Source organism: Haloarchaeobius amylolyticus, from assembly GCF_042678045.1.
GTDB classification, from domain to species: domain Archaea; phylum Halobacteriota; class Halobacteria; order Halobacteriales; family Natrialbaceae; genus Natrinema; species Natrinema amylolyticus_A.
On the sequence record NZ_JBHUDI010000011.1, the window covers coordinates 450232 to 507755 of the forward strand.

51 protein-coding genes, 3 tRNA genes and 1 pseudogene (2 of these 55 only partly in view) are annotated in these 57524 nt (G+C 63.1%); 31 read left to right on the top strand and 24 right to left on the bottom strand.

The window, feature by feature from the left end; genetic code table 11:
• Positions 1-386, bottom strand: the beginning of a protein-coding gene (locus tag ACFR99_RS18345; RefSeq protein ID WP_390290550.1) for a CBS domain-containing protein. 790 nt of this gene lie to the left of the window's left edge; the window shows 386 of its 1176 coding nt (coding positions 1-386); it begins with the start codon at positions 384-386; its stop codon lies beyond the left edge, outside the window.
• 244 nt (positions 387-630) lie between these two features.
• Here ACFR99_RS18345 and ACFR99_RS18350 point away from each other — a divergent pair, with 244 nt between their 5' ends.
• The 3 genes from ACFR99_RS18350 (at position 631) to ACFR99_RS18360 (ending at position 2806) form a co-directional block, all read left to right on the top strand.
• A complete protein-coding gene (locus tag ACFR99_RS18350; protein ID WP_390290553.1) occupies positions 631-870 on the top strand; it encodes a helix-turn-helix domain-containing protein in 240 nt (79 codons plus the stop codon).
• Positions 871-957: 87 nt separating this feature from the next.
• Positions 958-1488, top strand: a complete 531-nt coding sequence (locus ACFR99_RS18355; protein WP_390290556.1) for a 50S ribosomal protein L16 — start codon at positions 958-960, stop codon at positions 1486-1488.
• A 451-nt stretch (positions 1489-1939) separates the two neighbouring features.
• Complete coding sequence (locus tag ACFR99_RS18360; protein WP_390290558.1) at positions 1940-2806, top strand: ATP-grasp domain-containing protein; 867 nt, start codon at positions 1940-1942, stop codon at positions 2804-2806.
• 88 nt (positions 2807-2894) lie between these two features.
• Here ACFR99_RS18360 and ACFR99_RS18365 read toward each other — a convergent pair whose 3' ends face one another.
• Positions 2895-3674, bottom strand: a complete 780-nt coding sequence (locus ACFR99_RS18365) for an SDR family oxidoreductase (RefSeq protein ID WP_390290561.1) — start codon at positions 3672-3674, stop codon at positions 2895-2897.
• Positions 3675-3832: 158 nt separating this feature from the next.
• On the opposite strand from ACFR99_RS18365, the gene ACFR99_RS18370 reads away from it, so the two are divergent.
• A complete protein-coding gene (locus tag ACFR99_RS18370) occupies positions 3833-4732 on the top strand; it encodes a hypothetical protein (protein ID WP_390290564.1) in 900 nt (299 codons plus the stop codon).
• 183 nt (positions 4733-4915) lie between these two features.
• Here the strand turns inward: ACFR99_RS18370 and ACFR99_RS18375 are convergent, their stop codons facing one another.
• Complete coding sequence (locus ACFR99_RS18375; protein WP_390290567.1) at positions 4916-5317, bottom strand: Hsp20/alpha crystallin family protein; 402 nt, start codon at positions 5315-5317, stop codon at positions 4916-4918.
• A 79-nt stretch (positions 5318-5396) separates the two neighbouring features.
• A complete protein-coding gene (locus ACFR99_RS18380; RefSeq protein ID WP_390290570.1) occupies positions 5397-6410 on the bottom strand; it encodes a type II glyceraldehyde-3-phosphate dehydrogenase in 1014 nt (337 codons plus the stop codon).
• Between the two features lie 261 nt (positions 6411-6671).
• Between ACFR99_RS18380 and ACFR99_RS18385 the strand changes: the two genes are divergently transcribed.
• From ACFR99_RS18385 to ACFR99_RS18405, 5 genes are all read left to right on the top strand, one after another.
• Positions 6672-7625, top strand: a complete 954-nt coding sequence (locus ACFR99_RS18385) for an aminopeptidase (protein WP_390290572.1) — start codon at positions 6672-6674, stop codon at positions 7623-7625.
• 85 nt (positions 7626-7710) lie between these two features.
• Entirely contained in the window at positions 7711-8295 is a 585-nt protein-coding gene (locus ACFR99_RS18390; RefSeq protein ID WP_390290575.1) for an LURP-one-related/scramblase family protein, read from the top strand.
• Between the two features lie 60 nt (positions 8296-8355).
• Positions 8356-9009 (top strand): HVO_0476 family zinc finger protein, encoded by a 654-nt coding sequence (locus tag ACFR99_RS18395; protein ID WP_390290578.1) that lies wholly within the window; start codon positions 8356-8358, stop codon positions 9007-9009.
• A gap of 92 nt (positions 9010-9101) precedes the next feature.
• Positions 9102-9731: a protein-L-isoaspartate(D-aspartate) O-methyltransferase gene (locus ACFR99_RS18400; protein WP_390290581.1), complete on the top strand. Its 630-nt coding sequence runs from the start codon at positions 9102-9104 to the stop codon at positions 9729-9731.
• 50 nt (positions 9732-9781) lie between these two features.
• A complete protein-coding gene (locus ACFR99_RS18405) occupies positions 9782-10552 on the top strand; it encodes a protein-L-isoaspartate O-methyltransferase family protein (RefSeq protein ID WP_390290584.1) in 771 nt (256 codons plus the stop codon).
• 435 nt (positions 10553-10987) lie between these two features.
• Here the strand turns inward: ACFR99_RS18405 and ACFR99_RS18410 are convergent, their stop codons facing one another.
• From ACFR99_RS18410 to ACFR99_RS18425, 4 genes are all read right to left on the bottom strand, one after another.
• Positions 10988-13108 (bottom strand): bacterio-opsin activator domain-containing protein, encoded by a 2121-nt coding sequence (locus ACFR99_RS18410; RefSeq protein WP_390290587.1) that lies wholly within the window; start codon positions 13106-13108, stop codon positions 10988-10990.
• A gap of 104 nt (positions 13109-13212) precedes the next feature.
• The gene (locus ACFR99_RS18415; RefSeq protein WP_390290590.1) at positions 13213-13626 is read right to left on the bottom strand and encodes a group I intron-associated PD-(D/E)XK endonuclease; all 414 of its coding nucleotides are present in this window, start codon (positions 13624-13626) and stop codon (positions 13213-13215) included.
• A 344-nt stretch (positions 13627-13970) separates the two neighbouring features.
• Positions 13971-14043, bottom strand: a tRNA-Asp gene (locus tag ACFR99_RS18420).
• A gap of 315 nt (positions 14044-14358) precedes the next feature.
• A tRNA-Asp gene (locus ACFR99_RS18425) sits at positions 14359-14431 on the bottom strand.
• 321 nt (positions 14432-14752) lie between these two features.
• Here ACFR99_RS18425 and ACFR99_RS18430 point away from each other — a divergent pair.
• The 6 genes from ACFR99_RS18430 to ACFR99_RS18455 are packed head-to-tail and all read left to right on the top strand — an operon-like array spanning position 14753 to position 22943.
• Complete coding sequence (locus ACFR99_RS18430; RefSeq protein ID WP_390290593.1) at positions 14753-14980, top strand: DNA-directed RNA polymerase subunit H; 228 nt, start codon at positions 14753-14755, stop codon at positions 14978-14980.
• The gene (locus ACFR99_RS18435) at positions 14981-16561 is read left to right on the top strand and encodes a DNA-directed RNA polymerase subunit B'' (RefSeq protein WP_138777916.1); all 1581 of its coding nucleotides are present in this window, start codon (positions 14981-14983) and stop codon (positions 16559-16561) included.
• Positions 16562-16564: 3 nt separating this feature from the next.
• Entirely contained in the window at positions 16565-18394 is a 1830-nt protein-coding gene (gene rpoB / locus ACFR99_RS18440; RefSeq protein ID WP_390290596.1) for a DNA-directed RNA polymerase subunit B, read from the top strand.
• Positions 18395-18397: 3 nt separating this feature from the next.
• Positions 18398-21325 carry a DNA-directed RNA polymerase subunit A' gene (locus ACFR99_RS18445; RefSeq protein WP_390290599.1) on the top strand — a complete coding sequence of 976 codons (2928 nt, stop codon included), beginning with the start codon at positions 18398-18400 and terminating at the stop codon, positions 21323-21325.
• Positions 21318-22514 (top strand): DNA-directed RNA polymerase subunit A'', encoded by a 1197-nt coding sequence (rpoA2, locus tag ACFR99_RS18450; protein ID WP_390290602.1) that lies wholly within the window; start codon positions 21318-21320, stop codon positions 22512-22514. Before ACFR99_RS18445 ends, rpoA2 begins: the two co-directional genes overlap by 8 nt.
• Before the next feature lie 3 nt (positions 22515-22517).
• Complete coding sequence (locus tag ACFR99_RS18455) at positions 22518-22943, top strand: NusA-like transcription termination signal-binding factor (RefSeq protein ID WP_390290605.1); 426 nt, start codon at positions 22518-22520, stop codon at positions 22941-22943.
• 61 nt (positions 22944-23004) lie between these two features.
• Here the strand turns inward: ACFR99_RS18455 and ACFR99_RS18460 are convergent, their stop codons facing one another.
• Both ACFR99_RS18460 and ACFR99_RS18465 read right to left on the bottom strand, forming a co-directional pair.
• Positions 23005-23628 (bottom strand): Pvc16 family protein, encoded by a 624-nt coding sequence (locus ACFR99_RS18460; protein WP_390290607.1) that lies wholly within the window; start codon positions 23626-23628, stop codon positions 23005-23007.
• Positions 23629-23726: 98 nt separating this feature from the next.
• Complete coding sequence (locus ACFR99_RS18465; protein WP_390290610.1) at positions 23727-25910, bottom strand: AAA family ATPase; 2184 nt, start codon at positions 25908-25910, stop codon at positions 23727-23729.
• Between the two features lie 268 nt (positions 25911-26178).
• On the opposite strand from ACFR99_RS18465, the gene ACFR99_RS18470 reads away from it, so the two are divergent.
• From ACFR99_RS18470 to ACFR99_RS18495, 6 genes and pseudogenes are all read left to right on the top strand, one after another.
• On the top strand, positions 26179-27513 hold the full coding sequence (locus ACFR99_RS18470; RefSeq protein ID WP_390290613.1) for an eCIS core domain-containing protein: 1335 nt from the start codon (positions 26179-26181) through the stop codon (positions 27511-27513).
• Positions 27514-27519: 6 nt separating this feature from the next.
• Entirely contained in the window at positions 27520-28464 is a 945-nt protein-coding gene (locus tag ACFR99_RS18475; protein ID WP_465260906.1) for a DUF7958 family protein, read from the top strand.
• 125 nt (positions 28465-28589) lie between these two features.
• A pseudogene (locus ACFR99_RS20395) lies at positions 28590-28769 on the top strand (DUF4157 domain-containing protein); the annotation flags it as partial.
• Positions 28770-29096: 327 nt separating this feature from the next.
• Positions 29097-30113, top strand: coding sequence for a DUF7958 family protein (locus ACFR99_RS18485; protein ID WP_465260907.1), 1017 nt, complete (start codon positions 29097-29099; stop codon positions 30111-30113).
• Positions 30114-30457: 344 nt separating this feature from the next.
• Positions 30458-30886, top strand: coding sequence for a 30S ribosomal protein S12 (locus tag ACFR99_RS18490; protein WP_004267302.1), 429 nt, complete (start codon positions 30458-30460; stop codon positions 30884-30886).
• Between the two features lie 2 nt (positions 30887-30888).
• Positions 30889-31497, top strand: coding sequence for a 30S ribosomal protein S7 (locus ACFR99_RS18495; protein ID WP_390290626.1), 609 nt, complete (start codon positions 30889-30891; stop codon positions 31495-31497).
• Positions 31498-31703: 206 nt separating this feature from the next.
• Here ACFR99_RS18495 and ACFR99_RS18500 read toward each other — a convergent pair whose 3' ends face one another.
• Together ACFR99_RS18500 and ACFR99_RS18505 are read right to left on the bottom strand one after the other, a co-directional pair.
• The gene (locus ACFR99_RS18500) at positions 31704-32399 is read right to left on the bottom strand and encodes a DUF7504 family protein (protein ID WP_390290628.1); all 696 of its coding nucleotides are present in this window, start codon (positions 32397-32399) and stop codon (positions 31704-31706) included.
• Positions 32400-32511: 112 nt separating this feature from the next.
• Positions 32512-33267: a DUF5781 family protein gene (locus tag ACFR99_RS18505; protein ID WP_390291304.1), complete on the bottom strand. Its 756-nt coding sequence runs from the start codon at positions 33265-33267 to the stop codon at positions 32512-32514.
• A gap of 1128 nt (positions 33268-34395) precedes the next feature.
• Between ACFR99_RS18505 and ACFR99_RS18510 the strand changes: the two genes are divergently transcribed.
• Positions 34396-36582, top strand: a complete 2187-nt coding sequence (locus ACFR99_RS18510; RefSeq protein ID WP_390290631.1) for an elongation factor EF-2 — start codon at positions 34396-34398, stop codon at positions 36580-36582.
• Positions 36583-36889: 307 nt separating this feature from the next.
• Here the strand turns inward: ACFR99_RS18510 and serS are convergent, their stop codons facing one another.
• Positions 36890-38269: a serine--tRNA ligase gene (serS, locus tag ACFR99_RS18515; RefSeq protein WP_390290634.1), complete on the bottom strand. Its 1380-nt coding sequence runs from the start codon at positions 38267-38269 to the stop codon at positions 36890-36892.
• A 118-nt stretch (positions 38270-38387) separates the two neighbouring features.
• Here serS and ACFR99_RS18520 point away from each other — a divergent pair, with 118 nt between their 5' ends.
• Positions 38388-39596: a potassium channel family protein gene (locus ACFR99_RS18520; protein WP_390290637.1), complete on the top strand. Its 1209-nt coding sequence runs from the start codon at positions 38388-38390 to the stop codon at positions 39594-39596.
• 180 nt (positions 39597-39776) lie between these two features.
• Here the strand turns inward: ACFR99_RS18520 and ACFR99_RS18525 are convergent, their stop codons facing one another.
• From ACFR99_RS18525 to ACFR99_RS18540, 4 genes are all read right to left on the bottom strand, one after another.
• Positions 39777-40358 (bottom strand): magnesium transporter, encoded by a 582-nt coding sequence (locus ACFR99_RS18525; protein ID WP_390290640.1) that lies wholly within the window; start codon positions 40356-40358, stop codon positions 39777-39779.
• Positions 40358-40933, bottom strand: coding sequence for a magnesium transporter (locus ACFR99_RS18530; RefSeq protein ID WP_390290643.1), 576 nt, complete (start codon positions 40931-40933; stop codon positions 40358-40360). The genes ACFR99_RS18525 and ACFR99_RS18530 overlap by 1 nt, the downstream gene beginning before the upstream one ends.
• A gap of 131 nt (positions 40934-41064) precedes the next feature.
• A complete protein-coding gene (crcB, locus tag ACFR99_RS18535; RefSeq protein ID WP_390290646.1) occupies positions 41065-41493 on the bottom strand; it encodes a fluoride efflux transporter CrcB in 429 nt (142 codons plus the stop codon).
• Positions 41490-41897 carry a CrcB family protein gene (locus ACFR99_RS18540; RefSeq protein ID WP_390290649.1) on the bottom strand — a complete coding sequence of 136 codons (408 nt, stop codon included), beginning with the start codon at positions 41895-41897 and terminating at the stop codon, positions 41490-41492. The genes crcB and ACFR99_RS18540 overlap by 4 nt, the downstream gene beginning before the upstream one ends.
• A 223-nt stretch (positions 41898-42120) precedes the next feature.
• Here ACFR99_RS18540 and ACFR99_RS18545 point away from each other — a divergent pair, with 223 nt between their 5' ends.
• From ACFR99_RS18545 to ACFR99_RS18560, 4 genes are all read left to right on the top strand, one after another.
• Complete coding sequence (locus tag ACFR99_RS18545; protein WP_390290652.1) at positions 42121-43035, top strand: cation diffusion facilitator family transporter; 915 nt, start codon at positions 42121-42123, stop codon at positions 43033-43035.
• 81 nt (positions 43036-43116) lie between these two features.
• A complete protein-coding gene (locus ACFR99_RS18550; RefSeq protein ID WP_390290655.1) occupies positions 43117-44037 on the top strand; it encodes an MBL fold metallo-hydrolase in 921 nt (306 codons plus the stop codon).
• A 206-nt stretch (positions 44038-44243) separates the two neighbouring features.
• Positions 44244-46292, top strand: a complete 2049-nt coding sequence (locus ACFR99_RS18555) for an AMP-dependent synthetase/ligase (protein WP_390290658.1) — start codon at positions 44244-44246, stop codon at positions 46290-46292.
• 164 nt (positions 46293-46456) lie between these two features.
• The gene (locus ACFR99_RS18560) at positions 46457-48142 is read left to right on the top strand and encodes an aldehyde ferredoxin oxidoreductase family protein (RefSeq protein ID WP_390290661.1); all 1686 of its coding nucleotides are present in this window, start codon (positions 46457-46459) and stop codon (positions 48140-48142) included.
• Between the two features lie 42 nt (positions 48143-48184).
• Here ACFR99_RS18560 and ACFR99_RS18565 read toward each other — a convergent pair whose 3' ends face one another.
• The 3 genes from ACFR99_RS18565 to ACFR99_RS18575 form a co-directional block, all read right to left on the bottom strand.
• On the bottom strand, positions 48185-48943 hold the full coding sequence (locus ACFR99_RS18565) for a TraB domain-containing protein (protein ID WP_390290664.1): 759 nt from the start codon (positions 48941-48943) through the stop codon (positions 48185-48187).
• Between the two features lie 103 nt (positions 48944-49046).
• Entirely contained in the window at positions 49047-49370 is a 324-nt protein-coding gene (locus ACFR99_RS18570; protein ID WP_390290667.1) for a hypothetical protein, read from the bottom strand.
• A 164-nt stretch (positions 49371-49534) separates the two neighbouring features.
• Entirely contained in the window at positions 49535-50671 is a 1137-nt protein-coding gene (locus tag ACFR99_RS18575) for a thiolase family protein (protein ID WP_390290670.1), read from the bottom strand.
• 182 nt (positions 50672-50853) lie between these two features.
• Between ACFR99_RS18575 and ACFR99_RS18580 the strand changes: the two genes are divergently transcribed.
• The 3 genes from ACFR99_RS18580 to ACFR99_RS18590 all read left to right on the top strand — a co-directional run bounded on the left by ACFR99_RS18580 (position 50854) and on the right by ACFR99_RS18590 (position 54355).
• Complete coding sequence (locus ACFR99_RS18580) at positions 50854-51507, top strand: DUF5806 family protein (RefSeq protein ID WP_390290672.1); 654 nt, start codon at positions 50854-50856, stop codon at positions 51505-51507.
• 94 nt (positions 51508-51601) lie between these two features.
• Entirely contained in the window at positions 51602-53074 is a 1473-nt protein-coding gene (locus tag ACFR99_RS18585; protein WP_390290675.1) for an aldehyde dehydrogenase family protein, read from the top strand.
• Between the two features lie 123 nt (positions 53075-53197).
• Positions 53198-54355 (top strand): MFS transporter, encoded by a 1158-nt coding sequence (locus ACFR99_RS18590; protein WP_390290678.1) that lies wholly within the window; start codon positions 53198-53200, stop codon positions 54353-54355.
• Between the two features lie 343 nt (positions 54356-54698).
• Here the strand turns inward: ACFR99_RS18590 and ACFR99_RS18595 are convergent.
• The 4 genes from ACFR99_RS18595 to ACFR99_RS18610 all read right to left on the bottom strand — a co-directional run bounded on the left by ACFR99_RS18595 (position 54699) and on the right by ACFR99_RS18610 (position 56832).
• Positions 54699-54782, bottom strand: a tRNA-Leu gene (locus ACFR99_RS18595).
• 66 nt (positions 54783-54848) lie between these two features.
• Positions 54849-55187, bottom strand: a complete 339-nt coding sequence (locus ACFR99_RS18600; protein ID WP_390290679.1) for a ferredoxin — start codon at positions 55185-55187, stop codon at positions 54849-54851.
• A 62-nt stretch (positions 55188-55249) separates the two neighbouring features.
• A complete protein-coding gene (locus tag ACFR99_RS18605; RefSeq protein WP_390290682.1) occupies positions 55250-56200 on the bottom strand; it encodes an oxidoreductase in 951 nt (316 codons plus the stop codon).
• A 113-nt stretch (positions 56201-56313) separates the two neighbouring features.
• Entirely contained in the window at positions 56314-56832 is a 519-nt protein-coding gene (locus tag ACFR99_RS18610; RefSeq protein WP_390290685.1) for a peptidylprolyl isomerase, read from the bottom strand.
• Positions 56833-56958: 126 nt separating this feature from the next.
• Between ACFR99_RS18610 and ACFR99_RS18615 the strand changes: the two genes are divergently transcribed.
• Positions 56959-57524, top strand: partial view of a succinylglutamate desuccinylase/aspartoacylase family protein gene (locus tag ACFR99_RS18615; protein ID WP_390290688.1) — the 5' portion only. The gene runs 418 nt beyond the window's last position; 566 of the gene's 984 nt are visible here — the first part of the coding sequence; its start codon is at positions 56959-56961; its stop codon lies off the right edge, out of view.

Sequence of the window (57524 nt, forward strand, 5' to 3'; positions counted from 1 at the left end):
CTGACGATCGGCCCGGCGACGGCGATAGTCAGCTCTTGGCGCCAGTCTTCAGGCATCTCGGAGAAAGCGGCGATGCCGCCGAACAGCCAGAGTGTGATCGAGTCGATCGGAAAGCCGAACCGCTGGGCGGTCAGCGAGTGCCCGAGTTCGTGAAGCACGACGCCGACGAACAGACCGACTGCCGCAGCTAGCCCGAGAATCCACGGCATCGGGCCGGCGCTGATCGCACCGATATCGATCCCCGCCGCGAGTCCGTCGTTCAGCAGTCCTGCGACGTCCCCGATCTGTGCGCCGATGATGTACGCGAACAGCGGGAGCACCAGTAGGAACGTCAAATCCAACTTGATCGGGATACCGAACAGGGACCCGATCCGGAAGCTTCTCATACACTTCTCTTGCGGCGGCGAACCCTTAAACACGCCGTCGAACCGACACCACAGCACCCGCCTACAGCCAGTGCTCGAGCAAGCAGCGCTCACTCAGATCCTTCTCCCCTCTGTAGTGGTAGCACTGATCATGTCTCCTGTGACCATGCACCTTTGATAGATATAACCATCCTAATATCTACTAACCACCATATATTTTCTACCCCATAGATTTATACGGAAGTTCGTGGATTATGTTAGTACGATGATGGAACTAACCCACGACACCGATCCGGCTGGCATCCCGTCCGAACTCGATTCCGCGCAGGCGAAACTCGTCTACTTCTACCTCGAGGCGTCCGAGGGCGCGACCGCGACCGATCTCCATCAGTCACTGGGACTCCCGAAACTGGCGATCCTGAGCGTCATCAACTCGCTTGCGAGTCAGGGACTCGTCGAGCAGCTCGATGCCGAGTACGTTACGGCCGACTCGGTTCAGGTCTAGGGCGGGGCTATCCTTGGACCGCCCGACGCGGCGCTTCGAAGCCTTTATCCGCGCGGTGGGCCTCCGTTTTCACAAGTAACCACAACCATGTCAGACAAGCCTGCCTCCATGTACCGGGAGATCAGTAAGCCGGCCTATACGCGCCGCGAATACATCACTGGCATCCCGGGCTCGAAGATCGCACAGCACACCATGGGCGACACCTCGGCAGACGCCGAGGACTACCCCGTCCAGATCAGCCTCGTCACCGAAGAAGAGGTCCAGATCCGCCACGGATCTCTCGAGGCCTCGCGCCTCTCGGCGAACCGCCACATGCTCAAAAACGCCGGCGAGGGCAACTACAAGATGATCCTGCGCAAGTTCCCCCACCACGTTATCCGGGAGAACAAGCAGGCGACGGGTGCGGGTGCAGACCGTGTTTCCGACGGGATGCGCCAGGCCTTCGGGAAGATCGTCGGCACCGCCGCCCGCATCGACGCTGGCGAGCGCATCTTCACCATCTGGTGTGACGTCGACGACGCCGACTTCGCCAAGGACGCCCTCCGCCGTGCCTACAACAAGATCTCGCCGCCGTGCCGTGTCGTCGTCGAGAAGGGCGAAGAGCAACTGATCGCGTAAAACCACCTTTTACACTACGTTCGTTTCGCGTCGACAGCAGCGTTGCTGCTGCACGACGCGCTGTCACTCGGTAAAAGCTGGACCAAAAGCACTCCTCCTTCCGCTCCCTCGCTCCCGATTGTCACTCGGTCATATCAGTCGTCGGCCTGCTCGCTCAGCCCGTCTCACGGCCGTCGGCCGCTCGACTGTTCGCGGCGCGTTTCGCCGCGCACGGCTTCGCTCGCGGTCGTAACGCTGTAAGCGCCTGCCCGCTGTAAGCGCCTGCCCGCTGTAAGCGCCTGCCCTCCCCCGTTGAGCGGACGCTGAGCGTCCGCGATGCTCGGAAGAGCGTGCTCTTCCGTTGGGTCGTGCGTCTCGAGCATCGCGAGAGACGCACTCCTGGCCATCGGAGTTCGTATTCGGGATTCGAGTCTCGAGCACCTTTTTGCCCATCTACTCCCGACTACCGCGTATGATCGATCTCGCGGTCGCAAACGATCAGGAGACGTTCCGGCGGATGCGTGAGCCGCTGGCCGAGCGAGGCATACAGGTTCATCACGTGCCCGTACGCGAACGGACGGTCGCACTCGGCGACCCGCCATGGGAGCCCGACGACTACGACGTTGGCTTCGTCTATCCCGGTCGGCTCATGGAGGGTGGGGTCGCCGACGCTGTGCTCGAGGTCCCGTGGCTCAACGACCACGAGGCCGTGCTGACCTCGCGGAACAAAGCCGAGGTGCTGGCTCGCCTCGAGCGAGCAGACATCCCAGTGCCCGACTCCGTGTACGTCTCGAACGATGTCTCGGAGGTCGAGCTGGTCGAGGTCTTCGAGCGCTTCGAGCCACCGGTAGTCGTCAAGCCGAACTCGACGACGCGGGGCGTCGGCGTCGCGAAGGCCCACGACCTCGATTCCTTTCTGGGTATCTGTGACTACCTCTCGCTGGTTCACGATTATCGGGCGACCGGCGACCGGTCGTTTCTGGTCCAGGAGTACCTGCCCGGGGCAACTGACTACCGCGTGATGGTCCTCGAGGGCGAGTACGTCGGCGCGGTCGAACGCCGACTGCCCGACGACGCAGTCAGTGAGGGCCAGTGGAAACACAACGTCCACCGCGGCGCGGAGGCGACGGGCGTCGACCTCCCCGAGACCTGGCGTGACCTCGCCGAATCGATCGCCGCCGAACTCGAGATCCCGTTTCTGGGCGTGGATCTGCTCAAGACGGACGATCGACTGGTGGTCAACGAGACGAACGCCAGACCAACGATTGACGCGGCGACGAAGTACGAGCCGGACTTCTACGACCGGTTGGCGGCGGCGATACGTGCTCGGTGTGAGTGATACGGTCTGCTGTCACGATGTGCCGGCGCACCCGCGACCCGGTCTTTCGGATGTGCCAGCACCCACTGACAGGAGTCCGTCTGAGAGATTAGCTGGTGTTTCGCGTGCCACCGTCGACGAGCAGCGATTCGGCGGTGATGTGACCAGCCAGATCGCTTGCGAGGAAGAGTGCCGCGTTAGCGACGTCCTCCGGCTGTGCGAGCTTTTGCAGTGGGATCATCTGTTTGAGCATCTCCTCTTGCTCGGTGCCGACGATCGGGAAGTCCTCTGTCGTCAGCGCCGTCTCGACCTCTCCAGGGTGGATGGCGTTGACCCGGATGCCGTGTGGACCGAGATCCTCCGCAAGCGAGTAGGTGAGGTTTCGGACCCCGGCTTTCGCCGTACAGTAGGGTGCGATTTCGCCGTATCCCTGGAGCCCGGCGAGACTCGAAATGTTCACGATCGCTCCGCCCTCTCCCTGCTCGATGAGTGACTCGGCGGCGAGTTTCGAGCCGACGAAGACGCTATCGAGGTTGATCGCCATCAGGTCGCGGTAGTCTTCGACGGAAATCTCCGTGATCGAACCCATCGGGCCGAACACGCCCGCGTTGTTCACCATCACGCTGAGGCCCCCGAACTCGTCTGCAGCGTCGATCGCCGCCTCGAGTGCGTCTCGGTCGGTGACATCGCACTCGACGTAGGTCGCGTCGGCGTCGGTCTCCTCGATGATCCGCTCGTGGGTCGGGACGCCGCCCTGGCGTGGCTCTTCGCGGAGGTCTGCAACGACGACGTCCGCGCCTGCTGTTGCAAACGTCGTTGCGATTGCGCGACCGATCCCACTTGCAGCGCCCGTGATCACTGCGGTTTCGCCTTCGAGTACAGTATCCATATTCGCTATATCAAATACGTTTACTATCAATCTTCCGCTGATATAGGTTTGATAGAAAACTGTTGACATAATCTATCCCTCCGCAGTCAGCTATTTTTCTGCTGTTGCTTTCGGTTACTTTGAGTAGATATATTTATGATGGATATTTATTAGTCGATATGACTCCCGTTCAAGAGGATATTTATCGTCGAACGGATGTCGGAACTGTCGGGTGGGACGACGAACTCGATGCCGTCTTGCTCCGATGGCATGGATTCGCGAGCAGCGAGAGCTTCCGGGCACACATGCGTCTCTGTATCGAGTTGCTCGAGGCGACCGGCGCCAACAAAATGTATGCTGATGCGCGCGATCAGGGGCCGATCAGCGACGAGGACAAACTGTGGTCGATCACCGAGTGGGCAAGTCAGGCGGACGACGCAGGTCTCGACGCCCTCGTGATCGTCTATCCCGAGTCGGTCATCGCAAAGATGGCTGTCGACAGCGTCATGGAACAGGTCGAAGACGACATCGATCGCCTGATCACCGACGACGTCGCGGAGGGACGGCAGTGGCTGGCGGACCGTCCTGCAACTGTGACGGATGTCACGGTCTCGGAACTGACGGAACCGACACTCGAGGTCGAGCCAACTCCCGGCACGGATGACGAAACGGATTCGGAGGAGGGGACGGACGGCGACGACGTGCTGACGGAAGCTGACCCGAATCCTGAGTCATCCGTCGATTCGACTGCAGACGACGCGACGCCGTCGTCCACCGAGAGCGAGACGGTGGCTGAATCGGCGAGTTCGGAGTCTGCGACGGCAGACGCGAGTTCGGTATCATCGACGACTTCGACGAACACGACCGCCGGGACCGACTCGACAGCGTCGGTAGATCCACCGACCGTTGCGGCAGTTGGAGGAATCGTTGGCCTCATCGGGATGACGCTGCTGACGCTTGCCATCGGACGAATACCGATACTCGTGTCGAACGGGGTGGCAAACGCCACGCTGTTGCTCGGTGGTGTCGCACTGGTCGGTATGGCATTCGGCTGGGCGGGTGCAAAACTCGTGGCGTGAACTAATACGGTCTGCTGTCACGATGTCCCAATGGGACCGCAGTGGGTGGGCAGTCCCACCGGAAATGACTTCCAGGAGTCCGTATGAGTCTTACAGCGATAGCCGCTTACGTCGACCCGATGGCACCGTTTTTGAGGCTCGTGTCACAACACAAAAAGCAGTTTTTCGACCGCGACGGCCCGGTTACTCGAGGCTGATATCCGAGGAGTTCTCCGCGCGATCGAAGACGACCTCGAGGACGCCGTTGTTGTAGGTCGCGGCGGCGGTGTGTTCGTTGACGCGGGTCGGCAGGGAGACGCGTTCGTCGTACTGGCGGTGTTCGCTCTCGGCGGAGATAGTCAGGGTCTTGCCGTCACACTCGAGGTCGATGTTGTCCTTCTCGACGCCGGGGAGGTCGGCGACGACGCGGATCTCCTCGTCGGTCTCGTGGATGTCGACGTGGGTGTCCATCCCGAAGCCGTTGTCGACGTTACTCGAGGAGTCGAAGTTCACGTTGGCGTCCGCGCTGTTCATCATCTCGTTCATCATCCGTTCGATCTCGCGAAACAGGTCGTCGAAGGGGTCGTCGCGGTCGTCTCGGCGCATGGGGAGGTCTAGGGTACCGGATGGCAAAAACTTTCTGTCGTTGCTATAACTCAGTCCGTCGATTTGAGACCGAAAGCGCCTACAGCCCGATGCCGAGCGCCTCGTTGGTCGTCTCGATGCTCTCTTCGGCGTCGGCGCTGCCGGTGATGGCACGGATCGCGTCGACGTTCTCGGGGACGACGTCGCTTTCCTGGTGGATCCCCTGGAAGAGATAGAGGTCCGTCCCGACGGTCGAGATCGACTCCTCCCAGATGCAGTTCTCCCAGAGGTCGCCACGTGGCCGGCCCGCGTCGAGGGCGTACTCCTTGAGTTTCCCGCTGCCGTCGATGTTCATCCGTTCGGGGATCAGGAACAGTCGCGACTCGTCTTCGAAGAGTTCGCGGACGTCCGCCGCGTCGACTTCCTCCTCGAGCGTGACGTTCAGGCTGTGCATGTGCATCTGCGTCGCGGGCACCTTCATCCCAAGCGTGTCGATGTCCAGATCGTCGAAGATGGTCTCGACGTCGGGGCCGTGGTGTGACGGAATGGTCACCGGGTTCGGCAGGATGTCGTTGATCGGGCCGCGGTCGGTCTGGCCGGGATCGCCGCCACGACGGACCAGCGTCGCGCGGACCTTCTCGACGCCGTAGGTTTCGCGCAGGGGTGCGATGACCCGGGAGAGCCCGGTCGTGTTACAGGAGACGACGCGGACGTGGTCGGCGTCGGCGGCCTCGGCGAAGTTCGAGCGCGCGTTGAAGCTCACGTCGACGAGGTCGGCGTCCTCGCCACCCTGATAGAGTGCGGGGGTGTCGTACTCCTCGTACAGTTCCTTGTTCTGGGCGCCGATCCCCGACGGCGTGGCGTCGACGACCACGTCGGCCTCGTCGACGAGGTCCTCGACCGGTCCCGCGATCTCGAGACCGGCTTCCTCGAACAGGTGTTCGCGCTCCTCGACGGCCGCGTAGAGCGAGAAACCCTTGTCGATCGCTGTTTCGGCCTCGAAGTTCGGACGCGTCTTCGCGACGCCCAGTACTTCCATGTCGGGTTGCTGGCGGACGGCGTCCGCGACGCGTTTGCCGATCGTACCGTAGCCGTTGATGGCGACCTGTAGCATATACCCGGGAGTGGACCACCGAGCGGGATAATCGTTTCGAGGACTCGCGGTCGATTCTTACTCGTATCGGAGTTCTCGCTCGCTCTCGAGGCCGATATCGGGACCTGTTCACATTGCTCGAGACGCCGCAAGCGCGACTGATACGGGCTACTGTACGTCATTGTCGGTGCACCCGCGATCGTCCTGCGGTCCCACCGGTCCATCGGGACAGCAGACCGTATGAGGGCAAGACATATCGGCCCGCTCGCCACACACTCTCCTATGACAGCACTTCGACCCGCGGCGGAGACAGCCGTCCGCCAGTGTCTGGGTCTCGAGGCCGAGGAGTCGTGTGCGATCGTCACCGACGACGAACGGGTTCCGATCGGTGAGGCGCTCTACGAAGTAGCGAGCGAGATCACCGACGACGCCGTGATCGTCCGCTATCCGCCGGGCGAGACCCACGGCAGCGAACCCCCTGCGCCGGTGGCGGCGGCGATGGCCGGTGCCGATGTCGTGCTCGCGCCGACGACCAAGAGCCTGAGCCACACTCGCGCCCGGACCGACGCCAACGAAGCCGGGGCGCGGGTCGCAACGCTTCCTGGCATCACGGACGACGTCTTCACGACCGGGCTCGACGCCGACTACGAGTCGATCGCGACTCACTGCGAGGCGGTCCGCGAACAGGTCACCGACGCCGACGAGATCCGCGTCACAACCGACGCCGGCACCGACATTACCTTCGGCGTCGCCGACCGCGAGTGGCTCGCCGACACCGGGATCGTCCACGACCCCGGCGAGATGTCGAACCTGCCAGCCGGCGAGGTGTTCATCAGCCCTACCACCGCGGACGGGACGTTCGTCGTCGACGGGACGATGCGGCCACACGGGTTGCTCGAGGAGGGCCAGCGGCTCACCTTCGAGGTCGAGGACGGCCTCGTCACCCACATCTCGGACGACGAGATCCGTGAGACGGTCGCGAACGCGGCCGACGAGGTTGGTGACGCCGCCTACAACCTCGCGGAACTGGGCATCGGGACCAACGTCGCCGTCACGGAGCTGGTCGGCTCGGTGCTCCTAGACGAGAAAGCCGGCGGCACGGTCCACATCGCGATCGGCGACGATGCGGGTATCGGCGGCGAGACTGACGCGCCGATCCACCTCGACGGCATCATTCGCGAGCCGACCGTTCTCGCGGATGGCGAGCCCGTCGACCTGCCGGTTGCAGACGACTGATACCCACCCCCTCCGCTGGTTAAATCACCGAGCGATCTGTACGGATCTCGTGGTTTCAAGTGTCGATGCCTTCTGTTCGAGACCGATGAGCGACACTCGAGCGTACGATATTCAGGGGATCGAGCTCACCGACGATCGGTACACGGTCGAACAGGGGCTGATCCGGAACAAGTACAGAGCGCTCGATGCCGACGGAAACGTCGTCCTCAGAGGAAAACAGAAGCTCTTCAAACTGAAAGAGGAGTTCCCCTTCGTCGATGGCAACGGTACCGAGGTGTTCACGGTGAAAGCCGGCGGCATCATCGACGTCGCGGGGAACTACGTCCTCTCGGACGCCCAGACCGGAGAGGATCTCGTCATCCTGGACAACGACTACTCGATTTTCCAGGATACGTGGACGATCCGCGACGCGACCACCGAGGAGACACTGGCCGAGATCACCTCCCGCGGTGCCGTCGTGACGCTGGCCAGAAACGTCGTCCCCTTCGGGGGCTGGATCCCACACAAGTACGAGATCACGGATCGCAACGGCGCTCACGTCGGGACCATCGGCGGCAAACTCCTCTCGCTTCGGGACCGCTACGAGATCACCATCGATGACGCCAGTTCCGTCCCGAAAGAGCCCGTCGTGGCCGCCGCGATGGTTATCGACGCGATTCAGGGCAACTAGTGCCACGGCGGGGACGACGGGTTCAATCGCCTTTTCAGTACGTAGGATCTACGACGGGCTATGAGCGATACACCGGATCGGGTTCCGACCCCCTGTCCTTCCTGCTCGCCGGACCTCGAGACGGTCCACGAGGTACTCACGACGGGCGGCGGCACCTTGACCGTTCGCTGCAGCGAGTGTAGTCACGTCCACAAGATCCAGCCCGACACCGAACGCGAGGTCACCCTCGACGTGGTCGTCTCTCAGGGCGGCGAATCGTTCACGGCGAACGTCACCGCACCCGAAGACGAGCCCGTCGAAGTCGGCGACGAGTTCATCCTCGAGACCGAGGAAGTGCTCTCGACGGTTCGGGTCACGAGCGTCGAACTCGACGATCAGAAGCGCGTCGACGAGGCACCTGCCGACGAAATCGAGACCGTCTGGACGCGCGAGGTCGACAACGTGGCGGTCAATGTCACCGTCCACCCACAGGACGGCTCGCGCGACGACAGCCGGAGTATTACGGTCCACGTCCCCGGCGATTACGAGTTCGAGGTCGGCACGGTCGAGACCTTCGGCGACGACGAGTTCGAGATCGACGCTTTCGTCGTTCGCAGCGATGCGTCGGGCTACCGGCGGGACCGCTTCGAGGAGCCGGGCGATACTGCCTTCGCAAAGGACATCAAGCGCGTCTACGCCTACGACGAGCAAAGCAGTGCCTGGTCGGCCTGGTAAGGAACGGCCTGCGGAGCGCCGACGATCTCTCAGAAGCCTGGTACTCGCCACCCGATACGATACGGTTCTCGAACCGCTATTCGACAGTACCGATGTCCGACAGCTACGAGGCCGCACGTCGGCGAATGGTCGAGACGATCGCGGCGCGCGTCGACGACGACCGCGTCCTCGCTGCCCTCGAGGCAGTGCCGCGCCACGAGTTCGTCCCGCCCGACCGGCGGGACAGCGCCTACGCCGACCGCCCGCTCCCGATCGGCGACGGCCAGACGATCAGTGCGCCGCACATGGTCGCGATCATGGCCGACCTGCTCGCCCTCGAGCCCGGCGACGACGTTCTCGAGATCGGCACCGGCTGTGGCTATCACGCCGCGATCACGGCCGAACTGATCGGCGACGAGAACGTCTACAGCGTCGAGTACAGCGCCGACCTGGCCGATCGGGCCCGCAACCAGCTCACGGACCTGGGCTACGATGGTGTCTCGGTTCGCGTCGGCGATGGACGCGAGGGATGGCCTCGACATGCACCCTACGATGCCGTGTATTTCACCTGCGCGACACCTGCGCTTCCCGACCCCATCGTCGACCAGGTCCGGTCCGGCGGTCAGGTGCTCGCGCCGATCGGAACCGGCCGGCAGACGCTCGTCGAGGCGACGAAACGACCCGACGGCTCGCTCGAGCGGACCGAGCACGGCGGCGTTCGGTTCGTGGGGATGCGCGGTTAGGAGGCCCGCGCAAGCGCGCCATTGATTACGGCTGGTGCGATAGCTGGCGTATGGACCTCGCGGTACTGCGAGAGGACATGGTCGACGGCCTCGAGGCCGCGCCCAAGAACGTCCTCGCGGACGAGACCGTCGCCGTCGCGATGCGCGACGTGCCCCGCCACGCGTTTCTCGACGACGAGCGGACAGCCTACGCGGACCGCGAGCACGAGGCACTCGGTACCCGCGTTCTCTCCCCCAGCACGGCCGCGCGGCTGCTGCAAGCGTTGGCGCTCGAGGACGACGAGACGGTGCTGGTCGTCGGCGTCGGCGTCGGCTACACGGCCGCTGTCGCGGCCGAAATCGTCGGCGAGACCAACGTCCACGCCATCGACATCTCCCGCCCGCTGGTCGTCGAAGCGCGACGGAACCTCGCCGAGGCTGGCTACGACGGCGTCCTCGTCGACTGCCGTGACGGCGCGAACGGCCTTCCCGAGTACGCGCCGTTTGATCGGATTCTCCTCGAGGCGGCCGCCGTCGACCCACCCCGGCCACTGCGCGAGCAACTCGCCACGGGCGGACAACTCGTGTTCCCCCGTGGGAGCCAGCGACAGCGTCTCGAGGCTGTTTCTCCCGACGGCGACAGCGAACAGTTCGGTCCCGTCTCGTTCGATCCGCTGCTCGTCGAGGGCGAGCAGTCAGGGGCCGTCGAGCGAAACCGGATGACCCGCGAAGACCGCGAGCGCGCACAGCGACGCGCCGAATCACGTCGTGGCTGGGAACAGGACTGGATCGAGTGGGACGAGGCGCTCGAGGCCCACTCACAGCGACGCCGGACCCGATAGCACGGCTGCCCGATCACCCGTGGCTGGTCCGAATCTCGCTGGGACCCTTTCAGTATTGAGACAGAATGGGTGAGAAAGGGGTAGCGACAGTCTGTTTCTGATCGCCAGTTACGGGTACGTACTGGTAGTGATTAAGTATACTTTCTAACTACGTGTAGTCTCTTTTCTCCACACACTAATTGATTATAGTGGTCTGCGTCCTGCGGCCATTGCCGTCCGTCGCACCGGCCTCGACCGATCGCTTGCGCTGCTTTGTGAACGTACTAAGTGCCGGTTTGAACGATCGAGCCTGACAGCGATGGACTCCTGTTTGACGAAATGGGGTGGGGGATTGGGGGGTGGCGACAGTTATCTGAGATCGCCAGTTACGGGTAGGAACCGATGGTGGTTAAGCCTACTTTCTAATTATTTGGATGGTCTCGAGAGTTACACTAATTAATTAGAGCCACCGTCGAACGCCATCGTGACGAGCTTTCGTTCGGCCGCCCGCAGGTGATAGTGGTACGTCGGTGGCGAGACGTCGAGCGCCGCAGCAAGGTCCTCACCGGTACTCTCCCGGGGCCACTCGAAGAAGCCGCTGTAATGGGCCGCCTGTAATGCCTCGAACTGCTTGTCGGTGAGCCGTTCCGCGAGATGTGTGTCGAACTGTCGTGCCGACTGCATCGTCGTCGTCTCCCGCTTGGCCACCAGTTCCGTCTCGGAGTACTCCTCGCTGATCGCCTCGACCAGCGACCGCGTCTCGACCCGCTGTGGGACCTCGAGAACGACTGTCGATGTTCCGTCCTGGGCCGTTGCCATCCGGATCACAACGTCGTAGCTGCGTAACACGTCGAGAAACGGCGTCGAGGGCACCGTCACCTCGAACAGCGTCTCGTCGTCGCCCTCGGAGACGACTGAGAGCGTGTCGATCGACGCCCACGCCGTTTCCAACGACGCGAACTCCGCCGTTGCCGGTGCAGTGACGAACAGGACGATGCCGTCCTCCCCGCGATCGACGACGCCCTCGAGCGTGACCGCATCAGTTCCGGAGACGTGTGTCGAGAGCCGATTGAGCAACAGTCGCGAGCTTCCGACGGCGAGTTCGAGTTCGACACGGCTGTCGGTCAACATCGCACGCGTTCGCTCGACCGACTTGATCGCGTGCCCGATCGTTTCGCCGAGTTCGACGAGCACCTCGCGCTCACGCTCACTGACTGCGTCGGCACCCGCAACGTGGACCATCAGGACGCCATACCGTCGGTCGTCTGCAGCGAGTGGGACGCCCAGTACCGTCTGAAAGCCGTAGGTCAACGCCTCTTTGCGCCGCATCGCCCACCGATCGTCCTCGAGGACGTCACGCACCGTCCGTCCCGTCCCCGACTCGAGGATGTCCCGGACGAGTGCGATTTCGGATGCGCAGTTACCATCGTCGCGAATCCGATCGATGTAGGCCGCGTCGACCCCGGCCCAGGCCGATGGCACGGGTGGATCGTCATCGCTTGCGGCGATCCAGGCGAACCGATACCGGTCTGTCGCAGCGAGGCGGTCACACACCGTCGCTTCGATCTCCGTGCGTGTCGAGGCCTGTGCGACGCCGTGGTTGATCTCGCGGACGATCTCGTTGGTGTGGTTGAGCCGTGTCAACTTCTCGTTTTGCTGGGTGAGCGTCCGGTCATGATCGCGGAGTAACTCCTCTCGCTCGGCCCGATCCAGCGCCGCTTCGGTGTTGGCCGCCAGAATGTACAGCAGTTCGGTCATCGTCTCGTCGAACCCGTCGACGTCTTCACAGCCTGCGACCACCACGCCGTGGGTCCCGAGTGGGACGATCAGCTCACAGCGGCTCACCGTTCCCCCGGAGCCGACGTTCTCGCGCGTCACGTCCTCGTAGTAGGCGCTTTCGCCCTCAGAGAACGCCTCCCAGACCAGTCCCTCTCCCCGCTCGAACGTCTGCGCCGGCTCGCCAGGTTTGGGGGCGTGGCGCGTCGACGCCACGCGCTCGAGGACCCCTTCAGTCGGCTCGAACGCATAGGCCGCAGCAACCGCCACGTCCAGGATCTCGCCGGCCGTCTCGATCGCCACCCGGTAGATTTCGGCTTTGGTTTCGGCGCGCATCAGCTCCCGCGTCGTCTCGTGTAACGCCGTCAGCGTTCGCTCGTAGCGCCGTTCGCTCTCCCGAAGCTCCGTCTCCGTCCGATACTGGGCAACGGCGTTCGTGATCTGGTTTGCCAACAGCGCGTACTGCTCCCGACCGGATTCCTTCTGGAGATACTGAGTCACTCCCGCCGCGATCGCCTCGCTGGCGACTTCTTCGGAACCTCGCCCCGTGAAGAGGATAAAGGGGAGCTCGGGATCGTCTTCGCGGACACGCTTTAGCAACTCCAGGCCGGTCATCGTCGGCATCTCGTAATCGCTGACGATACAGTCGACTTCGCGGCCCTCGAGTATCGACAGCGCATCCGTGCCATCCGTCGCTGCGAGGGCGACGATCGATTCGCGCTCTCGCTCGAGCATCTCTCCGGCCAGCGCCGCAAATCCGGGTTCGTTGTCGACGACGAGTACGGTGATCGGTTTCGTCATTGATCTGTCGACCAATCCTCTCAGTTGCCGATACATTGACGAGAGATTACTAAACAATTAGTATTCGTGGAATAGCGCCGAGACGAGGCGGTTCCTGACCAAGATTACGGGATGGTGCCGTCGAATTCGTACTCGGTCGCCCAGTTGATCGCGGGATGATCGATTTCGGAGTCGAATCGAAGCTCCATCTTTTGTTCAGTCGCGTCGGCTGCGTCGATCCAGTAAAACTGTCCGTTCGCTGGATAGTAGACCAGGAACGCGTCGATTGAGCCGTGATACGTGTGTTCGTGATAGTCGCCGTCTTTCGTCGTCTGTGAGTGTATGTTGAATCGAAGGGTATTCCGTTTGTTCGACCACGCGGTTTTACACTGGAGTCGGTAGAGACCGTCCTCGTCGTCGACGACGAGATCGTATCTGTCGTTGTCTCCGAACGGAACCGAGACGCTATAGCCGTGTGCGATAAGCTTCGACAGCGCCCTCGATTCAGTCTCGTCGCCGATCGATTTCGAGTTACGCATGGTCAGCGGTGCTGCGTTTTGAAATAAAAATACTGCTGGCTGTCGCGGACTATCTGCCACAAGACGCAGTAGGACAGCCAAAACTACTCAGCGTCGGACGCACGTACCGGAGTTCTCCTCTCTGGCGGGTCACAGCATTGTTGTGTCTTCCCCACGAGTTGGCAACCACTCGAGGCGGAATTTGACCCACTCGACCGCACTCGCTTCGCTCGTTCGGTCCAGAATCTGAATCCCTCGTTTGGATTCTCGGTACACGTGTTGCCGTCGCAAAACTTACTGCTCTTCGATTTCGGATATTCGCGACACAGCAAAGCTGGGCGCTCGCGGGATAGAACTCGAAGAAGCGCCCGAGGCGGGATTTGAACCCGCGTCACAACCGTGACAGGGTTGTATGATGGGCCACTACACCACCCGGGCTTGCAATCCTTGGTTTCGCGCTGGCAGTATTAAGGGTTTTGTTTCAGGTTCGTTCCTGCCGTTCAGAGATCCGAGCTCGTGAAGGGTTCGCTATACTGGCCCTCTGCGTCGTGAGTGGTCCGACACTCCGTTCGCTGTGCGCGACTGGCAGGACTCATATTGTTGGACAGAAATCAATACGAAGTCGGTCGCGAATTCGCGACCGATCTCCACGTCGTTCTGTCCGACAGTATCAAATCCAGATTCGCCGCTCTTCGATTTCGGATGTTCGCGACACAGCAAAGCCGGATGCTCACGGGATAGAACTCGAAGAAGCGCCCGAGGCGGGATTTGAACCCGCGTCACAACCGTGACAGGGTTGTATGATGGGCCACTACACCACCCGGGCTTGCAATCCTTGGTTTCGCGCTGACACTCTTATGGCTTTTCAATCGAGCGCCGTGTGGTACGGCCAGCCGCCCCACGATTGCTGTCTCGAGCTGACTGACACTGTGACTGTGCTATCAGCACACATGACCCACAAGGAATATAACCCAGAACCGGCTACGTTCGAACGTGATCGACGGTTCCGGTCTGGTTCGCCCGGCCGGGTAGCTTCGCTTGTGGATCGACTTAGTAACCGTTAAATGCCTCCCGCCGCTAACTGCCTGTAGTATCTCGTGACAGCCGCTTCTCTCCCAATAGCCGACACGCACACGCACACCCACACATGGTAGACGTAAGCCAACACGAACTGGTTCCGGAGCACACCGTCCTCGAGGAGGAGACGCTCGAGGAGGTGCTCTCCGAATACAACATCGATCGTACAGACCTGCCGAAGATCAAGCGCAACGACCCTGCCCTTCCGGACGAGGCCGAGGTCGGCGACGTGATCAAGATCGTCCGAGATTCACGAACAACCGATCAAGCAGTGGTATACCGACTTGTGGTAGAATAAATGGCAATGGAACTAGATCGCGACGAACGTCGAGAGATCTCGCGCGAATACTTCTCGAAGGAACGGATCGCCGAACACCACTATCGCTCCTTTAACGCCTTCCTCAACCGGGGTATGCAGGAGGTCGTCGACGAGAAGGCGACGATCGATACGGACATCGGTGACAAAGAAGGCGAAGAGCCGGTTCACGTCGAACTGGGCGACGTTCGCGTCGTCACCCCGCGGGTTCGAGAGGCCGACGGCTCCGAAGAACTGCTCTACCCACAGGAGGCCCGTCTTCGCAACATCACCTACTCCGCGCCGGTGTTCATGGAGATGTCCATCGTCAAAGGCGAGGAGGGCGACCAGCGGGTCGTCGACTCGACGGAGACGAAGATCGGCCGCATGCCGATCATGGTCGGTTCCGAGAAGTGTAACATCGCCGGCTTCTCCGACGAGGAACTGATCGAGATCGGCGAAGACCCTGCCGACCCCGGTGGCTACTTCATCGTCAACGGCTCCGAGCGGGTGCTGATGACCAGCGAGGACCTCGCACCCAATAAGATCCTCGCCGAGTACGACACCAAATACGGCGACGAGATCCAGGTCGCCAAGACCTTCTCCCAGCGCCGTGGCTACCGCGCGCTCGTGCTCTGTGAGCGCACCCGCGACGGCCTGCTCGAGGTCTCGTTCCCCTCCGTGTCGGGCTCGATCAACTTCGTGACGCTCGTGCGTGCGCTGGGACTGGAATCGGACGAGGAGATCGTCCACAAGGTCTCGAACGACCCCGAGGTCGTCAAGTACATGCTCGAGAACCTGGAGGAAGCAGAAGTCCAGACCGAGGAAGAGGCCATCGAGGCACTGGGCAAACGCGTCGCCTCCGGGCAGGGCAAGAACTACCAGCTCAAACGCGCAAACTACGTCATCGACCGGTATCTCCTGCCACACCTCCACGAGGACGGTGTCGAGGAGGAAGACGTCCGGATCAACAAGGCTCACTACCTCTGTCGGATGGCCGAGGCCTGTTTCGAACTCGCACTCGGGCGGCGCGAATCCGACGACAAGGACCACTACGCGAACAAGCGCCTGAAGGTCTCCGGCGACCTGATGAAAGACCTGTTCCGGACCGCGCTGAACAAGCTGGCCCGGGACGTGAAATACCAGCTCGAGCGCGCGAACATGCGGAATCGACAGCTCTCGGTCAACACCGTCGTCCGATCGGACGTGCTGACCGAGCGACTCGAGCATCCGATCGCGACGGGTAACTGGGTCGGCGGTCGCTCCGGCGTCTCTCAGCTTGTCGACCGCACTGACTTCATGGGCGTTCTCAGCCACCTGCGCCGACTGCGCAGCCCGCTGTCGCGCTCGCAGCCCCACTTCGAAGCACGGGACCTGCACGCGACCCAGTGGGGTCGCATCGGTCCCTCCGAGACGCCGGAGGGCCCGAACTGTGGGCTGGTGAAGAACTTCGCACAGTCGATGGAGCTCTCCCAGAACGTCGAGGACGAACAGGAACTCAAGCGAGAACTGGCATCGATGGGGGTCGAGGGCATTCCCGGCCTCGAGGGTATCGAACGGACGACCGCATCTGGGGACGATTAAATCATGAGCAGCCAACAACGAGAGGCGAAAGTCTACGTCAACGGGTCGCTGGTGGGGACCCATCCCGATCCACACGAACTGGCCGAACAGATCCGCGAAGCGCGACGCATCGGCGACGTATCCGAGATGGTTAACGTCTCGGTCAAAGACCGCACTCGCGAAGTGATCGTCAACGCCGACGCCGGCCGCGCCCGACGGCCGCTTCTGGTCGTCGAGGACGGCGAACCGCGCATCTCCGAACAGGAGATCGAGGCGCTCAAAGACGGTGACCTCGAGTTCGAGGATCTCGTCGATCACGGCTACATCGAGTTCATCGACGCCGAGGAGGAAGAGGACATCCTCGTGGCCGTCGACGAGGACGATCTCACCGAGAAACACACACACCTCGAGATCGACCCCTCGCTGATCTTCTCGATCGGTGCGGGGATGATCCCCTATCCCGAACACAACGCCTCGCCCCGCATTACGATGGGGGCAGGGATGATCAAGCAGTCGCTCGGACTGCCGAGCGCGAACTACCGGATCCGGCCGGACACGCGCCAGCACCTGCTGCATTATCCGCAGCTCTCGATGGTCAAGACCCAGACCACCGAGCAGATCGGCTACGACGAGCGCCCGGCGGCACAGAACTTCGTCGTCGCCGTGATGAGCTACGAGGGGTTCAACATCGAGGACGCGCTGGTCATGAACAAAGCCAGCGTCGAGCGTGCGCTCGCACGGTCGCACTTCTTCCGAACCTACGAGGGGGAGGAACGCCGGTATCCGGGCGGCCAGGAAGACCGCTTCGAGATCCCGAGCCAGGACGTCCGCGGTGCTCGTGGCGAGGAAGCCTACGCCCATCTCGACGAGGACGGCCTCGTCAACCCCGAGACGAAAGTCGACGAGAACTCCGTGCTGCTGGGCAAGACGAGCCCGCCGCGATTCCTCGAGGAACCCGACGACATGGGCGGACTCTCGCCACAGAAACGGCGTGAAACCTCCGTCACCATGCGCTCCGGTGAATCCGGCATCGTCGACACCGTCACGCTCATGGAGGGCGAGGACGGCTCGAAGCTCTCGAAGGTCTCCGTCCGCGACGAGCGGATCCCCGAACTCGGGGACAAGTTCGCGTCGCGACACGGCCAGAAGGGTGTCGTCGGCCACCTCGCACCCCAGGAGGACATGCCGTTCACCGAGGAGGGCGTGGTGCCTGACCTCGTCGTCAACCCGCACGCGCTGCCGTCGCGGATGACCGTCGGTCACATTCTCGAGATGATCGGCGGCAAGCTCGGCGCGATGGAGGGACGACGCGTCGACGGGACGCCGTTCCTCGGCGAGGACAAAGATGAGCTTCGCGGCGGACTCGAGGATGCCGGCTTCGATTCGGCCGGCAAGGAGACCATGTACTCCGGCGTCACCGGCGAGAAGATCGAGGCCGAGATCTTCGTCGGGGTCATTTTCTACCAGAAGCTCTACCACATGGTCTCGAACAAGCTGCACGCCCGCTCGCGCGGGCCAGTGCAGGTGCTGACCCGCCAGCCGACCGAGGGCCGTGCCCGCGAAGGTGGCCTGCGGATCGGGGAGATGGAACGCGACGTGTTCATCGGCCACGGGGCGGCCATGACGCTGAAGGAACGACTCCTCGACGAGTCCGACCGCGAGTTCATCCACATCTGTGCGAACTGTGGAATGAGCGCGGTCGAAAACGTCGAACAACGGCGTGTCTACTGTCCGAACTGCGACGAGGAGACCGATATCCACGAGATCGAGATGAGCTACGCGTTCAAGCTCCTCTTGGACGAGATGAAAGCGCTGGGTATCGCACCGCGACTCGAACTGGAGGACGCCGTCTAAACCATGCAAGATACGACACCCAAAGACATCGGGCAGATCTCCTTCGGGCTCATGGAGCCCGAGGAGTATCGGGAGATGAGCGCGACGAAGATCATCACGGCCGACACCTACGACGACGACGGGTTCCCCATCGATATGGGGCTGATGGACCCACGGCTGGGCGTGATCGACCCCGGCCTCGAGTGTAAGACCTGCGGTAAGCACTCGGGCTCGTGTAACGGCCACTTCGGCCACATCGAACTGGCTGCGCCGGTCATCCACGTCGGCTTTACGAAGCTTATTCGGCGGCTCCTGCGGGGGACTTGCCGGGAGTGTTCGCGGCTGCTCCTAACGGAGGACGAACGAGACGAGTTCCGCGACCAGCTCGAGGAATCCCGAAAGCTGAGCCGCGACCTGAACGACGTCACGAAGGCCGCAATCCGGCAGGCACGCAAGAAGGATCGGTGTCCGTTCTGTGGCGAGATCCAGTACGACATCGACCACGAGAAGCCGACCACCTACTACGAGGTCCAGCAGGTCCTCACGAGCGAGTACTCCCAGCGCATCGCCGGCGCGATGCAGGGCGACGAAGAGGCGGGCGTCGAGCGAACGACGCCGGACGAACTCGCCGAGAAAACCGATATCGAACTCACCCGGGTCAACGAGATCCTCTCGGGCTCGTTCCGCCCGCGTGAGAGCCAGCGCAAGGCCATCGAGAAGGCGCTGGACATCGACCTCACCGAGGAGGACACGAACAAGCTGATGCCCAGCGACATCCGGGACTGGTTCGAGAACATTCCGGACGAGGACATCGAGGTACTGGGAATCAACCCCGAACGTTCCCGTCCGGAGTGGATGATCCTCACCGTTCTCCCCGTCCCGCCGGTGACCGCACGGCCGTCGATCACGCTCGACAACGGCCAGCGTTCGGAGGACGACCTCACGCACAAGCTGGTCGACATCATCCGGATCAACCAGCGGTTCATGGAGAACCGCGAGGCCGGTGCACCACAGCTGATCATCGAGGACCTCTGGGAACTGCTGCAGTATCACGTCACGACGTTCATGGACAACGAGATTTCGGGCACGCCGCCGGCACGCCACCGTTCCGGCCGGCCGCTCAAGACCCTCTCCCAGCGCCTGAAGGGCAAGGAGGGTCGCTTCCGTGGGTCGCTGTCCGGAAAGCGTGTCAACTTCTCTGCGCGTACCGTGATTTCGCCGGACCCGACGCTTTCGCTCAACGAGGTCGGGGTACCGGATCGGGTCGCCAAGGAGATGACACAAACGATGAACGTCACCGAGCGCAACCTCGAGGACGCCCGTCGGTTCGTCTCGAACGGTCCCGAGGCCCACCCCGGTGCCAACTACGTTCGCCGACCGGACGGCCGCCGGCTGAAGGTGACCGAGAAGAACTGCGAGCAACTCGCCGAGAAGGTCGAGGCCGGATGGGAGGTCAATCGCCACATGATCGACGGCGACATCGTCATCTTCAACCGCCAGCCGTCGCTCCACCGGATGTCGATCATGGCCCACGAGGTCGTGGTCATGCCGTACAAGACGTTCCGCCTGAACACCGTCGTCTGTCCGCCGTACAACGCCGACTTCGACGGCGACGAGATGAACATGCACGCGCTGCAGAACGAGGAGGCCCGTGCCGAAGCGCGCGTGCTTATGCGCGTCCAAGAACAGATGCTCTCGCCGCGATTCGGTGAGAACATCATCGGTGCCATCCAGGACCACATCAGCGGGATGTACCTGCTGACTGCGGACAACCCGCGGTTCAACGAGACGCAGGCACTCGACTTGCTGCGTGCCACCCGGATCGACGAACTCCCCGAGCCAAGCGGCGTCGACGACGAGGATGAGCCGTTCTGGACCGGCTACGACGTCTTCTCCGAACTGCTGCCCGACGACCTGAACCTCGAGTTCACCGGCACTGTCGGCGACGAGGTCGTCATCGAGGACGGCCAGTTGCTCCAGGGAACCATCGCCGAGGACGAGGTCGGCGAGTTCGGCGGCGAGATCGTCGACACGATCACGAAGGTCTACGGCAACACGCGTGCCCGAATCTTCGTCAACGAGGTCTCGACGCTGGCGATGCGTGCGATCATGCACTTCGGATTCTCGATCGGGATCGACGACGAGACCATCCCGGAGGAAGCCGAGGAACGCATCGACGAGACCATCGCCGACGCCAACGACCGCGTCGAGGAACTGATCGAGGCCTACGAGAACAACGAACTCGAGAGTCTCCCCGGCCGGACGATCGACGAGACCCTCGAGATGAAGATCATGCAGACGCTCTCGCGTGCGCGTGACAACGCCGGGAACATCGCCGACGAGCACTTCGACGACGAGAACCCGGCGGTCGTCATGGCCAACTCCGGTGCGCGTGGGTCGATGCTCAACCTGACCCAGATGGCCGGCGCGGTCGGCCAGCAGGCAGTTCGCGGCGAGCGGATCAACCGTGGCTACGAGGATCGGACCCTCTCACACTACGAACCCAACGACCTCTCGGCGGAGGCACACGGCTTCGTCGAGAACTCCTACACGAGCGGCCTGACCCCGCGGGAATTCTTCTTCCACGCGATGGGTGGCCGCGAGGGGCTGGTCGACACGGCAGTCCGTACCTCCAAGTCCGGCTACCTGCAGCGGCGGCTGATCAACGCCCTCTCCGAACTCGAGACCCAGTACGACGGGACCGTCCGGGACACCTCGGACACGATCGTCCAGTTCGAGTTCGGTGAGGACGGTACCTCCCCGGTCAAGGTCTCCTCCGGTGAGGAGAACAACATCGACGTCGAACAGATCGCCAGCCGCGTGCTCGACTCCGAGTTCGAATCCGAAGCCGAGAAACAGGAGTTCCTCGGATCGCGGCCGCGGCCAACGAATCTCTCGGAACACGCCGACGATCGCCTTGCCGAGGGCACGGAGGTGACCTCCGATGACTGAGGTCGACTACGACGTCTCCGACGACACGATCGCGGTCGTCGAGGACACCGACCTGCCGCGGCGACTCAAGAACGAAGTGTACGAGACCATCGAGGCTCGCGAGGACGCGACGGTCGAAGACGCCGACGAACTCGCGAAGGCCGTCGAGACCCGCTATCTCGACACGCGAGTCGACCCGCTCGACCCCGTCGGCACCGTCAGCGCGCAGTCGATCGGCGAACCAGGGACCCAGCTGACGATGAACACGTTCCACTATGCGGGGGTCGCGGAGATCGACGTGACCCAGGGGCTGCCGCGGCTGATCGAGCTGGTCGACGCCCGGAAGACCCCGGACACGCCGATGATGACCGTCTTCCTCGAGGGCGAGTACGCCACCGAGCGCGAACGCGCCCACGAGGTCGTCTGGAAGATCGAAGCCACGAAGATCCTCGCGCTGGGTGACGTCTCGACGAACGTCGCGGACATGCGCGTCCAGATCTCGCTCAACGAGGACACCCTGAACGAGCGGCTGATCACGCCCGAGGAAGTCGCCGGGATCATCGAGGACTCGCTGGGCGTCAAGACCGTTCAGCAGGGAACCCAAATCGAGTTCGGGCCGGAGGAGCCCTCGTATCGGGATCTCCTTCAGCTCGTCGAGGAGCTGCGCGATATCACGTTCAAAGGAATCGAGGACATCTCTCGGGTCGTCATCCGCCGCGAGGAGATGGACGACGGCAGCGAGGAGTTCGTCCTCTACACCGAAGGGTCGGCCTTCGGCGACGTCCTGGAGATCGAGGGTGTCGACGCCTCGCGGACGACGTGTAACAACATCCACGAGATCCGGCGCAACCTCGGCATCGAGGCAGCCCGCGAAGCCATCATCGAGGAGACGAACAACACGCTGGCCGAACAGGGACTTGACGACGTCAACGTCCGTCACCTGATGCTCGTCGCGGACATCATGACCAACCGTGGCGAGATCGAGTCGATCGGTCGCCACGGTATCTCGGGCTCGAAGGACTCGGTGCTCGCTCGTGCGGCGTTCGAGGTGACGGTCAACCACCTGCTCAACGCCGCGATCCACGGCGAGGTCGACGAGTTAGACGGCGTCACGGAGAACGTCATCGTCGGCAAGCCGATCAAACTCGGGACCGGCGACGTCGACCTCCGGATGGGGTCGACCACGTCCGGGAGCAGTCAGGCCGACTGATCGATGGGCGTTACCCTCGCCGACGACGCCCGACAGTATCTCGCCGCCTTCGAGGACACCACCGGCGTCGACGGCCGGGACTGTCTCGTCACCGACGGCGGCGATAGCCTCCTGATCGTCGTCGAACGCGGCAAGATGGGTGAAGCGATCGGCCCTGACGGCCGGACGATCCAGCGATTCGAGGAGCGCGTTGACGCACAGGTTCGCCTCGTCGAAGATGCGGCCGATCCCGAGACGTTCGTCGCGAATACGCTCGCGCCGGCAGCCGTCTACAACGTCACCATCAGCGAGAACAACGACACTGTCGCCTACGTCGAAGTCGCCGAATCCGACCACGGGGTCGCGATCGGGACCAACGGGCGGACGATCGACGCTGCGCGAACCCTCGCGAAGCGACACTTCGACATCGACGACGTGCAGTTGCTGTAGGCACGCGCTCGGCGTCCGTCCGGCCGCTGACTCTGACTGCCGGTCGATTCTCCGATGGCGCTCATTCTGATTGCCGATCGGACGCGTCCGATCGGCGGTCGACCGTCGTCTCGTGTTCCTCGACGCGGGTGAATTCCGCTTCATTCAGCGACTGGATCACCACTGGACTCACTTCGATCGTCGCCGACGGCTGGTGGGTCACGCCGGAAAACTGCGACCACAGTGACAGTAGCTCTTCGACCGGTTCGTCGACGATCGAGATCGAAAGCGGCTGTTCCTGCAGGAGCGGCCCAGGAGCGTCGGCAGGCTCGATGCGACTATTGTCGTGAAACAGTTGGAGAACTGCGCCGAGCAGCTGTTGGCGTTTCAGGGGATTCGTCTGTCCTTCATCGTCGTCTTCACCGCCGTCGTCGACGGCGTATGCAGTCACGAGATAGCGTACCGAAAGCGCCAGCGGCCGGTCCTGCCGCGCCGTCCCGGAGATGGTTCGGCTTCCCGATCCCATCGCGGTGTCCGTTTCGATCTGATACGGATAGAGCGCGATATCGACGCTCGAGAGGGAGTCGATGTCGGCCGGGGAGGCCACTTCGACCCGATTCGAATCGATGGGGCTCCGTTCGCCGGCGTTCGCTTTTATGAGTTCGATCAACACGTTGCTGACGTCTGCAATAGCGCTGTATGTCATCGTTCAGTGGAGCCGAAATTGCGGCCGACGTTCATTACTTCTCACTCCTGTTTTGTGATGCCGACCGACGTGGCGCGACGACCGGTTCGTTCCCGTCCTCATCCAGCACGACGCTCCTGGTGGAGCCGTTCTTTCGCTTCTCGCTCGGTTGGGCCCTGCAAGTACTCGAGGTACGGTTCGAAATCCTGCTCGCGGATCCGGCTGTTGCGATTTCGTTTGTACTCTTCGAGCGCCTCGACGACGTGGCGCATGGTGATCGTCTCGTCTCCCTGACCGGCGACGTAGATAGCGATATGCGTGGCGAGTTTCTCGATGGTGCCGCCGCTGTAGTCGAATCCGGCGAGCCACTCCCAGTCGATCCCCTCGAGGGGACAGTCGTCGGGGAAGACGCCGTTCCAGATTTTCTCGCGCGTGTCCGCGTCGGGTTCGTCGAACCGGATCGAGTGGGTAATCCGGCGAGTGAAGGCCGTATCGATGTTCTGGGCGTAATTCGTCGTCAGGAAGATAACGCCGTCGTAGGTTTCGACCCGCTGGAGCAGGTAGTTCACTTCGACGTTGGCGTAGCGATCGGTCGCGTCGGAGACTTCCGCGCGGTCTCCGAAGATCGCGTCGGCCTCGTCGAACAGCAAGATCGCGTTCGATTGCTCGGCGGCCTGGAAGAGTTGTTCCAAGTTTTCCTCCGTCTCGCCGATATACTTGCTGACCATCGAAGAGAGGTCGATCTTGTAGATGTCCATCCCGACGGCGTTGGCAAGCACCTCCGCTGCGAGGGTCTTCCCGGTGCCGGGACGGCCTCTGAATAGCGAGACGATGCCCGCATTGCCGGCCTGATCCCGGAATCCCCAGTCATCGTAGAGCAACCCCCGATTCGTGATGTGGGTCTCGAGGGTCCGCAGTTGGCGCTCGGTGCGCTCGTCGATCTCGATGTCGGCCCAGGTTTTCGTGGGTTCGACGTGCTGGGCGAGCTCGTCGAGGTCGTCCGACGACTGGGCGCGACAGCCCGCCCGAACGTCCGCGAGCGTGCAGTCGTCACTGCCGGCAAGTGCGTCGGCGGTCGCAAGCGCCGCCTCGAGTTGGCCCTGGGTGAGATCGAACGTGCTAGCCATCGTCTCTGGCTCGAGGTCGTCCGGGAGGTCGTCGGCACGGTTCTTCCAGAACTGGCGGCGACGCGCGATCGAGGGGCGGTCGAACTCGCAGATGGCGTCGACGCTGGCTCGACGGCTCTCGGTGGGCACCCACGCGCGCTCGCCCGTGACGAACAGACCGTTGTCGAACTCGCGAAAGCGGGCGAGGACGCCCTCGAGGGAGTGGTCGGTTTCCCTGTCGGCGACGGTGGCGTCGGCGTTGCGGAGGTGGACGGGAACGTCGAGAATCGTCGCTTCGCGCACGAGCGCCTCGAGAGCGTCAGCAGCCAGGATGGCCCGAAGATCGGCCTGCAGATAGCGATCGCCCGTACAGCAGGCTTCGACTGCGCGGTCGACGCCGGAGCCGGACGGGCCATAGAAGTAGACACGGCGGCCGGTTCCGGTCTCGTCTTCGGGGAGCGACGCCAGTTCCGCACGGAGCGTGTCGTCGATCGGCACCTCCGCGAGCGTCGCGTCGGCGGTCCGTTCGGTCAGCGGCTCCTCGAGTTCGATCGGACTGTGGTCCGCGACGGTCGCCTCGAGACGCGGATCGACACCGTCGTAACCGAGTAGATACTCGTAGATGTGGTCATCGACACGGAGCTCGCGCTCGAGTTTCGATCTCGAGTCGGTCACGTCGTCGACGACGATGAGATCGTTTGCTCGCAGTGGCGACTGCTCGCCGACGAGCGCGGTTGCAGTGACGAACTCGGCGTTCGTCCGCGAAAACAGGTCTGCCACGAGTGCGACGGTTGGGCGTGGGTTCGTGCGGTCGTTCGTGGCTCTCACGAACAGATCTTCGGCCGTTGGATCGACGTCGGGGAGGAGAGCGATGAGGAGGATCTCACGATGGAGGTCGTCGAGGTCGAATCCGTCGACCAGCGTCTCGAGCCGACGTTTGCCATCGTCTTCGAGCGCCTCACACTGGGCGTGCCCAGTGTCGTCTGCGAGTGTACCGAAGCCGCTCTGATCGACGCCGGGAATCGAATACGTGAGTGCAGTCGGATTGGCTGTGCCACGTCGCTCGTCGCGTCCGTTCGCGACGGCAACTGTCGTGCCAGGCGTGGTGTCGGAGCGACTCTCGAGGTACTGCTCGAGGATGCTGTGAATCCGGTCCAATTCGGCGAGCAGATGCTCGCTCGTAGCGGTGTCGCTCATCGGCGTGAAACCCTCCCCTGCATTTGAGATACTAGCTGTTATCAGCTGTTTGAGCACGGATCATATTTATCTTTTCCAATTAACATGCGATAATTATATGTGGATTGCGGGAAAGAATCGGGGTAGAAACGGAATGGGATACACGGGTATACGATCGAATTCGGAGTCGCGGGCGGAGCAAACCGACGACTCGCGGAGTCGTCGGTCCCGATCGCCGATGTCGGATTCGAGAGCGCAGTCGAATTCGAACTCGACTGCTGTCTCGCCGATGCCGGCTCGAGCGGACATCGAGAGTCGGTACGGCCTCGGGTTGTACGCGCCCGGACAGGAAGTCCAGATCCAGCGGTTGGAGCAGGCCTGCGGTCCCGCGGAGGTCCAGGGCTGGGTCGACGAGGGAATGCCGGTCGAACTCATGGGGAAGCCGGTGGATATGGACGCGTTCCGCGAGCGCCAGGCCGAGCGACCGGCGGCGGTGCCGAAAGATATCGAACGCCGGAACGCGGCGTCGGTCCAGCGCAGCCGCGAGGCACAGTACGAGACCGACCGAGCCGGGGACGCTGGTGTGCCTGCGTCAGTACGGGACGTACTCAGCACACCGGGCCAGCCCCTGGACAGCGGCATCCAGCGCGCGATGGAAGCCCGGATGGGCGATTCCTTCGGTGACGTACGGGTTCACGCCGATGCGACCGCCGCAAAGGCCTGCGATGAAATCAACGCACGGGCGTTCACGGTCGGCAATCACATCGCGTTCAATCACGGCGAGTACGACCTTGAGTCGCCAGCGGGACAGCACCTTCTCGCTCACGAGTTGGCACACGTCCGCCAGCAAACTGGGGCCGCGATCAGCATGATGCCCCAGGAAGGCAGCGGCCTCGAGATCGATCCCGATCCGCGACTCGAGCGCGAGGCCGAAGAGGCGGCCAAGCAGGCGATGGCCGACGGCCCGGTGACGATCAATCGGATGGGGACGGAGATACATATCCAGCGGTCGGCCAAAGACGAGGCCGAGTACGTCACCAGGGACGAAGTCCTCGAAATCGTCGACAACTACTATCGGGGACACGTTGACGACCAGGCCGAATCCGATCCGACTGCGGCCGGTTCCGAACGCGACACTGCGCGTGGATCGCTCGCGCAGTCGGGCAACTCGGCTGAGAGGAGTAGGTTCTTCGGGACGATGAAAAAGTCGTGGGAGAAGACAAGATCCACGGGAAGTGATCTCTCCCAGGCGATGACCAAGGGTGCGATCGGCTCGCTGGCCGGTGCAGGCGGAAAATTCGTCGGAATGGTCGGCGGTGGAAGCCTCGGTGCGGTCCTCGGAGGTGTCATCGGTAGTTTTGCCGGGCCGATTGGGACTGGTGCAGGGGCTGCCGCTGGCTCCAAGGTCGGTGAAACTCTCGGCGGCGAACTCCTCGGCGGGGCTGCCGGCGACGTGGTCAAGCAGGCAACTGATTATACGCTCCCACAAAAGCACGCTGCGTCCGTTGCAGACCTTCATCAAAAATATCAGAAAATCGAAAAAGAGATCAAGGAATTGAAGAAGGCGGACGATACCTTGACTGGAGAGAATGGCTCCCAGGGCGTCGGTGAAAGCCGGAGGTGATCAAATATGGATGGACTAATTACAGGTGAAAACGACGAACGTGTTGGTCTGAGCGTTATCGATAACGATGATGTTGAGCACGTAATTGAAATGGAGTTTGACGGCGAAATCAAGTACCACGATCAAGATGGTTACCCCGACGAACCGGCGAATCAAACTGACGAAGAAAGCGAGCGTATTCGACAGGCACGACTTTTCGCTCGCTACAACGTCTTCGTCGAACGCGGCTACGACACGGTTCCTGCTCCAAAGAACCCGGTTCGAATTGACGCCGTCCGCCAAGCGATCAACGAGATGGATCGTGCCGAGTTCGAGACGCTATTCGGAGACCTCTATCAGCAACTCGAGTTCGAGGAGGGAAGTGGGACTTCGCCGGCGATGACAGTCCCACCGGAAGCGACCGATCCCTGCATCTACTGTAAGAACATCTATCTCGGGATCGACCCACTGGAAACTGACCTTGGGACACAGCTCGCGTCGAAACACGACCTCGACGTTACGCAATCGGCTGCTGAGATCGACCTCACCGATGTGTCCGTACACGAACTCGAGTCGTGGGGCGCGTTCTCCGGCGAGTTCGCTGCTCAAGCTACTAAGACGGAACTCGACCCCAGTGATACAGTCTACATCGACGAGACATCGGATCTCTACGTCAAGTATCCTGCTGGTGCACAATTAGCGGTCGTCGACGACCACCTCGAACCGGCGGCGCGGGAGCCGGACACGATCATCGAACTGTTGCCAGTCGATCCACAGAATCTCGAGTACTTCAAATCCTTCATCGATCATTACCTGCGCTGTCAGGTCCGCGATTCGTTCGTCGAGATGGGTGTTCACCCACCCGAAGCGTTTCAGGTACTCGGGATGGGGCGATTCATGGCTGCTCGTGGCTACGATTACATCGATTTCTATCCCGAATTCCACAACCCTAACGCCGAGATGTTTGACTGATACGGTCTGCTGTATGTCATTTCCGGCGGGACCGCGAGCCGTCCTGCGGTCCCTCCGGTAAACAGTTACAACAAACCGTATGGGAACCCGCGACACAACCACCCATCAGAATGAGTACTCCCGTACACGTCTGCCAGCAGACCGGGGCCGCGATCAGTATGCTACAGGAAGGGAGTGGCCTCGAGATAGATCCCGATCCACAGTTAGAGCGGGAAGCCGAGGAAACCGCCCAGCGGGTAATGGCGAGCGGCGAGTTGGGGATTCAGCGGCTGGGTCGGACGGACGTCCACGTGCAGCGGCAGCCAAAAACCACTTCAGATGGGCAGATAACGGATGTCATTGCTCTCAAAGAGGATCTCGAGGTAGCCGGAGAGATGTCCAGAGCTGTTGCCAAAGAGTTTCTGAAGCGGTTCATTCCGACAGAAGTCATCGCCGCATACGATGCAAAGCAAAACGTCGAAGAACCGTCGTTTCAGGACAAGCTTCAGGAAGCACGGTTCCCCAGCGAGTGGATCAGCGATCTCGGTGACTACTCACCACCACAGGAGTGGACCGACAAGTTCCGAGAGATGGCGCTAAAAGCCGCGAAAGATGAAACTGGATCAGACAACACGAAATTCTAGGTAGAGTGTATGAAATCCGAAATTATCGGAGAGGACAAGAAGGACATCGGGACCCAAGTCACGGACAACAATGATGTTGTGCATCAAATTGAGATGCATAAGAGCAATGGTGAAATATATGCACACGAACAAGACGGCTATCCGGATGACCCCGACAAACGGACGGTCAAAGGCAATGAGCATGTCAATCAGGCTCGGCGCTTCGCGAAGTACTGGGTGGCCCGCGAGTGCGGCTACGACACGCTGGACTGGCAGCGAAACCCCGACCGAATCACGGCCGCTGCGCTCGCGATCGCACCGGTGACATCGGCGGCTGCCGAGGAATACTTCGGCGACTTTGCCCAGCAGTTCGCCCACATTCACGGTGACGCCGAGCCGGCTGTTTCCGTCCCCGACGAAATCCGGCCCGCGGATGTAGTCTATCAGAAAGACGTCTACGTCGGTATCGATGAGCCGGCGCTGGAATCGCTCACGGGGGATCTGCTCGAGACCGATGAGGTAATCGCGGCACTTGGACGCGCGATCGATCCGACGGAGACACGACCGGACGGAACCGTTCTCTCTGACGTACTCGCTGACGTAACGGGGATAGATGAGACAGACGTTCCCCGTCTTCACGACGGGCTCCTTATCGAGGACGTGTCCGACCTTCACGTTCATTGGGATGACGCAGCCGGCCAGTATCATACCCAATGGGGTGAACAACCAGCTATCGACCGTGAACCCAACGCTCGCATCGAAATTTTCGAGTTCGATCCTGACTCGCTGGACGACCTCACGCGTCAGATCACGCGCCACCTCCTCTGTCAGGTCCGTGATTGCTATCTTCGGATGGGAATCGCACCGCCCGAGCCGTTCCGTCTGCTCGGGCCCGGCCACCACGACGCTGGGACGTGGTACGAACACTACGACTTCTACGACCGGTACCACGATCCGACTGCAGAAATCTCGACGTGGTACGAGGAGTATACGCCTGACGATGCCTACGGCGTACTCTCGACACGTTCGGCCATGAGTGAACCGTGATGGTGACAAGCGCTAGTAGCCTGCAGACTCGCACTGTTCGAACGTTTACGATCGGCGCTAGAAACGCACTCCGTGACACTGCCGGTGGACCAGCTGCACTTGCGGGAATGAGGCTCAGCGAAACGAAGCGTTCGACGGGTGAGACGGATGGCTGCTAGTTGATCGACCGATCGCCGTTCGGAAACCTCTCGCCTGCCGAGCGTCGCTAACCCGTGCTCCGGCCGTAACTCGAGTCCTCGAAACGCCCGCAGATCCGACGAGCACCACATCTAAAGCGATCTCGAGCCGTTTCGCCGATTCGAAACGGGTCGCTTAAGTGGCTTCGACGGATAGCGACGGGTACTATGGCAAACGGCAAATATGCCGCGCGCAAGCTCAAGAAGGACCGCCAGAACCAGCGGTGGTCCGACTCTGACTACGCGCGCCGCGCCCGTGGACTTCGCGAGAAGTCCGACCCCCTCGAGGGAGCGCCCCAGGCTCGCGGTATCGTACTCGAAAAGGTCGGCATCGAGGCAAAGCAGCCCAACTCGGCGATCCGAAAGTGCGTTCGAGTGCAGCTGATCAAGAACGGCAAGCAGGTCACCGCGTTCTGTCCCGGTGACGGTGCAATCTCGTTCATCGACGAACACGACGAAGTCACCATCGCCGGTATCGGTGGGGCGAAGGGTCGTGCGATGGGTGACCTCTCCGGTGTCAACTACAAGGTTGACAAGGTCAACGGCGTCGCGCTGAAGGAACTCGTTCGCGGAAACGCAGAGAAACCGGTGCGATAATCATGGCGGCAGAAGATCAACCGGATCCGGACGCGCCGGCCGGCGGCGCAGACGTCTCGGCGAAGCTCTTCGGCGAGTGGGAGATCGGCGAAATCGAGTACGCCGACCCCTCGACCGAGCGCTACATCACGGTATCGCCCGTCGCGCACACCGCGGGTCGCCACGCCAGCAAGCAGTTCAAGAAGTCCGAAATCTCGATCGTCGAGCGCTTCATCAACCGCTTGATGCAGACCGAGGAGAACACGGGCAAGAAACAGCAGACGCTCAACTTCGTCCGTGATGCGTTCGAGATCATCCACGAGCGCACCGAGGACAACCCGATTCAGGTGCTCGTGACGGCCGTCGAGAACGCGGCTCCGCGAGAGGAGACCGTCCGCCTGAAATACGGTGGGATTTCGGTCCCAAAGGCCGTCGACGTCGCTCCCCAGCGTCGGGTCGACCAGGCCCTGAAGTTCCTTGCCGAAGGCGTCTACAACGACTCGTTCAAGACGGCGACGCCCGTCGCAGAGGCCATCGCCAGCCAGCTCATCGGCGCGGCCAACTACGACGTCCAGACCTACGCGGTCAGCCAGAAAGAAGAGAAAGAGCGCGTCGCGGCAGCCGCACGCTAACGCGATCCGTCGGTCGATTTTCGCTCTGTTTTCTCACGGGGAGTCACATCACTGTCCGTCGACGCGACCCCGTCGTTTTGTTGTCTCTCGCTTCTCCTCCTAGTTCAGACACCGGACAAATCCCGAGTGGGAGGCAGCGGCTCGAGAGTGGACAGAAATATCGGATCGCGGGCAGATCGGCACAGGACAGCGACCTGTAGCGGTGCTCATGCCGAGGGTATCGAGATCCAATCGGAGCTCTCAGTCTCATCGGTGATCCCCCACCGCTCTTGATAGTCGCCGTCGTGTTCGCGTAATTCGACGACGATATCGAAAAGCGGTCTGAGAGTCGGGACGATCCGTGCGTCTCGTTCGACTGGGAGGTGAGAGTGTGCCATCCCGCCGATACCTTTCGTTCGGCCGTTGATCAGATGCAGGAACTTGAACACTTGTCGATGGCTGTACGCCTCGAGCAGTGGGCACAACGAGTCGATCCCGACTCTGACTTCGGCCGGTTCGAGGACGTCCGTCTCGGCTTCGAAGGAGTCGATCGCATTCGTGATAGCGATGCCTAGATCGGCGAGGGTGTCGACGTCGGTGGCGAACGGTTCGATCGAGGGAGAGACTGTCGCTGTCGTCGCCCCACTGCGGGCCCGGGTGTCGTAATTGATAACCGAAAGTGTCTCGGGGTCGGTGGCGTCGATGTGCTGTGAGACGAGGTGGGGGCCATCGGTCGTCGACACGAGAACGCGCCGGCGGACACGACCTGTCGGACACCCGAATAGTCGCTGGCAGGTGTCCTGGCGATGGTCCGGCCGACTGGAGCCGACGACGAGAACGCTTGCCCCTTGGCGCTTCAATCGTGCTAACTCGCTGGAGAAGCCGTCCTCAGTCGTCTCTACGCGGTCCGTTCGCGTGAGCATTACTAGTATAATCGTCTAGTCATTGCAGCAACCAATAAGCGTTCGGGCCGACTGTATTCGTCGGCCGGATGCGACTTTGGGATGGTGTCCGCCGAGATCAGACGGGGTCCTGTCAGTCCGCGGCGGGGGCCTCGCTGCTGACGTACGTTCGCGTCGCATCGACGAGCACCTGCCGGTAGGTGCTCGTGTCGGGTTCGCGTGCGAGTTCCCGGAAGCGTCGTTTGAACTCTCCGAAATCGATCTCCGGCGCGTCCATCGCGGCCGCATGCGCGAGATCGTACAATCGGTGCTCGCTGTCGACGAGGTCGTGTCGCTCCGCGAGTGCCAGCGCGAAAGCAGCGTTGACTGCCGTAATCTCGGGATCGGCGCTCGCGGAGCGGCGCTCGAGACCGGGCCGGGATGGCGTCTCGGGGCGGTCGACGACCGCTGCGGCGAGACTCGACTCGAGAAATGACAGCAGTTTCTCGCCGGGGCCGACAGAGAGTGTGATGTCGTCGGCGTAGATGTCTTTCATGTGGTTTGCGATCTGATAGCAGTGTGAGAGCTTGCGCTGTTCGACGCGTTTGCCGGCCAGTGCGAGATAGAGTACTTCTTCGGTCGACTGGGTATGGGAGGGATGGCGCTGTTCGTGGCGGGCCATGTGGGCGAACTCGTGGAGGGCGAGTTCGCGGGCCATCGCCGACGAGGCGGCCTGTCGAGAGATGTTGAGTACGTGGCGGTCGTCGTAGTGGGCCGCCCAGGTTCGTTCGTCGGGATCGTCCCGAAGGTGGACGTAGACCGGTAGCGAGAGGTCGTGTTCGGTCTCGAAGAGGTCTTTGGCACTGAGGAACGGAGCGGTCGGACCAGACCCCTGGACGCGTAGATCCATGTGTGGCTCTACCAAGGGACCGACGGGATTTGACTCTTTTGCGGTGTCCGACGGTGACGTATCACGGGAACACATGCGGTCCGCGACCGGATCGATCGAGGTCGGAATCCGGACGGACTCGAGGTCGATGTCGGCTCCGTCGTCCGTCTCGTTCGGGGATCGCCGGAAGCGGCGCCCGGTCTCCTCCTCAACCGCGGGCGCACCGAAGACGATCGGCCGCTCGCCCTGCCGGCGAAGGAGCGTTTCGGCCGTCTCGTCGACCTCGTGCAGTCTGGTGACCGCCCCGTCTCGAGCGTCGATCAACGCCTCGACCACAGCTCGTCCACCCGCAATTTCGTCGCCGCTGAATCCGGTGACGAACGTTCCGTGGCTGATCGCGACGCTGGTCTCCTCGTCGAAGTAGAGACCGTGCCCTGCATACGATCCCGTCTCGACCGTCTCTTCGTTCTCGGCCGCGTTAGCGGACTCCGCCCGCAGTTCGGTCGCGTCGAATTCGCCGAAGACGGCGACGCCGGATGCACCGCCGGGCCCCGGGCCGTGATTGACGTCGACGGCGCCGTCGACGTCGATCCCGTACTCGGCGATCATCGGCGGGACGTACTCGGCGATCAATTTCGTCGCCTTGTCGGCGATAATTGGACTTGAGCGCAACCCGTACCCCATCGGGTTCACGAGCGCGTCGCTGTCGACGGAGGCGTACGTGTACGCATTGCCCGCCGCGCCGATCGCCGCCGGCGCGTACAGCCATCGGTGAAACGACGGCAGGGGGACCGACTCGCCGCTCTCGCGGTCTACCTCGTCAGAACTCAGGTCGTCGTCGAGACAGCCGGACAGCCCCACCAGCCCCCGACTGCGATCGTTCCGCCCCCAACAGAAACGCTCGTCGACTCGAGTCGCACATCTGTTCTTAGACCCAATTCACGCAACAATAACTGTTTTTGATAGTGACTATTCCGCCAATCGGTACACGTTCGGTCGAGATCGGCCGTCGGCCGCAGCGTGCGACAATTGTGAGAGCCATTCACTCACGCAAATTGGACATTCCGGCGTTCGAACCGTGAAATACGACGGATTTCGGCGGCGACGAAACACTACCCTTTTGACCCCGCTGGCGGTAACAGGGTGTATATGGGCCGACGCAAAAAGATCGTCCAAGAGTGTGAACGGCTGATGGACGAACCGGAGAACATCCGGAACATCGCCATCGCCGCTCACGTCGACCACGGAAAAACGACCCTTTCTGACAACCTCCTCGCTGGTGCCGGCATGATCTCCGACGAGACTGCCGGTGAGCAACTCGCGATGGACACTGAGGAAGACGAACAGGAACGTGGGATCACCATCGACGCGGCAAACGTTTCGATGACCCACGAGTACGAGGGAACCAACCACCTCATCAACCTCATCGACACGCCGGGCCACGTCGACTTCGGTGGCGACGTCACGCGTGCGATGCGTGCTGTAGACGGCGCACTCGTCGTCGTCGACGCCGTCGAGGGCGCGATGCCTCAGACCGAGACGGTCCTGCGACAGGCACTCCGCGAAGGTGTCAAGCCGACCCTGTTTATCAACAAGGTCGACCGTCTCATCTCCGAGCTGCAGGAAGGTCCCGAGGAGATGCAGGAGCGACTCCTCTCGGTCATCCACGACGTCAACGAACTCATTCGTGGCATGACCGAGGACATGGACGACATCGACGACTGGACCGTCTCCGTCGAAGACGGCACCGTCGGCTTCGGCTCCGCACTGTACAAGTGGGGTGTCTCGATGCCGTCGATGCAGCGTACCGGCATGGACTTCGGCGAGATCATGGAACTCGAGCGCGCCGACAAGCGCCAGGAACTCCACGAGCGGACGCCGCTGTCGGACGTCGTCCTCGACATGGTCTGTGAGCACTTCCCGAACCCTGTCGACGCACAGCCCCGCCGTATCCCACGCATCTGGCGTGGTGACGACGAATCCGACCTTGCCGAGGAGATGCGTCTCGTCGACGAGGACGGCGACGTCGTCTTCATGGTCACCGACATCGCGATGGACCCACACGCTGGCGAAGTCGCCTCCGGTCGTGTCTTCTCGGGCTCCCTCGAGAAGGGCCAGGAACTGTACGTCTCGGGCACTGCGGGCAAGAACCGCGTCCAGAGCGTCGGCATCTACATGGGTGGCGAACGAGAGGAAGTCGATCATGTCCCTGCCGGGAACATCGCAGCCGTCACCGGCCTGCGCGACGCGATCGCCGGTTCGACCGTCTCGAGCGTCGAGATGACGCCCTTCGAGTCGATCGAACACATCTCGGAGCCGGTCATCACGAAGAGCGTGGAGGCCCAGACGATGGACGACCTCCCCAAACTCATCGAGACGCTCCGACAGGTCTCGAAAGAGGACCCAACGATCCAGATTACGATCAACGAGGACACCGGCGAACACCTGATCTCCGGGCAGGGAGAGCTTCACCTCGAAGTCATCACCCAGCGTATCGAGAAGAACCAGGGCATCCCGGTCAACACCGGTGAGCCGATCGTCGTTTACCGCGAGGCCATCGACCGTGCAAGCGACGAGGTCGAAGGTATCTCGCCGAACCGCCACAACCGGTTCTACATCTCCGCCGAGCCGCTCAGCGAGGAGATCGTCGAAACGATCCGGATGGGTGAGGCGTCGATGAACATGCCCGAACTCGAGCGCCGTGAAGCGCTCCAGGAAGCCGGCATGGACAAAGACGACTCCCAGGTCGTCGAGCACATCCACGGCACGAACATCCTGCTCGACCAGACCAAAGGGATCCAGCACCTGAACGAGACGATGGAGCTGTTCATCGAGGGGCTCGAGGAAGCCCTCGACAACGGTCCGCTCGCCAACGAGCCGGTCCAGGGAACGCTCATCCGTCTGCACGACGCCAAGCTCCACGAGGACACCATCCACCGTGGTCCCGCACAGGTCATTCCGGCCACGCGTGAGGCCGTCCACAAGTCGCTCATCGACGGTCACATCAAGATGATGGAGCCGATGCAGGACGTCCGTATCGACGTGCCAAACGACCACATGGGCGCTGCCTCCGGCGAGATTCAGGGCCGCCGTGGTCGCGTCGACGACATGTACCAGGAAGGTGACCTCATGGTCGTCGAGGGTATCGCACCCGTCGACGAGATGATCGGCTTCGCAAGCGACATCCGGTCTGCGACCGAGGGTCGTGCCTCCTGGAACACCGAAAACGCCGGCTTCGAATTCATGTCCGACTCCCTCCAGCGCGAGAAGATCATGGAGATCCGCGAGCGCAAGGGCATGAAGCTCGAACTGCCGCCGAGCATCGACTACATCTAAACGCGACTCGCGTCTCGCGAGTTTTGGTTTTTCTCGTTATTTTTTCTCGAGTGGTGCCAGCACCAGCTACAGCTACCGAGGGACATCCAGTTCGAACCCGGATCAGTTCAGGTTGCGTCGTCGGATGAGGCTGAAAACGCACGAACTGCGGTCCAGCGGCTCGAGGATCGTGACGAAACTCGATCGAAACGGACTCGAGCAGCGTCCGAGAAGTGATTTGTTATAATAACAACTGAAACGCTTTCCACACTGATCGCACAGCACTCGTGCAATCAGGTGTGCAATGACGTTCAGTAGCTATTATCGCTTATTCACGCTCGCCTGCACCTAACGCCGACTCGCCGACCTTCTCGTGGCCCTCGATGACTTCCTTGCCGCCCATGTACGGCTGCAGGGGCTCGGGGATCGTCACCGTGCCGTCCTCGTTCTGGTAGTACTCGAGGATCGCCACCATCACGCGCGGAATCGCCAGCCCCGAGGCGTTCAGGGTGTGGAGATATTCGGCCGATTCGTGGCGCTCGGGCCGGTAGCGCAGGCCGGCGCGACGGGCCTGGAAGTCCTCGAAGTTCGACGCCGAGGAGACCTCGAGCCAGCGGCCGCCGCGGTCGGGACCGTCGTCCATGTCGTCGCCGGGGGCCCAGACCTCGATGTCGTAGGTTTTCGCGGAGGCGAAGGTGAGATCACCGGTACAGAGCTCGAGGATGCGGTAGGGAAGCCCGAGACGCTTGAGCACTTCCTCGGCCTCGCCGAGCAGGGTTTCGAGGCGGTCGTAGCTCTCCTCGGGTTCGACGAAGTTGACGAGTTCGACCTTGTTGAACTGGTGGACACGGACGATGCCGCGGGTTTCGGTGCCGTGTTCGCCGGCTTCGCGCCGGAAGTTGGGCGTGTAGGCTTGGTGTTTCAGCGGGAGGTCGTCGTCAAGTAGGATCTCGCCGGCGTACATGTTGGTGACCGGTACCTCCGCGGTCGGGCAGAGCCAGAGGTCCTCGTCGTCGTACTCCTCTTCGTTGCTGCCGCCCAGCCGGTAGGCGTCGTCGGCGAACTTCGGCAGTTGGCCCGTGCCGCGCATCGAGGTGCTTTTGACCGGAATCGGAGGGAAGAGATCGACGTAGCCCTGTTCGCGGTGAATGTCCATCATGAACTGGATTAGGGCGTGCTCGAGCTGTGCGCCTTCGCCTTTGAGGAAGTAAAAGCCGGCGCCGGTCGTCTTCGCGGCGCGTTCCTCGTCGATGATATCCAGGTCTTCGCCGAGGTCGTAGTGGGGGGTGATCTCGTCGGGCAGGTCACGCAGATCGTCGAAGCCCCAGCGCCGGTCCTCGACGTTGTGGCGCTCGTCGAGTCCCAGCGGCACGCTCTCGTGGGGGATCTGTGGAATCTCGAGGATGCGTTCTCGGAGTTCCTCTTCGAGTTCGACGCCTTCTTCCTCGACCTCCTCGATCTCGGCTTTGAGTTCCCGCGAGCGCTCGATGGCTTCTTCGCGCTCTTCGTCTTTGCCGTCTGCGACGAGTTTGCCGATCTTTTTCGTGATCTGGTTGCGCTCGTGGCGCAGGTCGTCGCCGCGTGCTTTCAGCTCGCGCCAGCGTTCGTCGAGTTCGAGGAACTCGTCGATGTCGACGTCGGCCCCGCGGTTCTCGAGAGCGTCGCGTACCTCCTCTGTATTCTCGCGTATATAGGTCCGGTCGAGCATTGGTCTTGCCCGTGCGTTCTTTGTGCCCGGGCAAAACCGTGTCGGAAGGCTGCGTCTTACGAGTGTCTGTGACGGCGGCGGGAAACGCTTTTTTCGTCGGCGGGCCGACTCTCGAGACATGGACCCGCTCGAGGGCGAGACATCGTCGGCGTCGATCGAGTACGAGCCCGTTAGCGTCAAGGACGTACTCGTAGAGATGAAAGACACCGCGGAGCTGTTGATCGACCTCTCGTACTCGGCGGTCCTCCACCGCAGTGAGGAACTCGCCACCGAGGTGCTCCGGCTCGAAGAGCGCATGGACGTCCTCGAGATGCGTGCACGGATGAGCCTCCTGATGGCCGCGCGCAAGCCGGCCGACGCCGAGCAGCTCGCGCCCGTGTTGGGGATCGTCGGCGCGGCTGACGATATCAGCGACGCCGCCGGCGACATCGCGAAGATCGTCCTCGAGGATATGGGCCTGCCCGAGGCGATGCGGGCGGCGCTACCTGACGCTGCCGAGACCCTGGTTCGAGGCGTCGTCGACCCGGATTCGCCGTACGCAGGCCGGACGCTCAAGGACATCGACCTCGAGTCCGAGACGGGCGTCCGTGCGATCGCGCTCCGGCGGGGCACCGACTGGCTGCTCAACCCGGGGCCGAAGACGCGCATCGAAGCCGACGACGTGGCGTTGTTGCGGGGCCCCGACTCGTCGATCGGCGAGGTTTACGAGACGTTGACCGGCGAGGGCTACGAGGCACCGACCGTCGAAACACCCGACATCGACGACCTGGAGCGGGCCGTGGATACGATTATCCACATGAAGGACTTCTCGGAGCTGGCGGTCGATCTGGCCTACAGCAGCGTGCTGTTCGACAGCGAGGAACTCGCCGAGGAGGTCCGCAACCTCGAGGTCGAAGTCGACGCGATGCAGTCCCGGTTCGAGGCATGGACGCTGCGGGCGGCCGCCGACGCGACGGAGCCGGTCGTCCTGCGCGGGCTGATCCAGCTGGGCAACTGTACCGAACGGATCAGCGACACCGCGGTTGAGATCAGCGAGGGCGTCCTGCGCGATATCGACGTCCATCCAGTCGTGCAGCTGGCCGTCCAGGAGAGCGACGAGATCATCACCCGGGTCGTGGTCGACGAGGGCAGCGACCTCGATGGGACTGCGGTAACCGCCGGCGTGCCCGATGCCGACTCGACGATGTCGGTGATCGCCATCCGTCGGCCTGGCGAGGGGTGGCTGCTGGTCGCCGACGCCGACGCCGAACTACGTGGCGGCGACGTGCTCATCTCGAAGGGGACTCGGACGGCCGCAGCCGACTTCCGCGAGCTCGCAACCGCGTAACCCGTTCGCGTTTCGCTCAGGAGACCGCGTTCCGATCGTCCTTTAAGTACCTCTGGTCACAAGGTAGAGCTATGACGGGAGGTCGTCCGTTCTCGAGTATTCTTATCCCGTAGCATCGCGTCCGTCCCCGCCGAATTCCACACGTGTGAGTCCGGACGAGCAGACTGATAGCGGTCCGTCTCAGTTCAGCACGACGATCGCGACCCCCGAAAGGACGACCACACCGAGGATGTCACAGAGGTTCGTGACGACCGGGATCGTCGTATCGTCGGGGTCTAACCCCCGCGTGTAGGAGACGTACGTCGCGCTGATGCTGAGGACGATCGCGATCGCCGCCAGCAGCATGCCGCTGACGATCGAGATGACCAGCAGATCGGCGAGCGCCATCGGTTCGGCGATGATTTGTCCGACGACCCAGGCGGCAACGCCAAGCGCCGAAAAGACCGTCGCCGCAAGCCCCAGGATCGCGATCACGTTCGTCCACAGCACCTCGTCGCGGGGGTCGAACTCGAGAACACCGAGATGGAGCCGCGTCGAGAGCCGCGAGGAGAGGATCGCGCCGAGGTTGCCGCCCATCCCGATCATGACGGGAACGAGCACCAGCAGGGTCGGGTTTCCGAGATAGGTTTCCTGGAGTTCCTCGAGGACGTAGCCCGACCCCATCTCGAGGACGGAGAGAACGATCAGGATAGGGAACATCGTCGCGACGATGTTCCGGATCGTCCAGGAATCGAGCGCGTCGTCGGCGTCGGTTGCGGCCATCAGAAGATCACCTCGGCGATAGTCAGCGCGATAAAGAGGAACACGACACCGAAGACGTCGCCGAGGGTCGTGACGATCGGGCCGATCAGATTGTCGGGGTCGAGACCATGCTCGTAGCTCACAAACACCAGCCCCAGCAGGCCGAAAATCAGCGTCGTCGACGTGAGCACGCCCGAGACGAGCATGATCGAGACGAGTTCGACGAGTCGTGCGGATTCACGCCCCAGAATCTGCAAGATCCCCCACGAGAGGACGCCGATGAACACCGAGACGCCGATCCCGTTGATGAAAGAGGCGACGACCGCGTTGACCAGCCGTCGATCCCACGAGAATTCGGGATCGATCATCCCCTGATGAAGGCCACTCGAGATCCGCGCGCCCAGCGCGCCGTAGACGTTCCCCCGGGTCGCGAGGAACGCAGGTAACAACAACAGCATGCCGGGAAACCGTTCGAACCCTGCTGTCATCCCCTCAGAACCGAGGACCGAGCCCGCGAAGATACCGCCGACGAGACTGACCACGAGAATCGGCAGCGACTCGTGGTAGATGCGCCACGCGGTTTGGCGACCCTCCATAGCGGCGAATGACGTAGTCCGGACATAAACCTACCGCGGGTCGAACGCGAGCGAATCGCACAATGGCATGTGGGTTGCTACCGTTCCTGAACGAACACGAACGTGTCTCGTCGCGAGCGTGGGGACACGCGTCATAGGGGTGCCGTAGCGACGACCCCCCACGCAAGCCCGATTGCCGCGAGCGAACACACCAGATTGGCAACGGCGTTGCCCACCGCACGGCCTCTGTCGCCGCGTTCGTACAGTCGGACCGTTTCGACCGAAAACGAAGAGAAGGTCGTAAACGAACCACAGATCCCAGTCCCAACCAGCTGCAGCGTCGACTCGCCTGCGCCCGCGAGGACGACGAATCCGAGGACGAAACTGCCGACGACGTTGACGACGAACGTCGACAGTGGGAACTGGGAATTCGGCACGCGACTCGAGACGCGCTGGCCGACCCAGTATCGGAGGATTGCGCCGATCGCGCCGCCGGTGCCGACGACGTGAGCCGGGTCAGGATCGACGGTGACGAGACTGCCGGCGAGTGCGTCCGCAACGATCGTCGAACTCGCGCTCACGCCGTCTCACCGCCGGTCGGTCGCGACGCGCCGAGTCGACGGGCGAGCGCGCGGCCCACCAGAACGCCGGCGAACCCAAGCCCATAGTTGGCGGTGACGATCCCGCCGATCGTGAGTGGGCCCGCCGCGAACGCGGTCTGGAGCGCGAACGTGCTGTAGGTCGTCAGCGATGAGAGAAAGCCGGTCGCGAAGACCGTCCGTGTCTGCGAGCCGATGTGACCCGTGTACTCGGCTTCGTAGACCAGAAAGCCGAGCACCGCGCTGCCGACGGCGTTGACGAGGACGATCGACGGTACGTCCGCGAGCAGTTCCATCGCGAACAGCCGGAGGTTCGAGCCGGCGAAGCCGCCGACGGCGATCAGTGCGAGCGTCTCGAGTCGAACGAGGGGGTGATCGGCTGCCATAGCTGACGTGGTGTCAGGGACCGTCAGCCGACCGCCGCGAGATGTCCGTGGGAGACGAACGCCCAGTGACGGTCAGCAGTTGGGGGAGGCGGGCCCCATCGCCCGGTTGTCTCGTCTCTCTCGTGGACCCACAATGAGGATTCCGAAAACCAGATCGTGGGTATCGATTGGCTCGAAACTCGGAAGGAAAAGAGCCAAGTTTAGACTCCCTCTAAACCGAGCTATGGTCGATGACGGTGTCGTGGACGGCGACCGAGGCGGGTTCGCGCGGGCGTCGTGGGTGAACGTCCTCGGGAACGTCGTCAAGATCGTCGCCGAGGGGGCGGCGGGATACGCGTTCGGCAGCGTTGCCTTGCTCGCGGACGCGGCCCACTCGGTGGCCGATCTCGTCGCCAGCGTCGTCGTGCTCGTCTGGGGGCGCAGCGCGTTCGACGAACCCGACGAGACGCACCCACACGGTCACGACCGGATCGAGCCGTTGACCGCGCTGTTCGTCGGTGCCGTCATCGCGCTGCTCGGGCTGAATCTGCTCTACCGGTCCCTCGAGGGGATCGTCTTCGGGACCGACGTCGAGTTCAGCGTGTTGCTGCTCGCGGCGCTCGCGTTCTCGATCGTGGATATGTATCTCGTCTATACGTACACCGTCCGGGTCAACGAACGCCTGCAGTCGACCGCGCTCACCGCGCTCGCGGTGGATTGTCTGAACGACATCTACACGTCGATCGCCGCGATCGTCGGCGTGCTCGGCGTGCTGCTCGGCGTGCCACTGCTCGATCCCATCGCCGGTGGCCTCGTCAGCCTGCTGGTCGTCTACCAGGGCGTCGAGATCGGCAAAGAGAACGTCGACTACCTCATCGGTGCCGCACCCGGCCCCGAGAAACGTAACGAAATCGTCAGCGCCCTCCGGCGCCATCACGCTGTCGAGGGCGTCCACGACCTGACGGTCTTCTACGACGGAACCGTCCTCGAGGTCGAAGTCCACGTCGAGGTCGATGGCGACATGCCGTTCCGAGAGGCCCACGACGTCGAATCGGAACTGATCAACCGACTGCGCGGGATCGACGACGTCGGCGATGCACACGTTCACCTCGATCCCTCCGGCATCGGCGAGTGGAAGGACTCGGTCGACGACGACTGAGACGCGATCGCCTCGAGCCCGCGGCGATAGCCGGTTGGCCGCGACGCGAGCTTTTATGCTACGTGACGACAGGCTTCCGGTATGGAAGTCGGAGACATCCGCGAAGTCACGACCGGTGACTGTTCGGATCTCTACTATCTCGATACGGGGATGTACGATACGGACGAGTACGGTGCTGTCTACATCATCGACGACGACCGTCCCGCCGTCGTCGACACCGGCATCGGCACTAATTATGACTTGCTTCGTGAGGCACTGGACGAGGTCGGCATCGGCCAAGATGATCTCGAGGTCATCGCACTGACGCACATCCACCTCGACCACGCCGGTGGCGCGGGCTTTCTCGCCAGGGACTATCCGAACGCCGACGTCTACGTCCACCCCATTGGGACCGATCACATGGTCGACCCCTCGCGACTGGTTGCCGGCACGAAAGCGGCCGTCGGTGAGCAGTGGAAGTACTACGTCGAACCCGAGCCCATCCCGGAAGCACGGATCGTCGAAATCGAAGACGGAGACGTCATCGAACTTGGTAGCCACGAGCTGCGCGTCCACGCGGCACCGGGCCACGCGCCACACCAGGTCGTCTTCGAGGATCCCGAAAACGATGCGGTCTTTGTCGCTGACGCCGCCGGTATCTGGGTGCCCGAAATCGAGGAGATTCGGGTGACTTCACCACCCTCGAATTTCGACCTCGAGCAGTGTCTCGCGGACCTCGAGACGCTCGAGGCACTCGATCCCGACGTGCTCTGTTATCCCCACTTCGGTCCACGGTACGTCGGCGACGACCTCGACCGCGCTCTCGAGGAGTACGCGACCGTCCTCGAGGAGTGGGTCGACGCAGTCGCACAGAAACGACAGGAACTCGAGGACGACGAGGCGGTCATCGAGCATTTCGCTGCGACGACAGACATGGCCGACGTCTGGGGCGAGGAAAAAGCCACCGAGGAGGAGAAGCTGAACACCCGCGGCGTGTTGGGCTATCTCGAGCACCGGGAGTGATCGCCGCCGCGGCGTTTCGAGTGCGAGGTGTCTACGGACGACTCGAAGTCATTGCCGGTGCAACCCCGACCGCCCTGTGGTTGTACCGGCAACTCGTTACAGCAGACCGTCTCGGCGTCGATCACTGACGGCCGCTGGATAAACGCTTCGACAGCCGAGAGCAGTTTCATCACGTTTTATTTCTTTGGGTGACATTCCCATGCGTTATGGACTGGCGGGACGCCGAACGAGAGTACGTGGATGCGGTCATCGGGGACACCCCGCTCGGCCAGCTATTCGAAGACGCTGCCACGCGGTATTCGAACCGGCCGGCACAGCAGTACAAAGGCGGGGTTTACGACCGATCGCTGACCGGGTCTGCGCTACCCGCTGCGACACCCGGCGAGTTCCGACCGATCTCGTACGCCGAGATGCGTGCGATTGTCCGTCGGCTCTCGGCCGGCTTTCACACGCTCGGCGTCGAGCGTGGGGATCGGGTCGCTATCTTCTCGGCGACGCGAATGGAGTGGGCACAGTCGGACTTCGCCCTCCTTTCGGCCGGCGCAGTCGTCACAACTGTCTACACGAGTTCCTCGCCCGATCAGGTCCGCTACCTGCTCGACGACCCCGACGCCGACGGCGTCGTCGTCGAGAACGAGGCTCTGCTCGAGCGAGTTCTCGAGGTCGAGGACGACCTCGACCTCGACTTTCTCGTCTCGATCGACGAACTCGACGGCTACGACGACCGTGACGACATCCTGACGCTCGGTGAGGTCTACGACCGCGGTGAGGCAGCCTTCGACCGCGATGCCTACGAGCGGCGACTCGCCGAGACGGACCTCGACGACCTGGCGAGTCTGATCTACACGAGCGGGACGACGGGCCAGCCCAAAGGTGTCCAGTTGACCCACGGGAACTTCCGGGCGAACGTCAACGGGGTTCGGAAACGCTTCGGACCACGACCGGACAGGGACGACGACGTGCCGACGCTCGACGAGGAGTCGGTGGCGGTGTCGTACCTGCCGCTGGCACACGTCTTCGAGCGGACCGCTGGCCACTTCGTCATGTTCGCGACCGGTGCCTGCGTCGCCTACGCGGAGAGTCCGGATACCCTCCAGGAGGATTTCAGCGCCGTCGAGCCGTCGACGGCCACGAGCGTTCCCCGCGTCTACGAGACGATCTACGACACCATTCGCGAGGAGGCACGTACCTCGAGCGTCAAAGCCCGGCTCTTCGAGTGGGCGACCGACGTCGGCGTCGCATACCAGCAGGCAGATTCGCCGGGCCCGCTGTTGCGCGCCAAACGGGCGATCGCCGACGAACTGGTCTTCTCGTCGGTTCGGGAGGCACTCGGCGGCAACCTCGAGTTGCTGATCAGCGGCGGCGGCAGCCTCTCGTCGGAACTCTGTCGGCTCTATCACGCGATGGGGTTGCCCATCTACGAGGGGTACGGACTGACCGAGACCGCGCCGGTCGTCTCGACGAATCCACCGGATGCCGTGAAGATCGGGACGATCGGGCCGCCGCTGTCGAACGTCGAGGTGACCGTCGACGAGACGGTCGTCGATCAGTCTGCTTTCGCGGACGACCCTGGTGCGGTCGGCGAACTCCTCGTGCGGGGGCCGAACGTCACGCAGGGCTACTGGAACGACCCCGACGCAACACGGCGTGCCTTTACCGACGACGCTCCCGGGAGTAGCACGGAACTGGGTTTCAGGGACCGCTCGAGCGGGCAGCGATCGCGAGACGACACGCTGGTCGGGGAGCCAGAGGACGCGCCAGCCGGCCGTTGGTTCCGGACCGGCGACATCATCCACATCCGCCCCGACGGCTATCTCGAGTTTCGCGACCGCGCGAAACAGCTCATCGTTCTCTCGACGGGCAAAAACGTCGCGCCTGGGCCGATCGAGGACGCCTTCGCCGCCAGCGAGGTCGTCGAACAGGCGATGGTCGTCGGCGATGGCGAGAAGTTCGTCGGTGCCTTGCTCGTTCCCAACGAGGCACACATCCGATCGTGGGCCGAGGAGGAGGGAATCGACCTGCCCGACGAACCACAGGCACTGTGTGACGACGAGCGCGTCCACGGGTACGTCCAACAGGAGGTCGATCGAATCAACGAGGACTTCCAACCACACGAGACGATCAAGCGGTTCGAACTCGTGCCCCGGGAGTTCACCGAGGAAAACGAGATGCTCACCCCGACGATGAAGAAGAAACGCCGGGTCATCATGGACCGATTCGAGGACCGCATCGACCGCATGTACGCGGACGCGTGAGCGGCTGTCGTCGTGACGATCGGCACCCGTCTAGTCGCAGTCGACGATCGTTGCCTCGAGCGAGTTGGCCACGCTATCGCTGATCCGTGCGTTCCGTCCTCGAACGGCCGGGACGACCGCCGAAACCGATACCGTTTTGCGGCCGTGTCCACCAGTGTGGTAGTATGAAACATACGCGAGGACCACTATGTTCGATCGACGTCGGCAAACGGACAGCCGAGTCCGTGACTATCGACGACGTCCTCGAGTCGTCCATCGGCGGCCGGGCGCTCGGGACGAGACTCGCTCACGACCGGATTCCGTTCGACGTCGACCCGCTGGGTGCCGACAACCGGCTGTACTTCGCGACGGGGCCGCTCCAGCACTCGACGATGAGTTTTACCGGCCGGATGTCGGCGACCGGCGTCTCGCCGCTGACCGACGGGCTGCTGTCGTCGAACGCCGGCGGCTTCCTCTCGCGGAACTTCACCGGGACGGGCTACAGCGCCGTCGAAATCACCGGCGCGAGCGACGACCTCGTGATCGTCCATGTCACCGACGAAGGCGTCGAATTCGAAGCAGTGCCCGACCTCGCGGAGGCGACCGTTCCCGAGACCTGTGCGTACATCGAGGACGAACACGGCCTCGGCTCGGAGCACACCGTCGTTATCGGGCCGGCCGGCGAAAACGAGGTCCGGTTCGCCTCGATCATGACCTCCGAGGAGCGGGCCTTCGGCCGCGGCGGGCTCGGTGCGGTGCTGGGCGCGAAAAACGTCAAGGCGATCACCTTCGACGGCGACTCGACCCGCGAGGTCGAACTCCCGCCGCTGCAGATGGAGGTCCACGGCGAGGCCGCCAACTCCGACAGCCCGATGCGCGATCAGGGTACCACGTCGGTCACGGAGTACGCCAACATGGTCGAGGCCCTGCCAACCCGGTACTTCTCCGAACTCTCCTTCGAGGGGATCGAGGGCGTCAACGGCGACCGCGTCGAGGAGAAGAAATACAAGAAAGGCACCTGCTCGTCGTGTGCGTTCGCCTGCAAACTGCCGACCAGAGACGAGGAGTCCGGCCTCGAGACCGAAGGCCCCGAGTACGAGACGCTGATGGCGTTCGGCCCCAACTCGGGCGTCGACGATATTGTCGACGTGATGAAATCGAACAAGCTGTGTGACGAACTCGGGCTCGACACCATCTCTGCGGGCGACACCGTCGCGGCCTACCTCGCCAGCGAAGACGAGTTCGGCAACGCCGAGTTGATTCACGACCTCGTCGAGAAAATCGCCTACCGCGAGGGTGTCGGCGACCAGCTCGCGGACGGGATCGACCGCATCCACGACGACCTCGACGTCGAGAACTGGACGGTCAAGGGCATGGAGTTCGCCGCCCACGACGGCCGCACCTTGAACGGACAGGGCCTGGCCTTCGCGACCTCGAATCGCGGTGCTGACCACATGTACGCCGAGTTCTACCCCTACGAGTACCCGCTGGTCGACGCCGACGACGCCTTCGACAAGGCCGGGCTCGAGGGCAAACCGCCGAAAGTCGTCGAACTCGAGAACATCAACGTGATCAAAGACAGCGCCGTCCTCTGTAAGTTCTCGCGGGACTTCATCACCGAAGACCGCTTCGAGACGTTGCTCGACGCCGACTACGAGGAGTTGCTCGCGATCGGCGGCGAGATCGTCTCGCTCGAGCGTCACTTCAACAACCAGCGCGGCTTCGACCGTGACGACGACGCGTTGCCCTACGAGATTCCGGACTTCGAGCAGGGACTCGACGAGTACTACGACGAACGCGGCTGGAACGACGACGGGACGGTCCCCGACGCGGCACTCGAGGGGAACCAGGGCGCGCCGGCCGACGACTGATCGCGCGAGGGCGACCGAACCCTCGATCGAACTCGGTTTTACTTACTGGATCGGAATCCGGGTCACTGATCGAGCCGGCGCTCTGATCGGAACGGTCGCGGCCGGCCGTTCGTCCGTGGCTCCCGTCTCGAGTTCCTCGAGGTGTCGCTCGATACCGTTGTGGTGTCCGGCACCGATAACTGCGACGACGTCGTGTCCTTCCTGGCGGAGTACGTGGAGTCGCTCTGCCATGGCGCGGTCGCGCCGGTCGATCAGCACGGCCGCGACCTCGGGGAGGAGCCACCGCAGGTGGTCGATCGCGGGCTGTACGTCATCGCCGCTCCGGATATCGCTGAGCGGCAGCGCCAGCATGTCGACCTGAGTAGCGTACTCCTCGTGCCCCATCGTTCCCATCCGGACCATGACCTTCGGGAGTATCTCCGGTCCGAGCTGACGCGAGAGTTCGGTGACGGTATCGGCGATCGGGTCGTCGATGAGCGCGACGTCGGTGTCCAGTTCGGCGGCGGTTTCGACGGCCGCTTCCATGTCGGTTTGTTCGGGATCGAGTCCGTACAGCCGGACGACCGTCCGCTGGATCGCCCGCAGGGCAGCGTAGGCTGGCGCGGCCATCGGTGGCAGCGTCCGCGCCAGTTCGGCCGGCCCCGAGCGGTCGCGCTGCTCGAGGCGCTCGAAACGTGATTCGTCGAGTTCGACGGCGACGAGGTCGGGCTCCCTCTCGCGGATCGTCGCCCGGACGCGGCGGCGGTGCGTCGGCGAGAAGTGAACGCTGGGGACGAAGGTGACGGTTCCGTGGTCGGACATCTCGGTCGACCGTTCATTGGCTACCGGCTTGAAGCTATGACCGTCCGTCGATCGATGCCGTGACCGTGGCTCTCGACCCGAATTTGTCTACTGAACCGCGGCGTTAGCTGTCCTCCCCATCCTCTTCGAGGTCGTCCGCCGAGAGCCGCTTGTCACCGCGAGAGGGTAGCGAGGTATCGTCGGCCCGCGAAGGGTGGATGTTGACGTTGTGCCCCCGATATGGGTCGGTCTCGGGATCGTAGGACAGCTCGCTGCGCTCGAACAGGTAGATGAAAAAGCCGATCACCGGGATGAAAAAGGTGATCGCCGCCCATTTCTTCGGCGGCTCGAGGCCGACCCGGCCGGCGTCGTAGTAGGCGACGCCGGTCAGCCCCAGATGCCAGACGAGCGGAATCCCCACGAGGACCGCCAGCAACAGCCGTTCCATACGCGTGCTGACGCGCTCGAGCTACCTAAATCGCCGGTTGCCAGCTCGCGCGTTTTAGTTGACCTCGAACTCGATCGCCGCACCCTGTCGCAACCACCTTTTGTCTCGCTCGTCACTCCGTTCCTCGCTCGCAAAATCTGGACCAAAATCCCTGGCCAATCGTCTTAGTTGACCTCGAACTCGATCGCCGCACCTTGTCCGAAGCCGACACACAGCGTCGCCAACCCGAGGCCGCCGCCGCGTTTCCGGAGTTCGTTGATCAGCGTGACCGGCAGGCGGGCACCCGAGGCCCCAAGCGGATGGCCGATCGCGATCGCGCCGCCGTTGACGTTGAAGATCTCGGGGTCGATACCCAGTTCGTCACGGGAGTACACTGCCTGGCTGGCGAAGGCCTCGTTGAGTTCCACTAGGTCGTACTCGTCGATGTCGCGACCGTTTCGCTCGAGCAGGCCCCGTGTCGCCGGGACCGGACCGATCCCCATCACGGTGGGGTCGACGCCGGCGACGTTGTTCATGCCGACTTCAGCCATGATCTCGAGGTCGTGTTCCTCGGCGAAGGATTTGCTCGTGACGAGCACGGCGGCAGCCCCGTCGGAGATCTGGGAGGCGTTGCCGGGCGTGACGGTCCCGTCGGATTTGAAGACGGTCGGCAGCTCGGCGAGCGTCTCGGGGGTCGTGCCGGGGCGGAGTCCCTCGTCTTCGGTGATGGTTCCGGAATCGGTTTCGATCGGAACGATCTCGTCGTCGAAGCGGCCCTCCTCGGTGGCGTCGACCGCGCGTTGCTGGCTGCGGGCGGCGTACTCGTCCTGTTGCTCGCGGCTGATATCGTACTCTTCGGCGACCTTCTCGGCGGTCATTCCCATCTGGAGTTCGCCAACGTTGTAGAGTTCGGCCATCCGCGGGTGGATGTTGCCCATGTTCTCTCCCATCGGGACGCGGCTCATGTTCTCGACGCCGCCGGCGATGATGGCCTCGCGGTTGCCGGCCGCGATGGCGTCGGACGCGGAGATAATCGCCTGCATCGAGGAGGCACACCACCGGTTGATCGTCGCCGCCGGCACGTCTTCGCCCAGCTCCGAAAGCAAGGCGATGACGCGGGCGACGTTGTTCCCCTGCTCGTCGCGTTGCTGTGCACACCCCCACATCAGGTCGTCGATCTCGTCGCTCGAGAGGCCCGTTTCCGCGAGGATCTCGTCGATCAGCGGGACCGAGAGGTCTTCGCTGCGGACGTCGGCGAATACGCCGTCTTCTTTCCCCTGTGGTGTTCGGACCGCTTTCACGACGACTGGTGTCTGTGACATGGACTACCGAATGTCCCACATGCCCTTAAACCCGGTCGAACTCGAGTTCCTATGAAAGTCGTTTACGGCCACTTGGTGCCTGCTTGGTCCGATTTTCGACGGAATCGACGCGGATCGTCGCCACCGACTCGCCTACCCCCTCGAGAACAACTCTTATCTCGAGTTGTTGGTAATACGCGGACATGGACGAGGACGGAGCGAACGCTGCTCGAGTCGATGGCGACACGGAACCGGGTGCCGACGACGCGGGAGCCGCCGACACCGACGGCCCCGATGCGACCAGCGATGGGTCGATGCCAGGCGTTCCGGACCCCGATCCCCAGGAGAACGACGTGCCCGATGACGTCCAGAAGTACGCCCGCTTCAAGAAGATGGACGGCGCCCAGTACGACCGGGTCAACGACTTCCTGCGCGACCGAACTTACATTACGGCCCGCGAGTGGGCTATCGCCCGCCTCTGTTCCGACTTCCGGACCGAGACCGGCGTCGAGATGACCAAGATCGGCGAGAACCTGCCCGACCTCGTTCCCTTCATGACCGACACCTACACCCCGCAGGCGGTCAACCAGGCCCGCGCGTCCTTCGAGGAGAAAGTCCGGATGGCCGGCGCGACGTTCCTCTACGGCGCGATGTGTGATTTCTTCACCGCCGAAGAACTCGACGACGTGATGTACGAGGCCACCGAGGTCGCCAAGTTCCTCCTCGAGGTCGAGGGCGTCGACCTCTCCGTCGAGGACGAACTCGAGGCCGAAGAGCGCATTTCGAGCGTCATGCGCGAGGTGCGCGAAGCCAGCGCGGAGCTCAGAGCGGAGGACATCGCCGAAACCGACGAGTAGCGCCACGCTGGCGCCGTTCGAACCGCCGGCGGGCCACCGCTCGTTGCAGGTGCGCGTCTGCTCTTTTTGCTCGCTCGAGCGGTAGGCCGGCCGCATGACCGATCTTCCCCTGACACCCGACGACGGCTGGGAGTCACTGTATCTGGCCGGCGAGTGGACCGATGTCGGCGACCGGGACGTGATCTCCGACGAAAATCCATACACACGCGAGGCAATCGCGACCGTCCCGGCGGGCACCGAGGACGACGTCGACGCGGCCTACGAGGCCGCAGCCGAGGCACAGGAACGGTGGTCCGCCCAGCCCCCGCAGGCTCGAGCGGGCGCGATCACCGCCGCGCTCGAGTTCGTCGGCGACCACCGCGCGGAGATCGCCGAGTTGCTGGCCGTCGAGTCCGGCAGCACGCAGGTCAAGTGCGAGATCGAACTCGAGACCGCCCGCGGCATCATGCAACAGGCGGCGAGCTACCCGTTCCGGATGGACGGCCAGCACATGGAGTCGATCACGCCAGGCAAGGAGAACGTCGCCGAACGGGTGCCCGTCGGCGTCGTCGGCGTCATCTCGCCGTGGAACTTCCCGTTGCACCTTTCGATGCGAGCGGTCGCGCCGGCGATCGCGGCCGGCAACGCGGTCGTTCTCAAGCCGGCCTCGAACACGCCGATCACGGGCGGCCTGCTCCTCGCACGGATCTTCGAGGCGGCCGGCGTCCCGGAGGGGCTCATCAACGTCGTCCCTGGCCGCGGCTCCGAGATCGGCGATGCGGTTGCCGGCCACGAGATCCCACGGGTGATCGCCTTCACCGGCTCGACCGAGGTCGGCCGGCGCGTCGCCGAGCAGGCCGCCGGCACCTGCGCGCTGCCAGCCCTCGAACTCGGCGGGAACAACGTCCACGTCGTCACCGACGACGCCGACCTCGAGCGGGCTGTCGACGGCGGCGTCTTCGGTTCCTTCCTCCACCAGGGCCAGATCTGCATCTCGATCAACCGTCACCTCGTCCACGAGGATGTCTACGACGACTACGTCGACGCGCTCGCCGACCGGGCTGCCTCGCTGCCGACCGGCGACCCGCGAGCCGAGGAGACGATCGTCGGCCCCATCATTGACGAGGGCCAGCGCGATCAGATCCTCGAGTACGTCGAGGGGTCGGTCGACGACGGTGCGACCATCGAGACTGGCGGCGACCACGATGGGCTGGTCGTCGAGCCGACGGTCCTCTCGAACGTCGACAACGACATGGCCGCGGCCTGTAACGAACACTTCGGCCCCGTCGCGCCAGTGATCCCCTTCTCGAGCGTCGACGAGGCGATCGCCCTCGCTAACGACACGATCCACGGGCTCTCGGGGTCCGTTCACAGCGATAATCTCGAGCAGGCCCGACGGATCGCCGATGGGATCGACACGGGAATGATTCACATCAACGACCAGCCGGTCAACGACGAACCTCACGTCCCATTCGGCGGGATGAAACAGTCCGGCATCGGTCGGTACAACGGCGAGCAGATCCTCGAGGAGGTGACGACGACCAAGTGGCGCTCGGTTCAGCACGAGCCACGCGAGTACCCGTTCTGAGGTCGAAAACCGGGCGACGACACGGGTCGATGATCGCCGCCGCGTCCCAGCGGCTCGCTGATTCCGTTCGCGACGGTCCACCGGTTTCGCAACGTTTGATAGCCGCTGCCAGCAATACCGTACGTGTCCCGCGCTCGCCTCTTCGGGTCTCTCTGTGGCCTCGTCTTTCTGCTCAATCTCGCCCGGATCGTCTTCGCGCCGCTTCTGGACGTATTCATCGCCGAGTTCGCAATCGGCGAGGCGACCGCTGGGCTCATCGCGACGCTGGTGTGGGTCGGGAGCGCGTCCCTGCGACTCCCGACCGGGTGGGTGCTCACGAAGGTCCCGAGACACCGCGTCGTCGTCGCTTCGGGTATCGTACTCGCAGCCTCTTCGGCGTTCGCCGCGACCGCGACGACGGTTCCGCATCTCATGGCCGGCGCCTTTCTCATGGGCGTCGCCTCCGGCATCTACTTCGTCTCGGCGAACCCGCTTCTGAGCGAACTCTATCCGTCCCGCGTCGGCCGCGTCATGGGCATCCACGGGGCGGCCAGCCAGCTCGCCGCGGTGATCGCCGCACCGTTCGTCGCACTCTCGTTGCTCGTCGACTGGCGGCTCGCGCTGTGGGTGATCGCCGCCGGCGCGGCGCTCGGGACGGCTTACACCTGGATCGCTGCGAAAGGAACCGAGATGCCGACGGCGGGGCGTGCGGATCGGCAGTTCGTCGCCGGCGCACTCTCGGAGTGGCGTATCATCGTCACCGCGCTGGCACTCGTCGGCGCGGCCGTGTTCGTCTGGCAGGGCGTGTTCAACTTCTACGAACTCTACATGCAATCGAAAGGGCTCTCCGACCGAACGGCAGGCACGATGCTCACGCTCGTCTTCGCCGCCGGCGTGCCGGCGTTTTACGTCGGTGGCGATCTGGCCGACCGGTTCCCGCACGTCCCGTATCTGCTCGGCATCGTCGGGACGTTCGCCGCGTGTCTGGTCGCGCTGACGCTCGTTGAGGGCCTGTTCGCGCTGGTCGTGCTCACCGCCCTTCTCGGGTTCGTCGTCCACGCGCTGTTTCCGGCCGCGGACACGTATCTCCTCGATACGCTCCCCGATTCGACGCGGGGCAGCGCGTACGCCGTGTTCAGCTCCGTCTGGATGCTGACACAGTCGCTTGGCTCCTGGACCGTCGGGCTGATCCTCGAGCGCGGCTACGCCTACGACGCTGTGTTTGCCACCGCCGCGCTTTGCCTCGGCGTCTCGGTAATCGGCCTCGCCATCCTCGAGCGAGCCGGACGGCTGCCGAGCTGAGGGCTCTCAACCATCCGTTTCATACGGACTCCTGTCAGTCATTTCCGGCGCATCCGCGACCCGTCCTGTGGATGCGCCGGTACATCGGTACAGCAGACCGTATCAGGACCAGGTCGCAGATCGATGGCGAACGCGATACATCTGCAGCGACAGCCGGGGCCAATGTCGGTCACTCACCGGTAACGGTTCGATCGCTGTCGCTCGAGGACTCCTCGAGACACGTTGGGAGGGCTGGGATTTGAACCACGCGAAGACGGTCGCTCTCGCTTCGCTCGAGCGCTGCGACTTCTCTAGTTCAAATCCCGCGTCTTACACTCGTCACTCACGGATCGTTCGTGACGAGTGCGAGGGCTGGGATTTGAACCCAGGGACCCCTACGGGAGCGGGTCTTAAGCCCACCGCCGTTGGCCTGCTTGGCTACCCTCGCACAGAAGGCAGTCAGTCGTTGTCCCGGGGTGGGGATGTGCGTTTCGGTGTGCGCTCGAGCCGAGATTTACCAGTCGACACTCAGCGTACCGTCGCCGTGGGGATCGGGCGCGATCTCCTCGTCGGTGCGGCGGTCGACGACGTGGATACAGCCGTCGTCTTTCTTCGCGGGACAGACTTCCGCGGCGCGGACGTTGTGCTCGAGATCTTCCTCGCCGATGAAGTATTCCGCCGGCTGGGCCATGCCGGAGGCGATTGACATCTCCCAGTTGTCGCTGACTTCGGCGCATTTGCCCGCGCCGAAGCACTTGTTGGCCTCGAAGATGATCTTGTAGGGTTTTTCGTCGATCGGTGGCGCGTCGCTCGAGCCGACGTCGCTGGCGCGCTGAATGCCGTCGTCGCTCATTGGATCATAGTTCGACCGAGCCGTCTTTCGCGTTACGGTTAGCGCGAGTGAGGCGGGACGGCTTACGCTGAGGCCTGGGCTTTTGGCCTCGGCAGGTCGTACGTGACGCCAGTCAACTCCCTCGAGACGGCCCACAGCCGACGGGCCGTCTCCTCGTCGTACGAACGCTCCGAGGAGGCCTGTCGCTCGGGTGTCCCGCGCATGTTCATGACGCCGCCTGGGCCGTAGTATGCGCCACCCTCGGCGTCCGGTGCGGTCGCGGCGTACAGCGTCGGCAGCGAGCCCATTGCGGCCGGCTGGGCGAGGACCGTGTTCATGACCCACATCGCGGCCTTCCGGAGGCGGCTACCGCGCTGTTCGGGGCCGCGGAACTGCAACTGCGTGTTCGCATAGCCCGGATGGACGGCGATGCTCTTGGCGTTTGCATCCGCCGTTCGCAGGCGGCGCTCGAGTTCGTACGCAAACAGGACGTTCGCCAGCTTCGACTGGGCGTAGGCGTCCCACGGGTCGTAGGACTGCTCGCCGTGGAGGTCGTCGAAGTCGATCTCGCCGCGTTCGTGGATGCCGCTCGAGACGGTGACGATCCGCGAGTCGGATGCCTTCTCGAGCCCCAGAGTCTCGAGCAGCAGCCCGGTGAGCGCGAAGTGACCGAGGTGATTGACGCCGAACTGGGTTTCGAAGCCGTCCGCGGTCTCCGAGCGCGGGATCGCCATGACGCCCGCGTTATTGATCAGGACGTCTACCTCCTCGTCGCCGAGTCGGTCGGCGAACGCGCGAACGGACTCGAGATCCCCGAGATCGCACTCCTCGACGCGCAGGTCGGCAGTAGGTACCATATCGCGAACGTCTCGTGCCGCGTCCTGACCGCGTTCGGTGCTTCGGCAGGCCATAATCACCGTCGCGCCGTTGCGTGCGAGTTCGCGGGTGGTCTCGAGGCCGATGCCGCTGTTCGCGCCCGTGACGACGATCCGTTGGCCGTCCTGATCCGGGATGTCGTCGGCTGTCCAGCCCATATGTCCGGTATGCTATCTTGGACCTAAATGCGTGTGCCAGTCATCCCGCTTTGTACTTGTGTCATCGGCGCTACTCGAGCACCGGTCAAAACAGTGACCGTCGGCGGTCCTCGTTACTCGTAGTCGACCGAGACCGACTCGAGGACGACGTCCTCTTTCGGGCGGTCGTTGGCATCAGTGTCGACGCTGCCGATCTCGTGGACGACGTCCATCCCGTCGATTACCTTGCCGAAGACGGAGTGGCGGCCGTCGAGGTGGGGCTGGGCGTCGAGCGTGATGAAGAACTGCGAGCCGTTGGTGTCGGGGCCGGAGTTAGCCATGCTCAGGATGCCCTCGTCGTCGTGGCGCAGTTCGTCGTGGAACTCGTCGTCGAACTGGTAGCCGGGGCCGCCGCGGCCGGTCTCGGTCGGGTCGCCGCCCTGGATCATGAAGCCCTCGATGACGCGGTGGAACGCGACATCGTCGTACAGCGGCTCGCCCTCGACTTCCTCACCAGTCTCAGGGTCGGTCCAGGTCTTGCCGCCGGTCGCGAGGCCGACGAAGTTGTCGACGGTCCGCGGTGCGCGTTCGTCGTAGAGTTCGACCTCGATATCGCCTTTGTTCGTGTGCAGGGTCGCAGTAACGTCTCCCATACGTCGGGGTCGACGGGACGACTGAAAACGATAGTGGTCTCGCGTCGCGGTCGCCGGTGCGGTGGGTGTGGGTCGCCGTCGACTCGCGGCCGCAGGTACATACCCCCAGCCGTGGAACAGCCAGCCATGAGCGACGGCGCGCACACGGCAGCCCAGGTCACGCTCGCTCGACTGCCGTCGGGCGTGAAACTGACGACGACGGTCCACACCTATCGGGGCGCCGAGCCAGGACCGACGCTGTACGTGCAGGCGGCCCAGCACGGCCGCGAGATCAATGGAACGGAAGTGCTCCGACGGTTTCACGAGCGCCTGCCCCTCGAGTCGCTGGCGGGGACCGTGATCGCCGTTCCCGTCGCGAACCCGCTGACGTTCGATCGCGTCTCCTACACGACGCCGGAGCCGTTCGACAGCGTCAACCCGAACATGAATCGGATCTGGCCGGGCGACGACGACGGGACCCTCCACCAGCGCATGGCTGCCCGCCTCTGGGAGTACGTCACGGCGGCCGACGCCGTCGTCGATCTCCATACGGGGAGCCCCGACATGCTCCCCCACGTCGTCTACAGCGCGGGCGACGACCGCTCTCGGTCACTCGCCGAAGCCTTCGGAACCGACCTCCTGCTGGCCGAACAGACGGGCGACGATGCCACCGACGAGTGGTCCCGACGCGATTTCGACGGCAAGCTCCGGGT

Coding starts and splice junctions, on each gene's coding strand:
- ACFR99_RS18435 (WP_138777916.1), top strand. CDS start 14,981: ATGGCAATGGAACTAGATCGCGACGAACGTCGAGAGATCTCGCGCGAA.
- ACFR99_RS18575 (WP_390290670.1), bottom strand. CDS start 50,671: ATGTCACAGACACCAGTCGTCGTGAAAGCGGTCCGAACACCACAGGGG.
- ACFR99_RS18455 (WP_390290605.1), top strand. CDS start 22,518: ATGGGCGTTACCCTCGCCGACGACGCCCGACAGTATCTCGCCGCCTTC.
- ACFR99_RS18585 (WP_390290675.1), top strand. CDS start 51,602: ATGACCGATCTTCCCCTGACACCCGACGACGGCTGGGAGTCACTGTAT.
- ACFR99_RS18530 (WP_390290643.1), bottom strand. CDS start 40,933: ATGGAGGGTCGCCAAACCGCGTGGCGCATCTACCACGAGTCGCTGCCG.
- ACFR99_RS18475 (WP_465260906.1), top strand. CDS start 27,520: ATGGATGGACTAATTACAGGTGAAAACGACGAACGTGTTGGTCTGAGC.
- ACFR99_RS18545 (WP_390290652.1), top strand. CDS start 42,121: ATGGTCGATGACGGTGTCGTGGACGGCGACCGAGGCGGGTTCGCGCGG.
- ACFR99_RS18500 (WP_390290628.1), bottom strand. CDS start 32,399: ATGCTCACGCGAACGGACCGCGTAGAGACGACTGAGGACGGCTTCTCC.
- ACFR99_RS18490 (WP_004267302.1), top strand. CDS start 30,458: ATGGCAAACGGCAAATATGCCGCGCGCAAGCTCAAGAAGGACCGCCAG.
- ACFR99_RS18370 (WP_390290564.1), top strand. CDS start 3,833: ATGACTCCCGTTCAAGAGGATATTTATCGTCGAACGGATGTCGGAACT.
- ACFR99_RS18405 (WP_390290584.1), top strand. CDS start 9,782: ATGGACCTCGCGGTACTGCGAGAGGACATGGTCGACGGCCTCGAGGCC.
- ACFR99_RS18570 (WP_390290667.1), bottom strand. CDS start 49,370: ATGGAACGGCTGTTGCTGGCGGTCCTCGTGGGGATTCCGCTCGTCTGG.
- ACFR99_RS18610 (WP_390290685.1), bottom strand. CDS start 56,832: ATGGGAGACGTTACTGCGACCCTGCACACGAACAAAGGCGATATCGAG.
- ACFR99_RS18510 (WP_390290631.1), top strand. CDS start 34,396: ATGGGCCGACGCAAAAAGATCGTCCAAGAGTGTGAACGGCTGATGGAC.
- ACFR99_RS18430 (WP_390290593.1), top strand. CDS start 14,753: ATGGTAGACGTAAGCCAACACGAACTGGTTCCGGAGCACACCGTCCTC.
- ACFR99_RS18410 (WP_390290587.1), bottom strand. CDS start 13,108: ATGACGAAACCGATCACCGTACTCGTCGTCGACAACGAACCCGGATTT.
- serS (WP_390290634.1), bottom strand. CDS start 38,269: ATGCTCGACCGGACCTATATACGCGAGAATACAGAGGAGGTACGCGAC.
- ACFR99_RS18580 (WP_390290672.1), top strand. CDS start 50,854: ATGGACGAGGACGGAGCGAACGCTGCTCGAGTCGATGGCGACACGGAA.
- ACFR99_RS18395 (WP_390290578.1), top strand. CDS start 8,356: ATGAGCGATACACCGGATCGGGTTCCGACCCCCTGTCCTTCCTGCTCG.
- rpoB (WP_390290596.1), top strand. CDS start 16,565: ATGAGCAGCCAACAACGAGAGGCGAAAGTCTACGTCAACGGGTCGCTG.
- ACFR99_RS18550 (WP_390290655.1), top strand. CDS start 43,117: ATGGAAGTCGGAGACATCCGCGAAGTCACGACCGGTGACTGTTCGGAT.
- ACFR99_RS18380 (WP_390290570.1), bottom strand. CDS start 6,410: ATGCTACAGGTCGCCATCAACGGCTACGGTACGATCGGCAAACGCGTC.
- ACFR99_RS18350 (WP_390290553.1), top strand. CDS start 631: ATGATGGAACTAACCCACGACACCGATCCGGCTGGCATCCCGTCCGAA.
- ACFR99_RS18390 (WP_390290575.1), top strand. CDS start 7,711: ATGAGCGACACTCGAGCGTACGATATTCAGGGGATCGAGCTCACCGAC.
- ACFR99_RS18495 (WP_390290626.1), top strand. CDS start 30,889: ATGGCGGCAGAAGATCAACCGGATCCGGACGCGCCGGCCGGCGGCGCA.
- ACFR99_RS18540 (WP_390290649.1), bottom strand. CDS start 41,897: ATGGCAGCCGATCACCCCCTCGTTCGACTCGAGACGCTCGCACTGATC.
- ACFR99_RS18460 (WP_390290607.1), bottom strand. CDS start 23,628: ATGACATACAGCGCTATTGCAGACGTCAGCAACGTGTTGATCGAACTC.
- ACFR99_RS18470 (WP_390290613.1), top strand. CDS start 26,179: ATGCCGGCTCGAGCGGACATCGAGAGTCGGTACGGCCTCGGGTTGTAC.
- ACFR99_RS18605 (WP_390290682.1), bottom strand. CDS start 56,200: ATGGGCTGGACAGCCGACGACATCCCGGATCAGGACGGCCAACGGATC.
- ACFR99_RS18360 (WP_390290558.1), top strand. CDS start 1,940: ATGATCGATCTCGCGGTCGCAAACGATCAGGAGACGTTCCGGCGGATG.
- rpoA2 (WP_390290602.1), top strand. CDS start 21,318: ATGACTGAGGTCGACTACGACGTCTCCGACGACACGATCGCGGTCGTC.
- ACFR99_RS18560 (WP_390290661.1), top strand. CDS start 46,457: ATGAAACATACGCGAGGACCACTATGTTCGATCGACGTCGGCAAACGG.
- ACFR99_RS18505 (WP_390291304.1), bottom strand. CDS start 33,267: ATGGATCTACGCGTCCAGGGGTCTGGTCCGACCGCTCCGTTCCTCAGT.
- ACFR99_RS18365 (WP_390290561.1), bottom strand. CDS start 3,674: ATGGATACTGTACTCGAAGGCGAAACCGCAGTGATCACGGGCGCTGCA.
- ACFR99_RS18555 (WP_390290658.1), top strand. CDS start 44,244: ATGGACTGGCGGGACGCCGAACGAGAGTACGTGGATGCGGTCATCGGG.
- ACFR99_RS18465 (WP_390290610.1), bottom strand. CDS start 25,910: ATGAGCGACACCGCTACGAGCGAGCATCTGCTCGCCGAATTGGACCGG.
- ACFR99_RS18355 (WP_390290556.1), top strand. CDS start 958: ATGTCAGACAAGCCTGCCTCCATGTACCGGGAGATCAGTAAGCCGGCC.
- ACFR99_RS18565 (WP_390290664.1), bottom strand. CDS start 48,943: ATGTCCGACCACGGAACCGTCACCTTCGTCCCCAGCGTTCACTTCTCG.
- ACFR99_RS18525 (WP_390290640.1), bottom strand. CDS start 40,358: ATGGCCGCAACCGACGCCGACGACGCGCTCGATTCCTGGACGATCCGG.
- ACFR99_RS18385 (WP_390290572.1), top strand. CDS start 6,672: ATGACAGCACTTCGACCCGCGGCGGAGACAGCCGTCCGCCAGTGTCTG.
- ACFR99_RS18415 (WP_390290590.1), bottom strand. CDS start 13,626: ATGCGTAACTCGAAATCGATCGGCGACGAGACTGAATCGAGGGCGCTG.
- ACFR99_RS18445 (WP_390290599.1), top strand. CDS start 18,398: ATGCAAGATACGACACCCAAAGACATCGGGCAGATCTCCTTCGGGCTC.
- ACFR99_RS18485 (WP_465260907.1), top strand. CDS start 29,097: ATGAAATCCGAAATTATCGGAGAGGACAAGAAGGACATCGGGACCCAA.
- ACFR99_RS18400 (WP_390290581.1), top strand. CDS start 9,102: ATGTCCGACAGCTACGAGGCCGCACGTCGGCGAATGGTCGAGACGATC.
- ACFR99_RS18520 (WP_390290637.1), top strand. CDS start 38,388: ATGGACCCGCTCGAGGGCGAGACATCGTCGGCGTCGATCGAGTACGAG.
- ACFR99_RS18600 (WP_390290679.1), bottom strand. CDS start 55,187: ATGAGCGACGACGGCATTCAGCGCGCCAGCGACGTCGGCTCGAGCGAC.
- ACFR99_RS18375 (WP_390290567.1), bottom strand. CDS start 5,317: ATGCGCCGAGACGACCGCGACGACCCCTTCGACGACCTGTTTCGCGAG.